Here is a 55,529-nt window from a genome sequence, read left to right on the forward strand (position 1 = left end):
GGCGCGGATTCCTCGGCAAGGCGGCGCGGATTCCTCGGCAAGGCGGCGCGGATTCCTCGGCAAGGCGGCGCGGATTCCTCGGCAAGGCGGCGCGGTCGGCGGGGCACGGGACAGACTCGCGCGCCTCCGGACGACCTTGAGTCGCCCCACCAGGAGCCTGAGCTGGCGCGTGCCTGTGCGGATCTTGGCGGATTGGTTGCGGGTGGGCGGGGCTCGTGGCTCGTGGCTGCCCGTGTTGCTGGGAGTTTGTTTGATCGGGGTGGAGCGGAAATGAAAAACCCACGCCGGGGGCCTCGCCGGCGTGGGTTGGTGGGCTGTGGTGCTCAGTCGAACAGGTCGTGCAGGAAGCTCTTGCGGCGGCCTTGGCGGTAGTGGCCGTGGTGGCCGGGCTGGCGGCGGTAGTGGCCGTGGTGGCCGTAAGCGGGGGCCGGGGCCGGCGGGTAGCCGTGGGCGGCGGGCTGGCCGTAGGCCGGAGCGGGGGGTGGGGCGTAGCCGCCGCCGTGGGCCGGCGGGGGCGGTGGCGGGGCGTAGCCGCCGGGCTGGGGTGCGGGCGGGGCGGCCTGCGGGCGGGCCGGAGGGGGAGCCTGCCGGGTGTTGAAGCTGGCCTCGGCCTCGAACAGTTTTTCGAGCTCACCGCGGTCGAGGAAGATGCCGCGGCACTCGGTGCACTGATCGACCGTGACGCCGCTGCGCTCGTACACTCGCATCTCGCCGTGACACTTCGGACAGGTCATCTGCATCTCACAGACGGTACAAGGCTGTGTCACCTTCCGGGCGGCGTCCGGCTGTGTGGTTCCTGAGTACCAGGGCGGGGGCCCAGATCAGGAACGCGATCGGGTACAGCACGTAACCGAAACGGGTGGTGGGCATCAGCAGGATCGCGGCCAGCAGGCCCCACCCGCAGATCAGGGACGCGGCCGCCGCGGTGGTCGGTGGGCGGCGCACCATCCGTACGCCAATGAATGCCGCGACCGTGAGCAGCAGACCCAGCGCAACCAAACGGCCGGCCGGGGCGTGCTGGGCGATCAGGTAGCCCGGGAAGGGCGACTGGGCGGGGCTGGTCACCAGACCGTGGCCCAGCGGGAAGCGGAGCACGTTCTCGACCAGGGCGTCCGGGTCGACCAGCAGCGGAGCGATGAGGACGAGTACGGGCAGGCCGAGCGCGCCGGGCAGCAGCGGGCGGGCGCGGCGGTCGGCTATCGCGAGGATCACCAGGACGGCCACGACGGGCAGCGCGAACAGCTTCATCGCGGCGGCGGCACCGACCGCGAGGCCGGCCCACCCGAACCGGCCGGTCGCTACGAGCGCGAGCGCCAGCAGGCAGAGAGCCAGCACGGGAATGTCGTCGCCGCCGGTGGCCAGGGTGAGGGCACAGACCGGCACGACCGTCGCCGCCTGGATGGCCCGCACGAGCAACGGCGGAAAAGCACCGAGGGGGCCCGCCGCAGAGGACGGATAGGGCGCGCCGGGCTCGGAGGGTGCGGACTGGGAGGGTGCGGAGTGCACGGAGTGGCCAGGGCGCAGCAGGTGGATCGCGGTCAGGAGGGCCGCCGCGGTGGCAGCGGCGAACCAGATGCGGGCATCGGTCCACCAGAAATCGCCTAAAACCGCCTTTGGCAGGCCGAAAACTGACATGGCCGGCTGATACGGGCTGTAACCCATCAGGCGCTCGTCGAGCGGCAACCCGGCTATCGCGGAGCGGCCCAGGTAGGGCGTGCCGTCGTCGAGGAGGCGGGCGCCCATGTGCTCGACCACCAGGACCTCCTCCTGGGCGCGGTCGGTGCGGCCGCCGGCGCGCTGGATGGACTGCACCAGCAGCGGCAGGAGTGCGGCACCCGCCCACGTGGCCCAGGCCAGCGCCGCCCGGACCCGGGTGCCGGCCACCTCGGGGAAGCGCGTGCGGAGCGTGAGCTGGGTGATCACGACGACGGTTGCCACCGCGTACGCCCATGCGGCTATGGCGCCCCACGCACGGTGCGGCAGCAGCGTCGAAGTCAGCGCAGTGATCGCGGCGAAGGCCGCCGAGATCAGATAGAGCGCCAGGTCTGCTGCCAGGCCGCCGGCCGCTCGGTCCAGGCGGGTGAGCAGGTGGGTCACGCGGGCAAGTGTGGCAGAGTCCGTCCGGAACCCGGGGACCTGCGGCGCTGCATGCGAACCACGGCGCCGACGTCGTGCAGGGGTGCGGCCAGCGCGCCGGGGCGGCCGCCGGAGCCGCGCTGGAGGGTGCCGAGCAGGCGGGCCGACGACATCGGGCGGGCGAAGAGGTGGCCCTGGCCCGCCACGCAGCCCAGCTCCCAGAGGGCGTGGCGCTGGGGTTCGCTCTCGACGCCCTCGGCGATCACCGTCAGGTGCAGACTGCGGGCCAGGTCGACGGTGGAGCGGATCACCGCGGCGGCCTCGGAGGAGGTTTCCACCGTACCGACGAAGCCTTGGTCGATCTTGAGTTGGTTGACCGGGATGTGGGACAGCACCGAGAGCGGGGAAACGCCGGTGCCGAAGTCGTCCAGGGCCAGGCGGACGCCGGCCTCGCGGAGTTCGTTCAGTGCGCGGCCGACCACGTCCAGTTGACTGATCGTGAGGGTCTCGGCCAGTTCGAGGACCAGGCGGTCGGCGGGGGTGCCGTGCCGTTCCAGGCGGGCCAGCACGGTGGCCGGGAACCGCGGGTCGAGCAGGCTGCGCGGCGACACGTTGACCGCGACCGGCAGGTCGAAGCTCGCCTCGCGCCAGATCTCGGCGGCCGACAGGGCCTGGTCGAGCACGGCGTCGGCGAACGCGGACAGCTGGCCGGAGCGCTCCACCGTCTCGAGGAACTGCATCGGGGTGAGGTAGCCGTGTTCGGGGTGCTGCCAGCGGGCCAGCGCCTCGGCCGAGATCACCTCGCCGCTGCCCAGGTCGACGATGGGCTGGAAGTCGACCACGAACTCGTGCTCGGCGACCGCGCGGTGCAACTCGCCGCCCAGCATGAGCCGGTCGACGTCGGCAGTGTCCTGGGCGTGCGCGTATGTCGCGGTGCGCTGGCCGCCGCGTTTGGCCTGGTACATGGCGATGTCAGCGCGACGCATCAGCTCGTTGACGCCGCCGCTGCCGGGGGCCAGCGCGATGCCGCCGGCCGCCTCGACGGTGATCTGCATGCCCTCGACCTCGAGGCTGCCCTCGAGCGCGGTCAGCATCTGCTCGGCGCGGTGCGTGGCCAGCGCGGGGGTCAGCAGGTTGACCAGCAGGACCGCGAACTCGTCGCCGCCGAGCCGGGCCACCAGGTCGCCGGGGGCCGCGGCACTGCCGAGCCGATGCGCCACCGTCCGCAGCACCTCGTCGCCGGCGCCGTGGCCCAGCGTGTCGTTGACCTCCTTGAAGTGGTTGAGGTCGATGAGCAGCAGCGCGACCAGGCCGTCCTCGGTGTGGCCGGCGAAGTAGGCGTCGGCCCGCTCGTACAGCTCGCGGCGGTTGGCCAGGCCGGTCAGCGGGTCGTGGGCGGCGTCGAAGGCGTTCTGCTCGTTGAGCCGCTGGAGTTCCGCGTACGCCGAGGCGTTGCGGATCGCGGTGCACACCGCCGAGGCGAACGTCTTGAGCTTGTACTGCTCGAACTCGGTCAGCTTGACCTTGCCGTAGAAGCCGAGCACCAGCAGACCGGCCCGGTAGCTGCGGTCGCGGGTCTCCAGATCGGCGGTGGTGGCGGTGGGATCGTCGTACTTCCGCGGGCCGGGGCCGTCGAACGTGACACCGCCGGCGTTCGCCCGGACCACCCTGTCCAATCCGGACGACGTCAGGTCGATCTCCACCTCATCGGCCGAGAACAGTCGCGCCCCCTGAGTGGCCGCCACGCACAGCACGTGGTTGAGGTCGACCGAGCTCAGTTCGTCGGTGATGTCGGCCAGCTGCCGCCAGGAACTGCGCTCCTCCCGGGTGCGCAGCCGGCTCGACTGCCACAGGTAGAGACAGGCGACCAGCAGCGGCACGAAGCCGAGCAGCAGCAGGTTGGCGTCGGAGAGCACCACCTCGATGATGTAGACGACGGTGACCAGCCGGACCAGGTTGGTCAGCACCCGGCCGCCGAGGTCCTGGCGGAACGCCTTGATGGGGCCGGTGCGTGAGGCGAGCGCGATGACCGGGTGGAACAGCAGTTCGTCGACCAGCCAGAAGGCCAGGTACGCCAGGATCACGGCGCCGGCGGTGGGCTGGGGCTGCCCGACGAGCGTCAGGACGGTGCCGGCCGCACTGACCGCGAGCACCTCCTTGGCCACCGAGAAGACGGCCTTGTGCGGGGCGACGCGGGTCCAGATCTTGACCGTGGCGAGGCTTGCCGCGGTCAACAGCACCACCCAGGGCCCGGGCAGCAGGACGAGCCCGACGAGGACCGGGATCTCGTTCCAGGTGGTCGCATTTTTGCTGGAACCGAACCGGACGTAGACCTTGAACCGGTTGGCGGTGACCGAGCCGGCGTAGATGAGCAGCAGTAACACCGGGTTCGGCAGGGGGAGCGAGCTGGCCACCGCATACCAGACATTGAGCCCGGCGGCACCGAGGGCCAAAACGACGACGAGACCGATGAGCAGCCGGAGCTGCCGATCGGTCGCGTCGTCGTTGGAACTCGGGATCAACCGCAAAGTAGTCGTCCTGTCGCCGAGCGCAGCGGAAGGGTCCGGGCTCAAGCGTATTCATCAACGCGCCGTAGCGCGACGTCTCACTCCCAGTCGAGAGTCTTCATTCTTCTTCTCCTCGCAAAGCGGGACCCAAGGGAAGCTCGGATGCCTGGTGGACCGGGTGATTCGTCGCGACGCAGGGAACGATATGTGAGCATGCATGGTCGTCCAACCGATTCGTGTCGGTATGCGCAGAAAGCGAGAATCGCCCGGCCGGTCGTTACACGGCGTCCCGGAATGGGAACTCAGAGCTACCCGAATCGACGATTTGGTCGTCGTGTCCACATAGCAGAGTGTGCTGTTTGTATAACGCTACGGATTGACAAATCAACTCACTTATCCGTAGCGACTCTGGGCTCTCTGACCTGGGCATAGATCATGAAAACTGTCGTACATGAATTGTGGGCCCCGCGCAGCGTAAGAGCGAACTGGACCTTCTATAAACTCCCGGTATGCCCGACGAATCCCTGCTCACTCACGTCGACGAGACGGGCGCAGCCCGCATGGTAGACGTTTCGGCTAAGGCGGTAAGTGTCCGGCGAGCGGTGGCCGCCGGACGGGTGGTCACCACACCCGAGGTGATCGCACTGCTACGCGCTGATGATCTGCCGAAGGGTGACGCCCTCGCGGTGGCCCGGCTCGCCGGCATCATGGGCGCCAAGCGCACGCCCGACCTCATCCCGCTCTGTCACCCGATCGGGCTGCACGGCGTGGTGGTCGATCTCGAACTGACCGAGTCGACCGTCGAGATCACCGCGACCGCCAAGACGGCCGACCGCACCGGCGTCGAGATGGAGGCGCTCACCGCGGTGGCCACGGCCGGCCTCGCGGCCATCGACATGATCAAGGCGGTGGACCCGGCAGCCAGCATCGAGGGGGTGCGGGTGCTGCGCAAGGAGGGCGGCAAGACCGGGGAGTGGGTACGCCCGGAGGACCGGCCGTGAGAGCGCTGGTGATCGTGGCGAGCAACCGGGCGGCCGCGGGCGTCTACGCCGACACCAGCGGCCCCCGCCTGGTGGCCGGCCTGCGCGACCTCGGCTGCGAGGTGGGGGACCCGATCGTGGTGCCGGACGGCGAACCGGTCAGCGCCGCCCTGCGCGCGGCCGTGGCCGAGGGCTACGACGTCGTGCTGACCAGCGGCGGCACCGGGGTGACACCGACCGACCGGACGCCCGAGGCTACCCGGGGCTTGCTCGACTTCGAGGTGCCCGGCATCGCCGAGGCCATCCGCGCGTACAGCCGCGACCGGGTGCCGGCCGCCGCGCTGTCCCGTGGCCTGGCCGGCGTCGCCGGCCGAACCCTGATCGTCAACCTGCCCGGCTCGGCCGGTGGGGCCAAGGACGGCCTCGCGGTCCTCGGCCCGGTGCTGTGGCACACCGTCGACCAGATCAACGGCGGCGATCACCCGCAGGGTGGATAGGCTCGACCGGTGAGCGGTGACGACGTGGACCCGGTGGACTGGGAAAAGGCGCGGGAGTTGGCCTACGCGGCGGGCCGGGAGGCGGCCGGCGCCACCGAGGTGGTCTCGCTGCCGGACGCCGACGGCCGGACCCTGGCCGAGCCCCTGCGCGCGCTCACCGATCTGCCCGCGTTCCCCACCTCGAGCATCGACGGCTGGGCGGTGCGCGGCCCGCAGCCGTGGCGGCCGGTCGGCCGGGTGCTGGCCGGCGGCGTCGCGCCCGCGCTGGAGGCCGACGGCACCTGCGTCGAGATCGCCACCGGCGCCATGGTGCCGGCCGGTGCCGCCGCCCTGCTGCGCGTCGAGGAGTCCACTCGCGACAATGCCGGGCTGGTCAGCGGGACGCCGCGGGAGACGCCCGAGTGGCGGCTGCCCGGCGAGGAGGCACACAAGGACGAGGAACTGCTGCCGGCCGGGACGGCCGTCGACCCGGCGGTGATCGGGGTGGCGGCCACCTGCGGGTACGAGACGCTGACCGTGTACCGCCGGCCGCGGGCGGCGCTGCTGGTCTTCGGCGACGAGCTGCTCACCGCGGGCACGCCGGGCGCCGGCCGGGTGCGCGACTCGCTCGGTCCGCAGGTGCCGGGCTGGTTACGCCGGTGCGGCGCCACCGTCGACCCGGCCGCGATCGCCGGGCCGGTGCAGGACACGTTCGAGGCCCATCTCGCCGCGGTCCGCGGCGCGCTGGCCACGGCCGACCTGGTCTGCACCACCGGCGGCACCATGCACGGCCCGGTCGACCACCTGCACCCGACCTTGGCCGAGCTGAACGCCGAGTACGTGGTGAACACCGTCGCGGTCCGCCCCGGCTTCCCGATGCTGCTGGCCCGGGTGCCCGGTCCGGACGGCCGGCCCCGGTTCCTGGCCGGGCTGCCCGGCAACCCGCAGTCCGCGGTGATCGCCCTGATCACCCTGGTGGTGCCGCTGCTGGCCGGCCTGCAGGGCCGGGCGCTGCCGGCGCTGACCGTGGTCGAGGCGGCCACCGCCGTGCCGGGCCGCGGCGACTTCACCCACCTCGCGCTGGCCACGCTCGGCCACGATGGACGGTCGGCCACCCCGGCCGGGCACGTGGGCTCGGCGATGCTGCGCGGACTGTCCACCTCGCACGGTTTCGTCGCGGTCCGTCCCGGCACCAGCGCCGCCGCCGGTGATCTGGTCCCGTTCCTGCCGTTGCCGCTGACTCCCGGGGAGCGCCGATGACCGGCATCATCGCGATCGCCGAGGTGCTGGATGTGCCCCTCGACCTGGCCGCGCACGAAAAGGCGGTGGCCGACCGGCGGGCCGGCGCGGTGGTCACCTTCCAGGGCGTGGTCCGCGACCATGACCACGGCCGCGGGGTGACCCTGCTGGAGTACGAGGGACACCCGAGCGCCGCGGCGATCCTGCGCGAGGTCGCCACCGAGATCGCGGCCGACCCGGACGTCTACGCCATCGCCGTCTCGCACCGGATCGGGACGCTGGCGATCGGCGACGTGGCCCTGGCCGCCGCGGTCAGCACCGCGCACCGGGCCGCCGCGTTCGCCGCCTGCGCCCGGCTCGTCGACGAGGTCAAGGCACGGCTGCCGATCTGGAAGCGGCAGGTCTTCTCCGACGGCACCGAGGAATGGGTCAACTGCCCCTAGGCCCGGGGATGGCCGGGGTGCGGCGGGCCGGGGCCGGTCCGCGCCGGACCGGGATGGCCGACGCCACACCGGGCCGCCAGGGCAGCACGTTGAGCAGCAGGATCAGTACGAACGCGTACCCGTTCCAGCCGGCCGTCCAGATCGGATCGAGCACCAGCAGCAAATAGATCAGGGCGGCCGCGACCGCGTAGCCGGCACCGGGCACCCGGCGCGGCCGCAGCGGCCGGCGGGCCGGGAAACGCTGCCGGGCCGCGGCGTCCACCAGGATCAGCACGGCCGGCAGGATCCAGATCAGCTCGTGGATGCGGCTGACCGGGCCGATCGCCGCCGCGGTGAGGCCGACCAGGGTGAAGGCCGCGATCTCGTCGCCGTCGGCGTGTGCCGAGCGGGCCCGGATCAGGCCCACCGCGAGCAGCAGTACGGCGAACGACAGCCAGATGAGCACCGGGGTGCCGGCCGTGTCGTACAGCCGGTCCAGCACCCCGGCCAGCGACTGGTTGGCCGGTGCGTCCGGCGGGCCGGACCGGTCGATCTGGGGGAGCACCGAGCCGAACCAGGCCGCGGTGGTGCCGGGCGCGATCAGGGCGGCCCCGGTCAGCAGCGTCGCGGTGGTGCCGAGGGCGATCAGCGCGGCCCGCCACTGCCGGCTCACCATCAGGTAGAGAAGGAAGATTGCGGGACTCACCGCGAGCGCGGTGGCGATGCCGATGCCGACGCCGGCCCAGGTCCCGGTGGCCCAGCCGCGCCGCAGCACGGCAACGGGAGATCGGTCGGCCCAGCCGCGGCGCAGCGCGGAGGCCGACGAACGTACCGGTTGGGAGGCGGGCGGTCCCGGCCACCAGGCCGCCCGGCTGCGCGCCCAGGCACTCCGGCGCAGCGCCACCACGTCGGCCGTGACCAGTGCGAACAGCAGCAGGTCGAGGGCGCCGAGGCCGAGTGTCGAGCGGACCGGCTCGGTCAGCAGCGCCAGCGCGGCGGCGACCAGGACGGTCCGGCCGCGGGGCTTGCCGTAGCGGCGGGCGACCGGGCCGGCCAGCGCGACCAGGCCCAGCACCAGGGCGGCCAGGCCGGCCAGGGCGAGCAGCCAGCCGGTGACCGGCAGTGGCAACCGGGCCGCGGGGGCCAGCAGCAGCGCGGCCACCGGGGACAGGGCGGTGCCGACCCGGTGGTCCGGCGAGCGGTACGCGTACAGGCCCTCGCCCTGCCACCAGTCCCGGATCGCCGCGTGGTCGACCCCGAGCCAGCTCAACGCGTACCGCTGCTGGTAAAGAAGGATCGCCAGGCCGGCGCCGAGGCACAGCAGAGTGACCACGGCGGACCTCTTGATCCGCGCGTGCGCGTGCAACGCCTGCATGGCGCGACCCCCGTCGCTTCTCGTCCCCGGGCACGGCACGGCCCGCGGCCGGGCGAAAGCGAGCTTAGAAGGCGCAGGCCAACCGCGCGGCCCCTCGTCCGCTTAACGGGAAGATCGCGACAAAAGTTGCCTTAAGGACAGGCCTAACCGGGCAATCTACGCGCGGCGGATGCGGACATCGCGGCGATCCTGGCGTCCCGCTTAGCCGACCGGACCGCCCGCCGCATCGAGCGCTGCGAGCGGTCGACCGCGTGCGAGGTGCGGTAACGCAGGCCGGGGCGGCCCTCGGTGTCGACCGCGGCCAGCAGCAGGCCGCCGAGCAGGCCGAGATTGCGGAGGGCGTCCTGCCGGCCGGCAGCCACCGTGGCGGGCACCAGGCCGGCCGCGAGCAGCGCCGCCGCGGGCCGGGTGAAATGTCCGGTGGCCAGCGCCAGGCCGGCCGCCACGTCACTGACCGCCTTGATCCGGACGAGGCTGCGGGCGTCGGTGGGTATGCGCGGGTCGACCTTTTCCAGCAGCGGCCCGACGCGATCGGTGACCCGGCGTGCGGTGGCGGCGGACGCGTCGGGGTTGAGGAGGACTCGGATCCCGCCGGCCACGAAGATCGAGGCGAGCATGGCGCGGGCCGCGGTGCGTACGGGCTTCATGAAGTGGTTATACCCGTCAGACGGGCATCACACCGGCTGGGTTCGCAGGTACCTGCCGAAGTGCGGGACCGTGAAGGCGACCGTGCCGCGCTCGCCGGAGTAGATCAAACCCTTCTTGATCAGGGCGTCCCGGGCCGGGGAGAGGCTGGCCGGCTTGCGGCCGAGCGCGGTGGCGATCTCGGCGGTCGGTACCGCGGCGTCCATGTCGTTGTCCGGTTCGCCGGAAAGCGCGGCCATCGCACGCATGTACTCGCGTTCGGCGGGGGTGGCCCGCTCGAAGCGCGACCCGAAGAAACCGACCGCCAGTTCGGCCTCGGCCTCGGGGGCGGCCACCCGCACGTCGGCGTCGGTGACCGGGGACTGCGGGGCGTGGTCCCAGGTGGCTTTCCCGTACGCCTGCACGAAGTAGGGGTATCCGCCGGACTTCTCGTAGAGCAGGTCGAGCGCCTTCGCCTCGTATTCCACGTCCTCGCGGGCGGCCGGTGCACACAGCGCCAGATCGGCTGCCACCCGGTCGAGGCGGTCGATCCGCTGGTACCGGAAGAGGCGTTCGGAGTACGACTTGGCGGCGGACAGCACGGCCGGCAGGTGCGGCAGTCCGGCACCCACCACGATCAGCGGCGCACCCAGCTGGGACAGCTCGTGGCAGGCGGCGCACAGCGCGGACACGTCGGCCGGACCGAGGTCTTGCATCTCGTCGATGAACAGGGCGATGCCGGTGCCCACGTCGGTGGCCAGCGAGGCGGCGTCGGTGAACAGCTCGACCAGGTCGATCTCGATGTCGCCGGAGTCGGCCCGGCCGCGGGCCGGCGGCACGTCGATGCCGGGCGCCCAGCGGTCGCGGATCTTGCCGTTCGGGTCGTTGGCCCGCAGCGCGAACGCCTTGAGCACCCCGAGCACCTCGTCGACCCGGTCCGGGTTGCGGTGGTGCGGCGCCAACTCGCGGATCGCCATGTGCAGGGCGGCCGAGACCGGGCGGCGCAGCGACTGGTCGGGTCGCGCCTCGATCTTGCCGGTGCCCCAGAGCCGGCCGATGGCGGCCGAGCGCAGGGTGTTGAGCAGCACGGTCTTGCCGACGCCGCGCAGGCCGGTGAGGACCAGGCTGCGCTCCGGGCGGCCGCGGGCGACCCGCTCCAGCACCACGTCGAACGCGTCCAGCTCGCGGCCGCGCCCGGCCAGCTCGGGCGGGCGCTGGCCGGCGCCGGGGGCGTAGGGATTCCGTACCGGATCCACGGATAGCACCGTATCGGGTCATCTAGCGAAATAGCTAGAGTCCACTATTAAAAGCTCTCGTGGGTCGTCTACCAAGATCTAGCTCTACAGCTAGAGTCCGCTAGAGCTGCTTATGTTCCTTGAGGCACAGCACGAAGTCGAGCTCGTCGAACGGGCTGTCGTAGAAGTACCACTTCGTATAGCCCTGCACGTCGGAGCACTTGGACTCGGCGTCCTTCTCGCCCGTGGTGCGGCCGGCCACCCGCTTGAGGACCTCGAAGCTGCCGGTGGTGCAGGCGATCGCGCGCATCTCGGGCTGCTCGTCGGTGCCCTCGTTGACGACGCAGTCGCCCACCTTGACGTTGAAGCGGGCGTCCTCGCTGCCGACCGGTGCCGCGCCGGGCTTGTTGGAGGGCGCGGCCGACGACAGGGTCTGCGGCTCACCGCGGTCGCTGCGCTCCTTGAGCAGCCACGCGGTTGCCCCCAGCCCGACGCAGACCAGCACGCCGAGGGTCACCACCAGCGCGATCATCGGGGTGTTCCGCTTCGGTGGCGCCGGTGGAGACGGGTTGGCCCAGCCTGGCGCCGAGTGGTACGAGACCGGCTGTTGCGGAACCGACGGCGGATGCGCGCCCCAGGCTGGGTCGGGCACCGTGGAGCCGTGTTCGCCCCATGGGTCGGCGGGTTCGGCGTACGGCTCGTCGGAGCTCCCCTGCGACCACGGCGGGCCGGAGTACGGGCCGTTCTGCGACATCTGGGAATCCTCCGGAAGCGGTCTTCGCTGCCTGCCACCGTAGCGTGCGGACAGTACGCAAACCCGCACGGAATCGCCAGGGTTGTCGGCAACACGACCCGCACGTCACACACCTGGGCCGATACCCTGCACGGTCGTGTCGCCACTCCTCGTGATCTCCGCCGCCGTCTTCGGCGCGGCAACCGCCGCCTTCCTCCCCCGGCTCGCCGAGCGCCTCGCGGTGCGTAACGGCGAGGGCGTCCGGCAGAGCTGCGCGGTCTGCTCACGGCCGTTCTCCCCCGGCATGCATGGTTGGGTACGGGTGGGAGCGGCGTGCGCCTGCACCGGCGGGTGCCTGCGGGTCGTGTCGACCGGTGCGGCGGTGGCCACCGCCCTGGCCGTTGCGGTCGGGCCGCTCCCGCTGCTGCCGGTCTATCTGCTGGCGGCGGTGCCGGCGCTGCTGCTCGCGATGATCGACGTGCGCTGCCTGCGACTGCCCGACCCACTGGTCGCGGCACTTGTCGTGATCGCGGGTGTCCCGCTCGGCGTGCTGCGGCCCGAGCAGATCGGAACGGCGCTCGCTGCGGGTGTGGGCGCGCTGGTCGCGTACGGGATCATTGCTCTGTTGCCTTGGCGCGGCCTCGGACTCGGCGACGTGAAGCTGGCCGCCGCACTTGCCCTGATCCTGGGATTCACCGGCACCGACGCCGTGCTCGCCGGCGTGCTGACCGCGCACCTGATCATCGGACCGGTCGCGATGTTCCGGCTGATCACCGGGCCTCGGCGGGCGATACCCTTCGGGCCCGCGCTGCTGGCCGGCGCCCTGATCGCGATTACAACAGCCTGAGCTGACGATCCTTCGGCCGGGCGGGCACGGTGTCGCCGAGCCGCTCGAACAGCCCCGAGTCGATCACGTCCAGGAACGGCGTGGGCGACTGCTCCCGCTCGCTGCCGTGCCGGAACCGGCGAGCCGCGTGCGAGACATAGAGCCGGTCCTGCGCCCGGGTCACCCCCACGAAGAACAGCCGGCGCTCCTCGGCCACGTCGTCGTCGGTCGGCGTGCTACCCGGCCAGCGCAGCGGCAGCAGGCCGTCCTCGCAGCCGACCAGGAACACCACCGGGAACTCGAGGCCCTTGGCGGCGTGCAGGGTGAGCAGGTTGACCGCCTCGGCGCGCGGGTCGAGCGCGTCCACCTCGGCGCCGGTCGCGATCTCCTGGAGGAAGCGCGGCGCGTCGTCGCCGATGCGCTGGGCGAGCGGCATCAGCAGGTCGGCGGCGGCCCAGATGTCCTCGGGCGCGAGTTGCTCGGCGTCCAGCGTGGGCGCCGCGAACCGCTGGGCCAGCACCTGCGCGGTCAGCTTGACCCGGGCCGCGAGCGAACCGCCCAGCCCGCCGGCGTGCCGCAGTTCCCGGGCGATCACCTGCACCGCGGCTCGGTCGCGGAGCCGGTTGTGCGAGCGTTTCTGCACCGGCACACCGGCCCGGGACAGCGCCTCGACGATCGGACCGGATTGGCTGTCGGTGCGGTAGAGGACCGCGATGTCCGAGAAGGACAGATTGCCGGCGGTGGCCGACCGGGAGTCCACCCGGCCCGAGTCCAGCGACCGGTGCGACAGGCCGCCGACCAGGTCGTCGATGGTGCGGACCACGAAGTCGGCCTCGTCCGCGACGCTGCCGGCCGGATAGCGGCCCACCAGCGCGGCCTCCGGGTCGAGCCGGGCCGGGTCCAGTCGCCGGCCGCTGACCAGCGAGGTCGGGGCGATGGCCTGCACCGCGGCGGCCAGGATCGGCGCCGACGACCGGTAGTTGCGGGTCAGCCGCACCAGCCGGGCGTCCACGAAGTCCTCGTTGAAGCGCAGGAAGTACTTCACGTCCGCGCCGCGGAACGAGTAGATCGCCTGGTCCGGGTCGCCGATCGCGCAGAGGTTGCCGTCCGCGGGGCTGAGTAGGCGCAGCAGTTCGTACTGGACCTCGTCGACGTCCTGATACTCGTCCACGAAGATCCATTGCCACTGGCGGCGGTACTTCTCGACCAGAGCCGGCTCGTCGCGCAGCAGCGCGACCGGCAGGGCGATCAGGTCGTCGAGGTCGACCAGATCCTGCTGGCGGAGCAGTTTCGCGTACGCGAGATCGTCGTCGCCGGCCTGCTCGCGCGCCTCGGCCCGCTCCGCCTCGTCGGCGATCCGCCAGTTCGCGCCGAGCCCGGCCGCCTTGGCGTTGTCCCGCAGGATGGCCAGCCCGACCGAGTGGAACGTGCCGACCGTGATGTCCTCGGCCACGTCGCCGAGCAGCGCGTCGAGCCGCTCCTGCAACTCGGCCGCGGCCCGCCGGGTGAACGTGATGGCCAGGCAGCGGTGCGGGAAGACGCTCAGTTCGGCGCAGAGGTAGGCGATCCGGTGGGTCAGCGTCCGGGTCTTGCCGGTGCCCGGTCCGGCCACGATCAGCAGCGGTCCGCCGGGCGCCGAGGCGGCCACCCGCTGCATGGCGTCGAGGCGGTCGAGCAGCCCGGTGCCGACCTCCTCCATCCCGGCCAGCATCGGCTCGAACGGCTCGTGCGGGCTGACCGGCGCCGGCAGCGGCGGCGGGACCTTGACCTCTTTGACGGCCTTGGCGGGCTTCGGCTTCGCGGGCATCACCGCCGGCTTGCGCTGCTGCGGCAGGTCGAACAGCGTCTCCACCTGCGGCGCGTTGGACCGGTTGCGCAGCTCGCCCGGCTCGAACAGCGTGATCACGCCGTACTCGCCGTCGTAGCCCGGCACCCGCCGGACCGCGCCGCGGCGCAGCCGGTCGATCGCCTCGCGCACCTCGTCCCCGCCGGCCTGGCCGATCGCGTCCAGCGGTACGTTGCGCAGGATGTCCAGCTCCGGGCCGAGGGTGGCGACCAGGTTGTTGAGCTGTGCCTCGACGGTCTTGGACTTGGCACCGACCCCGTGCACCTCGCCGAGCACCTGGTGCAGCTGGATGAGGTGCTCGACGTGGTCGTCGCGGCGGTGCCCCACCGGCCGGTCGGCGAGGTCCTCGACCCGGCTGAGCACGCCCACGGTCAGCGGCTTGCCGCACTCGGGGCAGCGGCCACCGGCCTCGCGGGTGCGGTCCGGCTCCCAGTTCACGCCGCAGACCCGGTGGCCGTCCGCGTGGTATTTCCCCTCCTCGGGGAAGAACTCCAGGGTGCCGGCCAGGCCGCGGCCGTGCTGGACCGCGAAGTAGTCGGGCTCGCCGGTGTAGAGCGTGGCCTCCCGGGCCAGCGCGGCCGGCGAGTGGGCGTCCGAGTTGGAGACCAGGCGGTATCTGTCCAGGCTGGACACCCGCCAGTTCATCTCCGGGTCGGAGGACAGGCCGGTCTCCACCGCGGTGATGTGCCCGGCCAGGTCGGCGTAGCAGTCGGCGATCGCGTCGAAGCCGGATTTCGAGCCCAGCGCCGAGAACCACGGGGTCCAGATGTGCGCCGGCACCAGGTATCCGCCGGCCTCCAGAGTGATCTCCAGCAGGTCGCGGGAGTCGAGGCCGAGGATCGGCCGGCCGTCCGCGGTGAGGTTGCCGATCCGGCCCAGCGCGGTGTTGAACCTGGTCGCCGCCGCGAAATCCGGGACGTAGCAGAGGTGGTGCACCTTGCGGGTCCGGTCGTCGCGCTTGTAGATCGTGGAGATCTCGACGCTGAGCAGGAACCGGGCCGGCCGGGTGGATTGCAGCGAGCCGGGCAGCCGCCGGGTCACCTCGGTCTCGTCGGCCAGCCGGAACAGGCCGGGCGAGTCGTCGACCAGGCTCTCCTTGAGATGGTCGAACCAGGCCGGGTGGGTGAAGTCGCCGGTGCCCAGCAGCGCGATGCCCTTGCGCCGCGCCCACCAGGCCAGGTTGGGCAGCGTCAGGTCGCGGCTACAGGCCCGCGAATACCGGGAGTGGATGTGCAGATCCGCGACGTATGCGTCCGCGGCGACCGAGGACCCTGCGATGTCCGAGGGCACGCGCTGCATCCTGTCACGGCCTCCGGTCCACTAACTAATCGCCACGCGGCAACAAACTTACGGATCTTGATACCTGGAACAGGTCATGTCGTCCGCAACTCGATGACGGTGACCTGCGGCGGCGCGCCGACCCGCACCGGTGGTCCCCAGAACCCGGCGCCGTTGGTCACGTATACCGGAACCCCGTCCACGCGGCCGAGGCCGGAAACGACCGGCTGTTGCAGCTTGACCAGCAGGTTGAACGGTGCCATCTGGCCGCCGTGGGTGTGCCCGGAAACCTGGAGATCGACCCCGAACGGGGCCGCCTGCACGGCCGCCACGGGCTGGTGGGCCATCAGCACCACCGGCCGGGCCGGATCGCGGTCGCCGAGCGCCCGGGCGAAGTCCGGCCCGTCGCCGAACTGCTCGCCGCCGATGTCGTTGACGCCGGCCAGGTCCAGCCCGTCCAATTCGACCCGCTCGTTGCGCAGCGGTCGCAGGCCCAGCCGTGTCACCTCCTCCAACCAGGGTTCGTAGCCCGAGTAGTACTCGTGATTGCCGGTCACGAAGTACGCGCCGAGCCGCGACCTGATGCCGGCCAGCGGCGCCGCGGCCGGGCCCAGCTCCGCAACGGTGCCGTCAACCAGATCACCGACGACGCACACCATGTCCGCTTGCACCGAATTGATCAGGTCGACGATCCGGCTGACGTGCCGGCTGCCGGCGAGCGGGCCGACGTGGATGTCGGAGACGACCGCCAGGCGGGTGCCGTCCATCGCGCGCGGCAGCTTGGCCAGCGGCAGTTGGACGCGGTCGAGTTGCGGCCCGCCGAGCGCGGTCTTGACGCCGTAGCCGGTGATGCCTGCGGCGGTGAGTCCCGCGAAGATCGCCGCACCCCGGGCGAGGAGCAGGCGCCGCTCGATGCCGGATTGGTCAGAGCCTGCCTCGATGCGGGACGCGGCGCGGCTGGTGACGGTGTCGCCGGCCTCCGCCGGAAGATCGTCCACGGCGGCCGGTTCGCCCGCCGCTGTCACCGGCGACATTTCGGGCGCATGCTTCCGGTGGCGCAGCCAGAGGGACAGCGCCAGCCGCGGCACCTCGAGCACCGCCAGCGTCACCAGCAGATAGAACATCAGCGCCAGCCACATGTACCCGGGCCAGGCCAGGAACGCGATCTCCCCGCTGCGCACCCCGGCCATGGTCACCGGCACCAGGATCGCGAGCACCACCGCCGCGATCGTCCCGGCCCGCCGCGCCCGGCCGGGCCGCAACGTGTCCTTGACCAGCCGTTTCCACAGGTAATAGTGGATGAGCGCGATGACCCCGAAGACCACCCCGACGAACGCCAGCACAACTTCCTCCTCAGTGACCCCGACCGCCGTGCCGGCCAACCGGGAAGCTAGCCGCCGGCGAACGGGGGCAGGATGTCCACTGTCGCACCGTGCGGTAGCGGAGCTAGACGATCGTGGCAGGAAAGTCCGTCGACCAGGAAACTCGCGGCCTTGAGCACCAGCCCGAGCCGTTCACCGTGCCGGTCAGTGAGTAACTGCGTCAGCTCGGCCAGGGTCGCGGCCTCGGCACTCTCGGCCGAGTTCCCGTTGGCGGCGGCGCGGGCGCCCGCGAAATAACGCACGGTCAGCACGGTCAGCCCCCGATCGCGGACATCGGCCGGGCCGGCTGGAGGAAGCTGGGGTCGTCGATGCCGTGCCCCGCACGCTTGCCACGCATCGCGACCCGCCACGCCTCGGCCAGGTCGTCGTCGGAGGCCCCGCCGCGCATCAGCTTGCGCAGGTCGCTCTCCTCGGTGGCGAACAGGCAGTTGCGCACCTGCCCGTCCGCGGTCAGCCGGGTGCGGTCGCAGTCGCCGCAGAACGGCCTGGTCACGCTGCCGATGACGCCCACCCGGGCGGGCTCGCCGGCGGCGTCCAGGTGGCCCGGCACCAGCCAGGTCTCGGCCGGGGCGGTTCCACGTGAAACGGGGTCGGCCTGGAGACCGAACGGTGCCAGCGAGGCCAGAATCTCCTCGGCGGTGACCATTTCGTGGCGGTCCCACTGGTGTTGTGCGTCCAGGGGCATCTGCTCGATGAAGCGCTGCTGATATCCGTACCGCAGGGCGAAGCGCAACAGAGCCGGCGCCTCGTCCTCGTTGATCCCCCGCATCAGCACGGTGTTGATTTTGACGGGGGTGAGTCCGGCCGATGCCGCTGCCTCGAGCCCGACCAGCACGTCGGCCAGCCGATCACGGCGCGTCAGGGCCTGGAACCGCTCGGCGTCGAGCGTGTCGAGCGAGACGTTGATGCGGTCGAGTCCCGCCTCGCGCAGCGGAACCGCCATCCGCTCCAGCCCGATCCCGTTCGTGGTGACCATCAGCCGCGGTCGCGGTGTCAGTGCGGCCGCCGCCTGGATGATCCCGACCAGCCCGCGCCGCAGCAACGGCTCGCCGCCGGTGAACCGCACTTCCGTGATCCCGAGCAGCTCCACCCCGATCCGGACCAGCCGGTTGACCTCGTCATCGGTGAGTTGCTCTTCGCGCGGCAGCCAGGCCAGCCCCTCCGCCGGCATGCAATAGGTGCAGCGCAGATTGCACCGATCGGTGAGCGAAACCCGCAGATCGGTGGCCACCCGCCCGAACCGGTCGGCGAGCACGGTCAGGCCACCGCACTGAGATTCGTCGCTTTGCGCACCTCTCGAATCTATCCGCTACCAGCGCCGACCGCCCCCACCGTTTTTCGTGCGGTAGACCTCAAAACCATGCGAAGGTACGCGCGCCGTGGTGCCCCAACCGCACAGCCGCCAACCGTGGCGCACGATCGGCCGGCTGCAACAACCGGCCGTTCCCCGCTGCCGGCCCGGCGTCAGGCCTTGACGGCCTCGATCAGAAACCGCTGCGAGTGCGCGACGAACGGCCCGTCCCGCTCGATGCCGAGGTGCAGCTCCAGCAGCCGGTCCCGGTACCGCTCCACGGTGAAATCCGGAACCGTCCAGATCACCTTCCGCAGAAACACGATCACCGCCGCGACGTCGAAGAACTCCATCCGCAGCGCCTCCGGCCGCAGGTCAACCACCCGAAGCCCGGCCGCGGCCGCCGCCGCCCGCTCCCGCTCCGGGTCCCGGGCGAGATTGGGCTCCAGCGGCCCACCGTGCATGAACTCCGCCAGCTCGAACACCGACCCCGCCCCCACGTGCTGGGCGAAGTAGGTGCCCCCCGCCGCCAGCACCCGCCCGATCTCGTCGAACCGCACGGTGGCCGGGTGCCGGCTGACCACGAGATCAAAGGAGGAGTCCGCAAACGGCAGGTCGGCCCTTTCATCCACCTCGACCACCTCCGCACCCAGCGCCGCCAGCCGCTCCCGCGCGAGCACCACGTTGGGCGCCCAGCCTTCGGTGGCCTGCAGAACCGGCGGCGCCTGCGGAATCCCGGCCAGCACCTCACCCCCACCGGTCTGCACATCAAGTGCCCGAGAGGCCCGCGCCATCCGCTCACCCATGAGCCGCTGGTATCCCCACGACGGCCGCTGCTCAGTAGCCCGCCCCGCAAACCAAGAAAAGTCCCACCCGTCCACGGGCACCGCACAGCCTTCGGCCACAAGATCCTCAAACGCCTTCACCCGAGCGACCCAACCACCCAGCCATCCCCACAACAACCCGATTGTCGGCCGCCCCCGACTTGACAACCGCACCGCAGCGCGGTCCACGAGCCGGGGCAGGGGGCAGGGGGCAGGGGGCAGGGGGCAGGGGGCAGGGGGCAGGGGGCAGGGAGCCGCGCGCCGGGAGCCGCGCGCCGGGAGCCGCGCGCCGGGAGCCGTCAGCCGGGGAGCCGTCAGCCGGGAGCCGCCAGCCGTGGGCCGTTGATTACCGCCCCCGCATGCCGGGGCCCGCTCCCGCATCGCGGCCGAGATCCCGAGAGGTGGACGATCAAGCGACGCTCCGACCTTTTCCGGCATGCGCTGGCCCGCTTCCCCAACTCCGACCGGATAAAGCCGCGCGGTGGCCCTAACGCCGGGTCAACTGGGGATGGTGGAGAGTTTCTGTTCGCCTCGAACGCGAACTCTCCAAGATTGCGGTGGTCGGGCGGGTAGTCGGGCGCCGACCGGTAAGGATATTTCGGATATATCGGTCGACTCAGTTCGCGGACGATCATCCACCCGCCGGGACACCAGGCGGAGTGAAAGCCATGTAACACCCTAAAATGCCGCGCCCGATAGATGGTGGCGAGTTTCTGTTCGGCCGGACACCAACTCTCCAAGATCGCGACCCGGAGCCACCACCGGCGCATCAAGCAAATGGCGAAACTCGAGAGGAACACGCACTCCGCATGATCGGGAGTTGGCGTTGATGTCACGGGCGGCGACACGCGCCGCCGGCAGGCCGGAACTGGCGAGACTCAGCACCCTGCGGACTCTCTCCCGCACTGATGGGCCGGCAGCGGGGAACGGCATTTCGTTGCAGGTGGCCGGCCGTGTGCCACGGTTCGCGGCTGTGCGGGTGGCCGGGCCGTCATGCGTACCTCCTCTTTTAGAACGCCCGGAGTGCGTCGCGGGCGGCAGTGACCACCGACCCCCGGTATGCGGCGCCGAAGGCGGCGGTGTGCACCAGCAGGAGGTGCAGCTGGTGCAGGGGGACGCGGGCCTGCCAGCCGTCGGCGAGCGGGTGCACCTCCTGGTAGGCGGCGATGATCGTGTCCAGGTGCGGCGCGCCGCCGAAGAGGGCCAGCTCGGCCAGGTCGGTTTCGCGGTGGGCGCCCTGGGCGGCGGGGTCGATCAGGCGGGGGCGGTCGTCGGTGGTCCACAGGATGTTGCCGGGCCACAGGTCGCCGTGGGTCCGGCTGGGGGGCTCGTGCTCAGCCCGGTGGGTCAGGGCGTCCAGGACGCGATCCAGCAGGGCCACATCGGGTGGGGTGAGCGCGTCGCGGTCGGCTGAGGTTTTCAGGTACGGGAGCAGGCGGCGTTCGGCGAACCACTCGCCCCACCCGGCGTTGCCGGGGGTGTTGTCCAAGGGGAGCGGGCCGATGAAACCCGGCCAGCCGGCGCCGAAGTGATCGGCGCCGGAGCGGTGCAGGGTGGCCAGGTCGCGGCCCAGGCGTTCGGCGGCTCCGCTCGTCGGGTCGCCGGCGTCCAGCCACTCCATCGCCAGCATGGTGGGCAGCACGACGAGCACCTCGGGGGTGGGCGCGCCGGCCTCGCGCAGCCAGGCCAAGCCGGCGGCCTCGGCCTCGAAGAAACCCTCGGGCGGGGCGCCGGACGGCCAGGTCTTGGCGAAGACCGAGGTGCCGTCGTCCAAGGTCAGCCGGCTCGCCGTCGCCACGCTGCCGCCCGTTACCGGTGTTTCGCGGATGCGCTGGTGGGTGAGAAATGTCGGGAGGTGCTCGGGGTGCGCGCGTAAGTACGCCTGGTCCACGGGGTTATCTTCCACTTCGGCTTACGGACGCCCGGAATCGGAGTCAAAATGTCGGCATGAGCCCTGTCACAGTGCGTTCGTACCGTCCGAGTGACCACTCCGCGGGTCGTCGCCTGTGGTCCGAGCTGACCAACCAGCACAACCAGATGTACGGGGAGCCGACCAACGACGCGGGCGAGGGGTTCGAGGAATACCTGACCCGCCTCGATCTGTCGGGGTTGTGGGTGGCCGACCACGCGGACGACGGGGTGATCGGGCTGGTCGGCCTGATCATGCGGGGGCGCGCGGGTGTGGTCGAGCCGGTGGTGGTCACCGCCTCGCACCGGCACAAGGGCGTGGGCCGCAAACTGCTGCGCCACGTCCAGACCGAGGCCCGTAAGCGCAACATGACCGCGCTGACCATCTCGCCCTCGTCACGCAACGTCGACGCGATCCGCAGCCTGCACGCCGCCGGCTACGACGTGCTCTCCTCCATCGAGCTGACCCTCGACCTGGAACGCCACGAGCACGAGTGGCAGCAGGAGGGCCTCGAGCTGCACGAACTCCCGTTCCGCTCATAGCCGGACTGTGGACGGCCCCGCGTGTCGTCCACAGGCCGGCCGATTGGCACTCGCCGACGGTCCCGCAGCGGCCAAGCTCGCCGCCATGACCCCGGACTGCAGCATCACCGCCCGCTCCTCCGCCGCGATCGTGGCCGCCACCCCGTATGTGATCGGCTTCCACCCCACCGACAGTGTCGTCGTGATCGGCCTCGCGAACGGCATGATCACCTTTGGCATGCGGTGTGACCTGCCGTCGCCGGCCGACGATGACGACGCCGGCATCGCCGGGATCGTGCTGCGTCAGCGGCTGACGCACGCGGTTGTGCTCGGCTATGGCCGGTCCGAGGAACTGCCCCTGGCGGTCGCGCGGATGTGCGCCGCTCTCGACCGGGCCGGCGTGCTGGTCGCCGACGCCGTCCGGGTCGCCGAGGGCCGCTGGTGGTCCTACTGCTGCACCGATCGGGCCTGCTGCCCGCCCGAGGGCCGGCCGATCGATCCGGGTCTGGCCGCACCGGCGGTCTATCAGGGCCGGGTGGCGCTGCCCGACCGCAAGGCGCTGGTCGCCCGGGTGGCGCCGGTGCGCGGTGCGGCCCGCAAGCAGATGACCGCCGCCACTGAGCGCGCCCGGGACCGGCTCACCGACCTGCGGGCCAACGACCTCGATGCGGTGCGCTCGGGCGGCTGGGTGCGGCGGGCCGGCCGGCGGGCGATCCGGGAGGCCGAGGTCACCGGCCGGGCCGGCGCGGTGCCGACCGCCGACGAGGTGGCCTGGCTGGGCGTGGTGCTGATGGAAAAGGGCGTTCTGGGATACGCCCTGGACCGCACCGAGCACGGCAAGCAGGACTGGCGGATCGCGCTGTGGGCCGACGCGGTGCGCCGGGTTGACCGGGCCTACGCGGCCGGCCCGGCCTGCCTGCTGGCGTTCGCGGCCTGGCGGTCCGGTGACGGCGCGCTGGCCCGGGTCGCGATCGACCGGGCCCTGCGCGACGACCCCGAGCACCACACCGCGGTCCTGCTCGACGACCTGCTGCGCGCCGGTGTCCCGCCGGACGCACTGGTCCGGCTTGCCCCGCCGGCGTGATCAGGGGCGTTCCGTCTCCAGCCGCACCGTGTCGGCGGCGGCGGGGGCGCTCCGGGCGGCGGCCACCGCCGGGGTCGGGTTGTCGGCCGTCTGGTGCAGCGCGGCCACCCGGTCCTCGATCACGAAGGTGGCCCGGGTGTGCGCGGCCGCCCCCGGCGTGGTGACGAAGGGCAGCACCCGGAAGTCCGCGGTCAGCGTGCCGGGCGTGATCCGGGTGCGCACGTATCCGCGCTGGGTGTTCCAGAAGCGCAGGTGCGGGTTCCAGGCCGCCCAGGCGTGCGTGCCGGGCACCCGGTCGACGCCGTTGCCGCCGGAGGTGATCGACGAGCAGACCAGCTCGGTGCCGACCGTCCGGGACGTCGGGTCGGCGTAGTCGAGCTTGAGTTCGCCGGCCCAGTGCGCGTGCACGTCGCCGGTGAGCACCACCGGGTTGCGGACGCCGGCGTCGAGCCAGCCGCGGGTGATGCGGTCCCGCGACGCGGTGTATCCGTCCCACGCGTCCATGCTGGTCACCACGGCCGGGCCGGAGTTGTTGTCGCGTTGCCCGAAGAACACCTGCTGGCCGAGCAGGTCCCAGCGGGCGGTCGACCGGCGGAACCCGTCCAGCAGCCAGCGCTCCTGCTCGGCGCCGGTGATCGAGCGGGCCGGGTCGGCGGCCTCGGCGCACTCCCGGTAACCGTCGCCGCAGGCCTGGTCGCTGCGGTACTGGCGGGTGTCGAGCAGGTGCACGGTGAGCAGCCGGCCCCAGCGCAGTCGCCGGTACAGCTGCATGTCGATGGCGTTCGGGATCGAGGTGCGGCGCAGCGGCATGTTCTCGTAGTAGGCCCGGAAGGCGGCGGCCCGGCGGGCCAGAAAGGCGGCGTCCGGCTGCTCGGGCACCTCGTCGGCCCAGTTGTTCTCGACCTCGTGGTCGTCGAAGACCACGGCCCACGGCGCGACCGCGTGCGCGGCCTGCAGGTCCGGGTCGCTCTTGTACTGGGCGTGCCGCTGCCGGTAGCCGGCCAGCGTGACGGTCTCCGGGCCCTGGTGGTCGCGCGGGTTGCCGCCGTCGATCACGTAGTCGCCGGCCCGGTACTCGTACTGGTAGTCGCCGAGGTGCAGGATCAGTTCCGGCTCGTCCTCGGCCAGCCGGCGGTACGCCGTGAACCAGCCGTGCTCGTACTGGGCGCAGGACGCGAACGACATCGCGAGGCTGTCGACGTTCGCCCAGGTCGGCGGTGCGGTCCGGGTGCGTCCCACCGGGGAGAGGAAGCCCTCGGCCCGGAACCGGTAGAAATATTCCCGGCCGGGCCGCAGGTTGCCGAGCACGACGTGCACCGCATGCGCCGAACGGGGCCGGGCGACCGCGGCGCCCCGGCACACCACCCGGCGGAATCGTTCGTCGTCCGCGACCTCCCACTCCACCGGCACGTCGCGGTCCGGCATGCCGCCGAGCCCGTCCTCGGCCAGCGGCGTGGGCGCCAGCCTGGTCCAGAGCACGAAGCCGTCCGGGTCCGGGTCGCCGGACGCGACGCCGAGCGTGAACGGGTCGCGGCGTAGCGGACCGCGGGGCGGCGCGGCGAGGGCGGCCGAGGACCAGGTCGTGGTGACACCGGCCGCGGCCGTACCGAGCAGCAGGGACCGTCTTGTGAGAACCATGGGGGGAGCCTCGCGACCATAGATGACCGTTGATTGCGGTCGGCCTTACGTCTCGAGGAACCCCGCGTGTTCAGGCGGTGACGCGCTGTGCGGCAGTGTAGATGTTCATGGTCTCGCCACGAAGGAAGCCGACGAGTGTCATCCCGGCTTCCTCGGCCAGTTCCACCGCGAGGGTGCTCGGCGCCGACACGGCCGCAAGCATCGGCAGCCCGGCCATCCACGCCTTCTGGGTGAGCTCGAAACTGGCCCGCCCGGACACCAGCAGCACGTGACCGGTCAGCGGCAGCCGGCCCTCGCGCAGCGCCCAGCCGATCACCTTGTCGACCGCGTTGTGCCGGCCCACGTCCTCGCGGAGAACGATCAGGTCGCCGGCCGCGGTGAAGAGCCCGGCCGCGTGCAGGCCGCCGGTCCGCTCGAAGGTGCGCTGACTGGCCCGCAGCCGGTCGGGCATCGTCGCGAGGGTGCCGGCCGGCAGCACCAGCGGGTCGCCGGCCACCTGGTATGGCGACCGGGTGCGGACCGCGTCGATGCTGGCCTTGCCGCACACCCCGCACGAACTGGTGGTGTAGAAGTTCCGGCTCGGATCGGTGACCGGCGGCGGTACGTCCGGGCCGAGCACCACATCGACCACGTTGTACGTGTTCGGCGTGTCGGTGCCGGCGCACAACTGGGCGGTCACCACGTCGCCGGCCGTGCCGATGATGCCCTCGCTGAGCAGGAAGCCCAACGCCAGGTCGAGGTCGTGGCCCGGGGTGCGCATGGTGACCGCGAGCGGCTGTTTGCGAACCCGGATCTCCAGCGGTTCCTCGGCGGCCAGCTCGTCGGGCTGGCGGCGCGGCGCACCAGGTGCCGCCAGGTCGATCCTGGTGACCGGTCGCCGGGTCGTGGTGCGCGCCATAGGTCCGAGCGTATGTCGCGCCGGAGGTGATCACGACCGCGAAGTGAGCGCCCGGTCACGCTCGACACCCGCTCGGGATACGGTACGTACGTGGGGGGATATGCGGCGGTGGTGCTGGCCGGTGGAGCGGCGCGGCGAATGGGCGGCGCGGACAAACCGACGCTGCCCGTCGGCGGGCAGTCCATGCTGACCCGGGTGCTGGCCGCGGTGCACGACGCCGACCCCCGGATCGTGGTCGGCCCGGTGCCGCCTGACCTGCCGGTTCCGGTGCATTCGACACGTGAGCAACCGCCCGGCGGCGGTCCGGTGGCGGCCACCTCCGCGGGGCTGGCCCTGGTGCCCGACGACGTCACCTTCACCGCGCTGCTCGCCGCCGACCTGCCCCTGCTCACCGGCGAGGCGATCGACGTGCTGCGATTGACCGCCGAGTCGGCGCCCATGCAGGGTGCGGTCTACCGCGACGCCGAGGGACGCCGGCAGATGCTGTGCGGGGTCTGGCGCACCCAGGCCCTGCGCGACGCGGTGCGGCGGCTCGGCGAGGAACGCGGCCACCTGCACGGCGCCTCGGTCCGTGAGTTGATGGACCACCTGCGGGTCGCCGAGGTGTCCTGGCGCCGGCCCGGCCCGCCGCCCTGGTTCGACTGCGACACCGACGACGACCTGCGGACGGCGGAGGAGTGGGCGCGATGACCGGCGACCTCGACAGCTGGCTCGCGGCGGCCGGCCGCGAGCTCGGGCTCGACCCGGCCGAGGTGCCGACCAAGGCGGTGCTCGACGTGGCCCGGGATGTGGCGCACGGCGTGGTGCGCCCGGCCGCCCCGGTCACGGCCTACCTGATGGGCGTTGCGGTGGGCCGCGGCGCCGACCCGGCGGAGGTCGCCGACCGGCTCAGCGAGCTCGCTCTAGCCTGGTCCGATCCGACCCCCTGATCCTCGATAGGGTGGCGGGAACGGAGGTGACGATCATGACGGCAGACAGCGCCGGCGGTGAGTCGAACGAAGGCATCCTGCTCGACGAGCCGACCACGGCTGACCTGCGGGCCAAGGTGACCGAGGCATGGCGTGAGTTCGCCGCGGCCCTGGCCACGCTGGTGCCCACCCTGATGCCGGGCTCGCACGTCGACGTCACCCTCGACCCGACCGCGTCCGGCACCGGCCTCGCGGTCTACTCGGTGAGCATCCGGATCCTGCCGGACGGCGAGGTCGAGGCGCTCGCGGTCGGCAACGCCGGTCTGCCCGAGGGCTACCGGATGGACCGGTCCGCGGTCGCCGACCTGGTGGCGCTCGGCTGGTCGCCGCCCGGCGTGCTGCCCGGCTCGGGCGACTCGTTCGGCCTGCGCTCCAGCCAGGACCAGTCGACCCAGCTGGCCACTGTGGTCTCCCGCACGCTGCGCGACGTCTACGGCGCCCCGCACCCGGCATTCCTGGTCTACCTGGTGCACGACGAGGACGACGAGCCGATCGACACCGCGCCGCTGGCCACCGCCCGGCACGAGCCCAGCATCGACGGCGACCTGGACATCGGCGACCTGGACGACGACGGTGCGCTCTCGGCCGCGCTGGGTGCCGCCGCCGAGACCGTCCCGCTCGACGAGCGGGTCCGCACCGTGGTGGCCACCATGTCGAAGACCACGGTCGATCAGTTGCAGGTGGACACCGACGGCGACATCGGCATCCGGGCCGGTTCGGCCATGGTGTTCGTCCGGGTTCGTGACAACCCACCCCTGGTGGATGTTTTCTCGCCCATCCTCACCGAGGTCGAGCCGACCGAGCAGCTGTACGTGAAGCTCTCCGAGCTGACCAACCGGATGCCGATCGGCCGGCTCTACTGCGCCCAGGACACGGTGTGGGCGTCCATCCCGGTGTTCGGCCGCAACTTCCAGGCCACCCACCTCATGCTGGCGGTGCAGGTGATGACCGGCCTGGCCGACGAGCTGGACGACCGGCTGCACGGCGAGTTCGGCGGCAAGCGCTTCTTCGGCGAGGGCGACAAGCCCACGCCGGCCAAGCAGCCCGCCGCCGAAGACCACCGCACCGGGATGTATCTCTAGCGCAGCGGCACATAGCCGGTGCGGTCCAGGGTGGACAGGTTCGTGGCCTGCAGGCCCGAGTAGGACAGCATCCACAGTTCGTCGCCGACCACCAGTGAGCGGCGGACCGGCGAGTACTGTTCGCCCGGCACCTTCAACTCGCCGGCCGCGGTCAACCGGTCGCCGGTGAGCCGCAGCGCCAGGGCACCGCTGCCCCGCCCGCTCGCCACCGGCACGACCAGCAGGCCGGTGGCGGGCCACCAGAGCAGGGCGTGCGGATCGAATTCGGCCTCCGAGCTCGCCTCGGGCACCACGTGCTGGGCGAGCCGCCGCGGGTCGCCCGGGTCGGACACGTCAAACAGCGAGACCTGCAGGCCCACCGGGCGACCGCGTTCGGTGGCCTCCTGGCCGATCCCGACCAGCCGGTCCTCGCCGATCGCCTGGAGATGCGCCGAGTAGCCGGTGATCTTCAGTTCGCCGGTGACCCGGGGCTTCTCCGGATCGGAGAGGTCGAGGCTGTAGAGCGGGTCGGTCTGCCGGAACGTCACCACGTAGCCGCGCGGCCCGATGAAGCGCACGGAGTAGATCCGTTCGTCCTTGCCGAGCCCGCCCACCTCGCCGACCTGGGTCAGCTTGCCGTCCCGTTCACGGAAGGTCCGTACGGTCGAGGCCTTGCCGTCCGGATCGGTGGTGGCGATCCGCAGGTGACCGTCCCATTCGGACATCGCGTACTGGTTGAGGACCGTGCCGGGCACCGTGCCGCCGGCGGTGTAGACCGGTTTGCCGGTGGGCGGCAGCGCGAACTTGTAGATGTCCGTGTTCTCCGGCGGCCGGACCCGGGAGATCGCGGCGGTGGCCCGCCAGAACTGGTTGTTGGCTACGTAGAGGCTGTCCGCGGTGCCGTAGACGAGGTTGCCGTCGGCCAGCACCGCGACCGGGCTGCCGTCGGTGAGGGCCGGCTGGGCCAGGTCGAAGGTGAGCACGTTCAGCATCGTGGCGCCGGAGTAGGCGTCCGGGCGGCTGACCGCCGAGCAGTCCAGCTTGCCCTCGGTCGTCGTCGAGCCGGTGGTGAGCTCCCAGGTCGGCAGCCAGGCGTCCACCGTGGCGTCGTCGATCACCTTGCGGTTCTGCTTGAGCAGCTGGGCATCGGTGGTGGCGGTGAGCGGGAAGCGCAGCCGGGGCGCGGTCGCCAGAACGACCCGGGCCGTCGTGCCGGTCTGCCGGGCGTCGACCACGGCGCCCGCGCCCCGGTAGCGGCTGAGCACCCGCGGCGTACCGGTCAGGTCGACGAGCAGCACCTGCGCGTTGCCGCCGGGTGGCAGGAACGCCCGCTTGTCGGCGATCGCGTAGCCACCGCCGCGGACCAGCACGAGTGCCCGATCGCCGGACAGCAGCAGGTCGGCCTCGCCGCCGGCGTCGGCACCGAGATCCAGGCGTCCGGTCTGCGTGTGGGTCGCGGGGTCGATGACCCGCAGCACGCCGCCGTCGACCGTGACGATCCGGCGGCCGTCGGTCTTGACGATGTCCGGCTCGTCGGCGCCCTTCTCGTGCACGTTGGTGGTCGAGTGGTCTGGCACGGCCGGCGGCGGTGCCATGCCGGCCGCGGGCGCGGCGGCGCGGCTGTCCGCCTTCATCGCCGACCACGACTCGGGAATGCCCATGTTGCCTGGCAGTCCCCACGGGCCGACGCTCTCCTTGGCGGCGGCGCGCAGGTCGGCGAGCAGTTCCTGGCAGGAGTCGAAGGCCACGAGCCGGAGCGCGGGCGCCGGGCGGGCCGAGTTCGTATTGGTGGGCGCGGGTCCCGGCGCGGCGGTGCAGGCCGCGAGCGGGAGGGCGGCGAAAACGCAGATCCAGTGTCGACGGCGCATGGCGGCTTGGACGCCGCCATGCGCGCCGCGGTTCCGGACTATTGCGGTGCGGGCACCACGGTCGGGGTCTCGACCAGCCGGGACAACACGATCATGCTGCGCGTCGAGGTGATGAACGGCTCGGCCCGCAGTCGCTCAAGAGCCTGCTCGAGGTGGCCGATGTCGGCGGCGCGCAGGTGCACGAGCGCGTCGGCCTGACCGGAGACCGTGTACGCCCCCACCACCTCGGGGTGCCGCCGGGTGGCCACGGTGATCTGCGCGGGCGTGGTGCGGCCGGTGCAGAACAGCTCGATGAACGCCTCGGTTGTCCACCCCACGGCGGCCGGATCGATCACCGCGGTGAAGCCCTTGATCACTCCGCCGGATCGAAGCCGGTCGACGCGTCGCTTCACCGCCGGCGCGGAGAGGGCGACCTTGGCGCCGATCTCGGCGTAGGACGCGCGCGCATCGGCCACCAGCAGCGCAATGATTCGCTGGTCAACCGCGTCCATCTGCAACGATTCGCCTCCAACGCACAAGATTTCTCGCTGTTTCGTGCACTGAAGCCTACCTACGCTCTACCTCATGAGCCACACGGAGCGCTTGCCGCGAAACAGGACATATCTCATGTGTCCGCCCGAGCACTTCACGGTTGACTACGCGATCAACCCATGGATGGACACCACCGTCCCGGTCGACGCGGCGCTCGCCGTCAAGCAGTGGGACCTGCTGCGCACCACGCTCCACGGACTCGGACACACCGTGCACGTGCTCGACCCGGTGCCCGGCCTGCCCGACATGGTGTACGCGGCCAACGGCGCCTTCTCGGTCGACGGCACCGTCTACGGCGCCCGCTTCCGCCATCCGCAGCGGGCCGCCGAGGCGCTCGCCCACCAGGACTTCTACGCCACCGTGGGCACCTGGCGGTTCGCCGGCCCGGAGCACGTCAACGAGGGTGAGGGCGACTTCGCGTACCTGCCGGCGGCGTACGGCGGCCTGATCCTCGCCGGGTACGGATACCGCACCGAGCCGGCCGCGCACGCCGAGGCGCAGGAGGTGCTCGGCCGTCCGGTGGTGTCGCTGCGCCTGATCGACCCGGCCTTCTACCACCTGGACACCGCGCTGGCCGCGCTCGACGACCGCAACGTCACCTACTATCCCGGCGCGTTCTCGCCGGCCGCCCAGCGGGTGCTCGCTCAGTTGTTCCCGGACGCGGTGCTGGCCGACCGGGCCGACGCCGAGGCGTTCGGGCTCAACCTGGTCAGCGACGGCCGGAACGTGATACTGAACACCGAGGCCTCGGCGATGGCCGACAAGGTGCGCGCGGCCGGTTACGTACCGGTTCCGGTCGAACTAACCGAACTCAAGCGCGGCGGCGGCAGCGTCAAGTGCGCGGTGGCCGAACTGCGTCCGTGAGCTCGGCAACGCCGGTGACGAATGACTGGAACCGGTGCGGGAAGATGGACCGCATGACCGACGACAACAACTCCCGGAAGCAGGAAGACGGCTCCGTCATCGTGGTGGGACCCGACGGGCGTCCGATGGGAACGGTCGAGCCCGACGGCACGGTCAGCCCCGAGGAGCCGGGCAACCTGATCGAGCAGCCCGCCAAGGTCATGCGGATCGGCAGCATGATCAAGCAGCTTCTCGAAGAGGTGCGGGCCGCGCCGCTGGACGAGGCGAGCCGGGGCCGGCTGCGCGACATCCACCAGCGCTCGATCGTCGAGCTCGAGGACGGGCTCGCCCCCGAGCTGCGCGAGGAGCTCGAACGGCTCTCGCTGCCGTTCGAGGGTGACACCCCGCCCAGCGAGGCCGAGCTGCGGATCGCGCAGGCCCAGCTGGTCGGCTGGCTCGAGGGCCTGTTCCACGGCATCCAGGCGGCGCTGGTCGCCCAGCAGATGGCCGCCCGCCTCCAGCTCGAGCAGATGCGCGGCGGCAGCGCCGGCGGTGGCCGGCCGGCTCTGCCGATGGGCGCCGGCGGCATGCTCCCCGGCGGTCTGCCGGGCCAGCAGGCGGCCGGCGAGGGCCGCACCGGTCAATACCTCTAGCTAGAGGTCGTAGAGCTCGCGCAGGTACAGCGCCACGCCGTCCTCGTCGTTCGTCCGGCCCACCTCGTCGGCGACCTCGCGGACGGCGGGGTGGGCGTTGCCCATCGCCACCGAGCGGCCGGCCCAGGTAAGCATCGGGATGTCGTTCGGCATGTCGCCGAACGCGATCACCTGGTCGGCCGTGATGCCCTCCCGCTCGCACAGCCAGGCCAGCCCCGCGGCCTTGGTCACGCCGGCCGCCGAGATCTCCACGAGCGCGCTGGACGACGAGTGGGTGGCCTCGGCCAGGGTGCCGAGCGTGCGGCTGACCAGCTCGTAGAAGTCGTCCGGGTGCTGGTGGCTGGCGGAGCGGGCCAGCAGTTTCGCGGCCGGCACCGAGCTGAGCTCGTCGGGGGTCGAGACCACGCGGACCGTGTGGTGCCCGCCGTCGAAACGCAGCGGCCAGGCCTCCTCGTACCGGAACGACCGGCCGTCCTCGACCTCGACCGCGAGGGCGATGTCCGGGATCGCCTCACGCAGCTGCTTGCTCACGTCGAGCAGCAGGTCGACGGAGAGCGGATCGGCGCGCACCACCTCGTCAGTGTCCGGGTCGTAGACCACGGCGCCGTTCGCGCAGACGGCCGGCAGCGGCTGCGGCATCTGGTCGTAGATCTGGTGGAGCCAGCGCAGCGGCCGCCCGGTCACCAGCACCATGGGCACCGGCAGAGCGTCGATGACGTCCAGGGTGCGCCGGCTCAGTTTCCCGTCGCCGCGGATGAGGGTGCCGTCGATGTCGGAGGCCACGAGGCGAAAGGGGTTCGGCATCACCTCGACAGTAACTTGTCGAGATAGACCGCCACCCCGTCCTGGTCGTTGGTCAGGGTCACCTCGTCGGCCACCTCGAGCAGCGCCGGATGCGCGTTGGCCACGGCCACCCGTCCCCACCCGGCCCAGGCGAACATCGGCAGGTCATTGGGCATGTCGCCGAAGACGAGGACGTCCGCCGGGTCGACGCCGACCGCCTCGGCGACGACCGAGAGGCCGGTGCCTTTGTTCACATTCGCCGGGCAGATCTCGACGTAGTCGAGGCCGGCCTGGGTGACCGACGCCACGTCCGCCGGTACGATCCGCTCGGCCACCGCGAGCAGGTCGTCCACCTGGTAGTCGATCGAGCGGGCGAACGCCTTGATCACGTCGCCGGTGAGGCAGGCGGCCCGCGGGCGCTGCTCCAGCACCACCGGGTAGCGCCAGGTCGGGTCGTAGTCGCCCCACAGCGGCGCGTCGTCGTGTTCGAGCGCCTCGATCATCACCGACAGCCGGCCCACCTCGGTCTCCAGCGCCGCGAGCACCTCGGCCAGCGCCGGCCCGGACAGCCGGGACTGCCGGAGATAGGTTGATTCGGCCTGGTCGAGCACCCAGCCGCCCTGCGCCAGCACCAGGAAGTCGGCGACCCGGATGTCGTTGCGGGTCAGCGAGGTGAGCCGCGGCCCGCGTCCGGTGGCACCCACGATCCGGATGCCGGCCGCCCGCACCCGATCGAGGACCTCGTGGGTGTAGGCGGACACGGTGTCGTCGCTGCGCACGAGTGTGCCGTCGAGATCCGTGGCGATCAGCTTGGGGAGTCCAGGCTTGACCATCAGTACCTCCGAGGGTGGGGCTCACCCCCGCGGAGGGCGGAAGGAAAACGGTACACCCGTGCGGCTAGCAGCGGCTATGACTTCCGGTAGCCAGTAGGTGTCGATCGTGTTAGCGAGAAGGTCTTCAGTCCTTCTACGGGCGGCTGGCGGGGTGGTTGGACGGGGGTTCCAAGAGATCGCGGCCGCCCAAGTACGGCTGCAGCGCCTTGGGGACCCGCACCGAACCGTCCGGCTGCTGGTGGTTCTCCAGGATCGGGATGAGCCAGCGGGTGGTCGCGAGCGTGCCGTTCAGCGTGGCCGCGGTCTGCGGTTTGCCGTCCGCGTCTCGGTACCGGATGTTGAGCCGCCGGGCCTGGAACGTCGTGCAGTTCGACGTCGAGGTCACCTCGCGGTACCGGCCCTGCGACGGCACCCACGCCTCGCAGTCGTACTTGCGCGCCGCGCTCGACCCGAGGTCGCCTCCGGCCACGTCGATCACCCGGTACGGGATCTCGACCTTGGCCAGCATCTCCTCCTCCATGGCGAGCAGCTTGCGGTGCTCGTCGACGGCCTGCTCGGGCTTGCAGAACGAGAACATTTCGACCTTGTCGAACTGGTGCACCCGGAGAATGCCGCGCACGTCCTTGCCGTACGACCCCGCCTCCCGGCGGTAACACGACGACCATCCGGCATAGCGCATCGGTCCGGCTTCGAGATCCAGGATCTCGTTGGAGTGGTACGCGGCCAGCGGCACCTCCGACGTGCCGACCAGGTAGAGGTCGTCGGCCTCGAGCCGGTAGATCTCGCTGGCGTGCGCGCCCAGGAACCCGGTGCCCTCCATCGACTCCGGCCGGACCAGGCTCGGCGTGATCGACGGGGTGAAGCCGTACTCCACGGCCTGGGCGATGGCCAGCTGGAGCAGGCCCAGCTGGAGCAGCGCACCGGTGCCGGTCAGGAAGTAGAACCGCGAGCCGGACACCTTGGCCCCGCGCTCGGTGTCGATCGCCCGCAGGCCCTCACCCAGCTCCAGATGGTCGCGCGGGTTGTCGATCTGCGGCCGGTCGCCGACCTCGCGCAGCACCACGAAGTCGTCCTCGCCGCCGGGCGGGACGCCGTCCTCGACCAGGTTGGGCACCGCGAGGTGGGCCTGGCGCAGCGCCTCGTCGGCCACCGAAGTCGCCGCCTCGGCGGTCTTGACCTCGGCCGCCAGCTCCTTGGTGCGGGCCAGGAGCGCCGCTTTTTCGTCGCCGGAGGCCCGCGGCACCTGCTTGCTCAGCGATTTCTGCTCGGCCCGCAGCGCCTCGAACCGCTGGGTGGCGGCTCGGCGCTCCTCGTCGGCACGCAGCAGCGCGTCCACCAGTTCGGTGGGCTCGCCGCGCAGTCGCTGGCTGGCGCGGATCGGCTCGGGGTCGTCGCGAAGCAGACGCAGGTCAATCACGAGTGTCAAGGCTACCGGCGACCTGGTCCGGTCCTCATCCGGATATCCCCCGTCCCGCTCAGCCCGGCCGATCAGCTGGGTCGATCAGCTCGGCTTGTCGCGGTCCTCGCTGCTGGAGGTGAACGGTTTGGCCGGCGCCACGGTCAGCTCGAGCGGCTGGTCGCTGGCGGCCGGCTCCTCGGCGGGCGGCCGTCGCCAGGTCCAGATCGCGGTCGCCTCCTCGTCGTCGTCCGGCTCGCCGGGGTCCTCGCCGGGCAGGTGTTTGTCGGCGACGTAGAGGGCGAGGACGGCGAGCGTCACGCCGGCGAAGGCGCACCACAGGCCCCGGCCGTAGCCGATCGAGAACTCGTCGTCGTCGAGCTGGAGGAGGTAGATCTGCGGCACCACCCGGCTCCGGTTGCCGAGCGAGGCGGCCAGCGCGAACAGCACGCCGAGCAGGGTGCCGCCAACGCTCAGCCCGGCCAGTCGCACGTAGCGCCGGCCGGCCGGCGGGCCGGACATGGTCAGCACCACCGTGGCGACCAGGGCGAAAAGACCGGTCAGGTATGCGCTGCCGAGCGCGCCCAGGTCGGTGACGTCGGTCGGCAGCATCCGGTCGCCCACGCCGTCCAGCGACGCATCGACCATGGTCACCTGCCACTCGGAGACCAGCGAGGCGACCAGGGCCACCGCACCGAGTGCCGCGGCCACCGGCACGAGCCGCCGGTCGGCCACCAGGTTGCGGCCGAAACCGGACGTGCTCCAGCGCCGGCGCGGCCGGTCATCGGCGGCGCCGAACTCCACCACCGACTCCGGTGGCGGGGTCAGGTCGATGGGTCGCGACTCCGGCATGGCACCAATGATGGCCCGTGGCTGGTCGAGCGGCCAGCAGCCGTTCCATGGACTAGCGTTTCGAACATGCCTATTCGCACTGCTTCGGCTCAATGGGAAGGGAACCTCACCGAGGGTTCCGGCAAGATCAAGACCGGTAAGGGCGGTTACCAGGGGAACTACTCCTTCAAGTCCCGTTTCGAGGAGGGTGAGGGGACCAACCCCGAGGAGCTGATCGCGGCGGCCCACGCCGGCTGCTTCTCGATGGCGTTCTCCAAGGGCCTGGCCGACGCCGGCTTCACGCCGACCTCGGTGGAGACCACCGCCAAGCTGCACCTCGACAAGACCGACGCCGGCTTCGGCGTCACCCGGATCGACCTCGAGACGGTCGGCAACGTCCCCGGCATCGACGAGGGCACGTTCCTCAAGATCGCCGAGGGGGCCAAGGAGAACTGCCCCATCTCCCGCCTGCTCAAGCCCGGTGCCGAGATCACGCTGAACGCCACGCTGGCCTGACCGGGACCGCACACACCGCCGGTGCGGCAGGGATCTCGGGTCCCTGACCGCATCGGCCGCCCCGGCCTGCCCACGCCCCCCACGAGGCGACTGGCGCACAATGGTCGGTGTGCCGGTCGACATGAGTCGTGAACGTTTCGAGGAGTTGGTCGGTGAGGCCCTCGACGAGGTGCCCGTCGAGCTCCTGTCCCTGATGAACAACGTGGTCTTCATGGTCGAGGACAACCCGCCCGACGGCAGCGACCTGCTCGGCCTGTACGAGGGCACCGCGCTGACCGACCGCGGCTGGGACTACGCCGGGGTGCTGCCCGACCGGATCACCGTCTACCGCCTGCCCACGCTGCGGGTCTGCGAGACTGAGACCGACGTCATCGACGAGGTGGCGATCACCGTGGTGCACGAGATCGCACACCATTTCGGCATCGACGACCATCGGCTGCACGAGCTCGGCTGGGGCTGATCTTTGGCACCGGCACCTACCCTGGGGTGCCAGAACACCACACAGGAGGACGCACATGCGCAGCGAGCTCTTCTCGGCGGACAACCTGGAGAAGGAGTCGGCCCAGCCCGGTTTGCGTCTTCAGAATTCCAAGCTGCTCAAGGCCGAGCTGAACGGCGAGTTCATGGCGCGCGTCGGCTCGATGGTCGCCTACCAGGGTCAGGTCCAGTTCGAAGCGCTCGGCTCGGGCGGACTGAGCAAGTTCATCAAGCAGAAGCTCACCGGCGAGGGCGTCCCGCTGATGCGGGTCCGCGGCCAGGGTGACGTCTTCCTGGCCGAGAACGCGGCCGACGTCCACCTCATCGACCTCGAGCCGGGCGACGCCCTGTCGATCAACGGGTCCAACGTCCTCGCGTTCGACTCCACGCTCTCGTACGACATCAAGATGGTCGGCGGCGCCGGCATGATGTCCAACTCCGGCCTGTTCAACTGCGTGTTCTCCGGCCACGGCCGGATCGCGATCACCACCAAGGGCACGCCCGTGGTGCTGACCATCGACCAGCCGACGTACGTGGACCCGCAGGCCGCGATCTGCTGGTCGGCCAACCTGCAGACCGGTTACCACCGCGCCGAGCAGCTCGGCATCGGCACGCTGCTGGGCCGCAGCACCGGCGAGCGGTTCACGATGACCTTCGCGGGCCAGGGCTTCGTGGTGGTGCAGCCGTCCGAGGAGCCGCCCGGTGGCCTGGCCGGTGCGGCCGGCGGCCAGCAGCAGTCCGGCGGCTTCCTGGGCAACCTGCTGAACGACTAGTTGACCTCGCCGGCCCTGATCCGGGCCAGCCAGGCGGCGGAGTCGGCGAAATCGGTGTTGGAGAGCCCCGGCGGCGACGCGACCGGGGCCTCCGGGGTCAGCCGGTGCCGGGCGTAGCTGCCCAGGAAACGGACGTCGGCGCAGATCCGGCGCAGGCCCTGGAGGGCCTCGCCGAGCCGGGGTTCGGCCACGTGGCCGGCGCAGTCCAGGAAGAAGACGTACGTGCCGAGCTGCTCGCCGGTCGGCCGGGACTCGATGCGGGACAGGTTGATCCCGCGTACCGCCAACTCGGTGAGCACCGCGAGCAGGGCACCCACCTGATCGCGCCGGATCGACACGGCCAGCGAGGTGACGTCGTCGCCGGTCGGCGGCGCAGGCGGGCCGGGCCGGGTGAGCAGCGCGAACCGGGTCACCGCGTCGGCGTGGTCGGCCACCTTGTCGGCCAGCACGGTCAGGTTGTTGCGCGGCACCCCGATCGGCGCGCAGATCGCCGCGTCGTGCTCGCCGGCGGCCGCGCTGATCGCCGCGGCCGCGTTGGACAGCACGTCGACCACGGTGGCGTCGGGCAGGTTGGCCAGCAGCCAGTTGCGGCACTGCGCGGACGCCTGCGGGTGCGCGGCCACCGACCGGATCCCGGCGAACGGCACGAGCTGCCGGGCCGCCAGCACGAACTCGACCGGGATCACCACCTCGCGGGTGATCTGCAGGGTGCTGCCGGTGGCCAGCTCGTCGAGGGTCACCGGTACGGATCCGCCCACCGAGTTTTCCAGCGGGACGAGCGCGGCGTCGGCCTCGCCGCTGCGAACCGCCTCGAGCGCCTCGGGCACGCTGCGGGCCGGCGTGCGCACCCCGCGCGCGGCGGCCGGAATGGTGCGCAGGGCGGCCTCGGTGAAGGTGCCTTCCGGGCCGAGGTAGACGAAGCGAGTGGGCGGTGTTCCCGGCATGTCGGCAGTCTATGCGTCAGGCGCCGCAGGCCAGGACCCGGATGCCGGGTGGCGCGTCCCGCTCCACCTGTGGGGTGCACACCTCCGAACCGGCCTCCACCAGCGCCAGCGTCGCGCCCTTGCCGGTGCTGACCACGAGCAGAGCCTCGTCCTCGTCGGCGGTCTCGTCGGACAGGACGACCTGGCTGAACGACCAGTCGCCGGAGCAGTACGGGCCGTCGGTCACCTTGAGTGGCGCGTCCGGGATGCCCGGTTTGCCCCGGATCAGCGTGATGATCTGAGCCTTGGTGGGCGGGCCCGGGCAGAGCGACGCGTGCGACGGGGTCGGCGTGGCGGGGACCGTGGTGGCCGTCGTGGTGGTCGGCACCGGATAGGACGGGTACGTCCCCAGGTTCGAGTTCAGCGGCGGCAGCGGCTGGGTGACCAGCGGCAGTGACGGCGCCAGCGAGATCGGCGGGGCGCTGGGCGTCACGTAGGGCGGAGACTCGGGCAGCTGCCGGGGCGGTTCGCCGCAGCCGGCCAGCAGCACGAGCACGCCGAGGGGGATGAGTCGCGTGCGGGGGGACACGCGGACATGTTAGGCGCGGACCTGGTCAGGAGGCGATACGGTGCCCGGCTGCGGTCAGGGTGTCGACCGCCTCGGTCAGCCGCACCGACGGCACGAGCAGGTAATCCGTGGTGTATGTGGAGAATGTGACGATATTGACCCGGGCGTCGGCCAGCGGACCGATCAGCGAGGCCAGCACCCCGGTGAGCGCCAGGTCGAGCGGGCCCACCACGCGCAGGCAGCGCCAGGCGGTGTCGGCCACCGCGTCGTCCGGCACCCGGTCGGCCGGGCAGATGATCGACAGCTCGTCCGGGGCCCAACTCAGCGAGATGACGCTCTTGTCGTCCGGACCGGCCGCCAGCGAGGGCGGGATCGGCGAACCGGCCGGCAGCCGGCACACCGCGTACTCCTCTGGTAGCAGATCTAGATCGAGCATGAGGGCAGACTACGGTTTCCGATCCGTCGATGCCCCACCAATGCGGTGCGGCGAACGCCACACCACGCGCTGTTACCGGACCGGCGAGAAGAAGGTCAGCGAGCCGGCCACCCGGGTGCCGTCGAGCAGTGGGGTGGCGATGGCGTCCACGGTCAGCGGGCCCTCGCCCGGGCTCGGCACCACCCGCAGCAGGCCGCGGGCCAGTCGCTCGCTGCGGATGGCCAGTAGCGGCGGGATCTTGTCCACGTCAGAGTCGTCAAGTTCGCCCGCGGTGGCGGTGAAGTCGATCAGGCGGATGGCGTCGACGAGTGTCTTACCGATCGCCTCGATCGGCTTGCCCAGCCCGAACAATTCGCTGCAGGACACCGACACGGCCAGGATCACGGACGAGCCGTCGATCACCAGGCAGGGTTCGGCGGCCGCTGCCACCGTGGATGTCCAGCGGTCGACACTCGGGACGAACTCGGCCTCAGCCGGTGTCCGCGCCTGGGGCACGAACGCTCCCGAAAGGGAGAGCTCGACGTGTGCCACCCGGTCCTCCTCGCTCCTTCGGGTCGAGGGAGGGCGCCGCGGGCCGGCCCGGAGTTCCGGACGGCAGCCGCGGCGTCAACCCGTCGACTACACGCAAGGAACGTTACCGGCGTGCCGTCCGCTTGTCAGCGGGCGTTTGTCCGTCGGGGTGCCAACGGTAGTCGCCGGCCGGGCGGTAAGGCGCGTTTGCCCAGGTGGCGGGGTGGTTGGCAACCGCCGAGAGCTTGTTGGCGGTGGACGGCGAGATGCGGGCCCCGCCGGCGATGAGCAGCCGGTCGAGCTCCTTGTCGGTCGCGACCAGCACCTCCTTGGGCAGACCGTGCACGCTGATCACGCCGGAGCCGACGAAGGTGAGCACCGGGGTCACCGGGACCCGCAGGCCGACCGCGGCAGTCAGGGCCTTGCTGGCCCGGCGGGCCTCGCGGCGCGCTTCGGACACGTACTGTGGGCGCTTCCCGTTGATCTGCACGACGTCACCGGCGATCAGGACGCGGGAGCGGCCGTGGTCGGCGACCGTCACGGCGTAAACGCCGCCGGGGCCGATGGCCAGGAAGCCGGCGCGGTCGTCGGCCAGGTCGGGCTCGTAGAAGCCCTGCGCGTCGGTGCGCGGCCAGTCCACGATGTGCCAGTTGGGTCCGAGGCGGTCGAGGCGCGTGAGCGCGCGTGCGCCGGCGGCTTCGAGACGGCGGGCGTCCCGTTCGGCACGGCGGCGGCGGGCCCACTCGGCGGGAGACTGACGGGTTGGCGCCTCCAGCGCGGTGGACGGGTGACGATCGAAGTGCGGTAGGCCCTTGTGGGGCACAGGCAGGGCAGAGCGTGCTGGGAAGACAGTCACTGCGACCTCCGGCAAAAGGTCCTTCGGGCTCTCTTTTCACTACCGTAAGTGCTCGACCCCATACGGAAGCAAGTCACCGGGTGGGAAAGAAAGGGGAATGAGTGGGGATGAATGCCGCATTCACGCACAACTACTTCTTGCGGATGGTGCATGTCGGCTTCGATCTCCCCGGTTTCGGCAGCTTCAAGACAAAGTTAGCCTCACCTTCGCTGCCGTGCACCGATGTCCCATGATCTAGTCAGAACGTCATCGTTTGAATGCGAGGAGTACCGGTGGAGCACTACGTCGACAGCGAAGTGAGCCCGCTGCGTACGGTCCTGCTCCACCGTCCCGGCGCCGAGCTGGCCCGGCTGACCCCACGCAACAACGACTCGCTGCTGTTCGACGGCATCCCGTGGGTGGGCCGGGCGCAGGAGGAACACGACGGGTTCGCCGCGGCCCTCACCGAGCGCGGCGTCGAGGTGCTCTACCTCAGCGACCTGCTGGCCGAGACGCTCGCCGTGCCGGCGGCCCGCGCCGAACTGGTCGCGGGCGTGCTCGACGACCGCCGGCTGGGTGACACCCTGCGCGACGCGGTCGGCCGCTACCTGGCCGACCAGGACCCGGACCGGCTCGCCGAGGTGCTGACCGCCGGCCTGGCCCACGAGGAGCTCAAGCCCGGCGCCCGCGGTCTGGTCTACGAGCTGATGGACCCCCGGGATTTCGTGATCGACCCGCTGCCCAACCTGCTGTTCACCCGGGACTCGTCGGTCTGGGTGCGGGACCGGGTCGCGGTCACCAGCCTGGCCATGCCGGCCCGGCGGCGGGAGACCACGCTGACCCGGGCGATCTACCGGCACCATCCGCGCTTCGTGAGCCGGGAGTTGCTCTACGACCCGAGCCTCGAGCACGTCGAGGGCGGCGACGTGCTGGTGCTGGCGCCGCGGGTGCTGGCCATCGGGGTCGGCGAGCGCACCACCCCGGCCGGCGCCGAGCGGCTGGCCCGGCGGGTGTTCGCGGCCGGCCTGGCGCACACCATCCTGGCGGTGCCGATCGCGCAGGAGCGGGCCACCATGCACCTGGACACGGTCTGCACCATGGTCGACGTCGACGCCGTGGTGATGTATCCGAACCTGGCCGACACCCTGCGGGCGTTCCCGGTCATGGCCGATGCCGACGGCGAGCCGCGGGCCCGGGCGCCGCGCCCGTTCCTGGAGGCCGCCGCCGAGGCGATGGGCATCGAGCGGCTGCGCACCATCGAGACCGGCCTCGACCCGGTCACCGCCGAGCGCGAGCAGTGGGACGACGGCAACAACACCCTGGCGATCGCGCCCCGCCTGTGCGTCGCGTACGAGCGCAACGTCGAGACGAACGCCCAGCTCGAGCGATCGGGCATCGAGGTGGTCCCGATCCGGGGCTCGGAACTGGGTAGCGGCCGCGGCGGCCCGCGCTGCATGAGCTGCCCGATCCGGCGCGACCCGCTGGCCTAGCCGTAGGGGCGCACCGTCAGGTCCGAGACGACGAGCGAGGGGATCGGCACCGGGCCGTCGACGAGGTCCGCCTTGTCCGGGAAGTCGAAGACCGCGATCTCCAGCTGGACCGGGTAATCGGGAGCCTGGCCGACCCGTTTAACCGCGTCGCCGTCGACCGAGAAAACCAGCGAACCGGGCCGCCAGTCCACCGCGTACGTGTGAAACTCCGCGACGTCGATCGGCAGATCGACCACCGACCAGTCCTCGGTGAGGTGCGGATCGCGGAACCGGTGCAACCCCATCCCGACGCCATGCGGGGCGGTGCCGAAGATCTCCATGACGCAGATCTCGGCGGACCGCTCGGGCCGGTCCTCGATGCCGGAAAGCCAGAACGCGACCATCGAGCGCGGGCTGATCACGCCGCGTGCCCGGATCGCGATGTGGCCGTAGGTCGGCGTGCAGCCCCAGAACTCGCCCTGCTCCTCGCGCACCTGCTGGCCGGCCAGGAACGGCTGGCCGCCGACCGTGCTGCCGACCGGGCCGGAGAAGTTCGCGCTCTGGATGCCGGACACCCGCAGCGGCGACTCGTGGATGCCCTCGGCCCACAGCGGCTGGCCGGGCGGGATGCTCAGGACGAGTTCGCCGCCGCCGACCCGGTACGACGCCGCGGACGCCGCCCGGGAACTCCAGTGCGGGAGGTACCAGGGGACCCACACGGAGCGGTCCAGCTCGGCCGCCTCGAACCGCTCCGTGAGTTCCATCGATTAACGCAGGGTGAGCTGCCGGCCGATGAGGCCCTGCTTGGCGCGCCGGGCGTCGGCGTCCAGCGGGCCGGACTCGGACAGGACCTCGGCGTACCGCTTGGCGAAGTCGGCCAGCGGAGCCTCCCAGTCGGCGGCCTCCGGTTCGCCCGGGATGTCCCATACCGGCACCAGCAGGCCATGCGCCCGGAACATGCCCGCGAACTTGGTGTTCTCGCCGAGCAGCAGGTCACCCGACGCGGAGAGCCGGGCCAGCGCGTCCAGCGCCTGGTCCTCACCCTCGGGCAGCACCCAGCGCACATGGCCCTTCTCCGGCGCCACCCGGCACCAGTACGCGGCCCGGGCCGCTGCCAGCCGCACGGTCGGGTAGATCGAGGCGTTCGCGCGCTCCAGCGAGGCCTTCACGTTCGGGTCCTCGGCCTGCTCGGCGTCCAGCCAGTACTCGAAGCCCTCGTGCATGGTGACCTCGAGCGGGCCGTCGACCAGGATGTCCTGCAGGCGCGGGCCCTCGCCGGGCAGGGCCGGCACCGACACGGTGTCGCCTGGCTCGGTGCGCAGCGCGGCCAGGATCGCCACCGTGAGGTCGCGGGACACGTCGCCGGACTGGACGTGCCGCTGCAGGCCGATGAAGACCCGGCCGTCCGAGCGGGTCATCGCCGGCCACGCCATCGGCAGCACGGTCGAGAGGGTGACCGGGCGGTCGCCGTACTCCTCGACGACCTCGGGCTTGAGGGTCAGCGGCGCCGAGGCGGCCGGGACCAGCTCGCGCAGCGCGATCCACTCGGGCTCGTCGGCGAGGCCCTCGAACGGCCGGGCCACGAAGATGTCGCGCACCTTCTCGCGTTTCGGTGCGGTTTGGCGTTGGTTGCGACGCTTGCTCACGGCGAGACAGCCTAGGCGGTGAACGTTCGCGTGTCGCGTCCGGCTCGCTCAGGAGAAGCCTCAGGCGCGTGGCAGCCGGACCTCGGCCGTGGTGCCGCCGCCAGCCCGGGGGCGCAGTGACACCCAGCCGTTCTGCCGTTCGACCAGCCGGCGCACCAGGTAGAGGCCGAGGCCGGCGCCCGGGTGCCGGCGGCGGTCGGCGGACCCGGCCTGCCAGTACCGCTCGAACGCGTGCTCGACGTGCTCGGGCTGGATGCCGATGCCCCGGTCGGTGACCCGGAACCGCAGCGTGTCACCGTCGAGCGCGGCGCACAGTTCGATCGGGGTGTCCGGCGGAGAGTACTTTTCGGCGTTCGTCACCAGCTCGGTGACGATGGTGGCGATCGAGTCGCGTTCGCCGTACGCCTTGGGCAGCTCGGCCGGCACGTCGTGCAGCACGATCCGGCGCCGCAGGTCGGCGGGCAGCTCGTCGACGGCGCTGCGCAGCGTCTCGGGCAGGTCGAACGGACCGGCCGGCCCGCCGCCGATCTCGCCGTCCTCGCTGGTGGCCGAGAGCAGCCGGTCGAGCAGCCGGGCCAGCTCACCGGCCCGCGCGCCGATCACCCGGACCGCCTCCTGGCGGCCCTCGTCGCCGAGCGAGTCCCAGTGGTTCTTGAGGGTGTCCGCGTATCCCTTGATGACGGTGACCGGGGTGCGCAGCTCATGGCTGGTCACCGCCACCCACAGGTCGCGATTTTCCTGGCGGCGGGCCTGGTCGGCGTCGCCGGCCACGGGCAGGTCGGGCTGCACCGCATAGAGCCGGCCCAGGTGGGTGGCGAGCAGTTCGAGCACGGCGTGGTGCTCGGTGCCCGGCTCCTCGTCGTCCTCGCCGAAGTACACGTGCAGCGACCCCACGATGGTGTCGCCCACCTCGCACCGGGCGCCCAGCATGCGGTGCAGGTCGCCGCCCTCGATCTGCCGGGCGAACTCGTCGTTCAGCGAGTTGAGCGGGACCAGCAGGGTGCGGCCGCCGCGGAGCCGGGAGTCGGCCCGGTCGACCCGGCGGCCGATCGCGCCGGCGCAGGCACCGGTGGCCGCGATGATCCGGCCGTGGCCGGGCAGGTATTCGACGAAGCCGGCGCCGCGCCCGCCCAGCACGTCCTGAGCGAGCCGGACCATTCGCTGCACCACTGGCAGGCCCGTCTCGCCGGCGTTGATCCGGTCGAGGACCGCGATCTGACCCCGGGTCAGCGCGGCGTAGTCGGGTCGCTCCGGCATGTCTGCGAGTGTGCCTCGCTTCCTCGATTTTGGGCAGATGGGTCGCCACGGATCTTGGGGGGATTCACCGTACCGTGTCGGACCTCACATCTCGGCCAGCCGCTCGAGCACGAATCGGGGCCGGTCGGTGATCACCCCGTCCACCTGGTGTTCCAGCACGATGTCGAGGTCGTCCGGCTCGTTGACGGTCCAGACGTACGCCTGATGGCCGGCCGCCTTGATCGCCGGCACCAGCCCGGGACGTGCCTTCACCAGGCCGACGCCCGGCCCGGCGATCCGCGCGCCGAACGGCAGCCGGCCCCGGCCGACCCCGGGTGGCAGGATCTCGAGCAGGTAGACGGTCGGGATGGCCGGCGCCAGGGCACGTACCCGCCGCAGTGCCAGTGCCGCGAACGACATCACGGTGACGGACACCGGTGCGTCCGGCCGGCCCTCGGTGAGGCCGTGCCGCCGTAACAGTCCGACCAGCCGGCGCTCGACCTCCGCGCCGTACCGTGATGGGTGTTTGGTCTCGATGAGTAACCGGACCGGCCGGCCGCACCCCCGCAGCGCCTCCAGCAGCCGGTCCAGGGTGAGCAGCCGGCTCAGGTGGGGCAGTTCCTCGTCGGCCGGATAGCCGGGGTGCCACGAGCCGAAGTTCAGTGCGTCCAGTTCGGCCAGGGTCTTGTTGCTGACCAGGCCGCGGCCGTTGCTGGTGCGGTTGAGCCGGCGGTCGTGCACGCACACCAGATGGCCGTCGCGGGTGAGCCGGACGTCGCATTCGAGCCCGTCCGCACCCTCCTCGATGGCGCGCAGGTAGGCCCCGAGGGTGTGCTCGGGAAGCGCGTCGGCTCCGCCGCGGTGGGCGAAGACCAGGGGCCGGTAGTCGCTCACAGCACCTGGGCCGGCTGGCCGTTCTCGCTGACCACGTCGCGGCCGACGGCCTGCCAGGACTGCATGCCGCCGTCCAGGTTGTGCACGTTGTCCCAGCCGTTGCCCATCAGGTAGGCCACGACCTGGCCGGAGCGGCCGCCGGAGCGGCACACCACCACGACCTCCCGGTCGGTCGGCACCTCGGACATCCGGGCCGGGATCTCCATCATCGGCAGGTGGTGCGCGCCGGGGGCGTGACCGGCCGCCCACTCGTCGGGCTCGCGCACGTCGATCAGGTAGGCGTCGGTGGCCACCTCGTCGGCGGTCACGCTGGGCACTTGGGGTCCGAACACGGCACTCAGACTAAGGGGTGCGCTACTTCTTCGGGTTCGCCGACATCCATTCGGTCATCTTGTCCTGTGCCACGGCCTGGTAGAGGCCCAGTGCCTTCTCCCGGTCGGACACCACCACGGACTGGCCGGAGATGGTCTGACTGCCCTTGTTGGGGCTGGTGATGAAGGTGAGATTTTCGCCCCGGACGTTGCGGAATTCGACTGCCATATCGGTGAGCGAGAAGGTCTCGTCCACGGTCACGGCCGCGGTGACCGCCTTGAGGAAGTCGTTGAGCTTGCCGGGGTTGCCGATCGTGCCGCTGCTCGCCGCCTTGTCCATCAGGGCCTTGAGGAACTCCTGCTGGTGCTGCATGCGGGCGAAGTCGCCGCGGGGGAACTGGTAGCGCTGGCGCACCCAGTCGAGGGCCTGCTCGCCGTTCATGTGCATCATGCCCTTGGTGAACTTGCGGTAGGGCTTGTGGATCGAGGTGATCGACTGGTCCACCTTGAGGTCGACGCCGCCGAGCGCGTCGGTGACCTCCTTGAAGCCACCGAAGTCGATCGCCATGACGTGATCGACCTTGACGTCGGTGAGGCACTCGACGGTGTGCACGGCCCGCGGCAGCCCGCCGAAGGCGAACGACGCATTGATCTTGGCGCGGCTGCCGTCGCTGCAGGCGGCGCTGTTGCTCTTGGGAACGACCACCCACAGGTCCCGCGGGATCGAGATGAGCTGCGCGGACTTATGGTCGGCCGGCACGTGCATCAGGATCAGCGTGTCGGCGCGCCAGGCGCCGGCCTCGTCGGCCTTGGCATCCGGGTCCCGGGAGTCGCTGCCGACCAGCAGGATGTTCATCGCGCCCTCGACCGGCTTGACCGGCCGGTCGCCGGTGAGGCCGGCGAACGCGTTGGTCCGCTTCAGGTCGTCGTCGAGGTTACTGGCGTAGCCGTACAGCGAGATGCCGGCGATGACCGCGATGATCAGCACGGCGAGTCCGGCCAGCAGGGCGATCCGGCCCCAGCGCGGGCGGGGCTTGCTGCGGTAGGGCTTACCCGGCCCCTGCGGGGGTGACCAGTCCTCGCGCCGGTTCGCGCCGGGTGACGGGACGGAGGCTCGTCCGGAGGAACGTCCGTGCGGGGAGGTGGTCGCAGACATGCAACCAAGGTTACGTACGACTTCCCCTGCCGCCGGGGCTCCGACACCCGTTCGGCACAAACAGGGGAGAGTATCCCGGGGGGCCACGGCGGGCCCCCCGGGGGTGGATCAGTGCGCGCCGTGCCCGGTCAGCGACCGGACCTCGAGCTCCGCGTACTTGTCCACGTCCTCCTCCTTCGAGAGCTTCGTGCCGATCCAGCCGAACAGGAAGCCCAGCGGGATCGAGATGATGCCCGGGTTGGAGAGCGGGAAGAAGTGCCAGTCCTGGTCCGGGAACATGGCCGTGGCCGAGCCCGAGACGACCGGCGAGAAGAACACCAGGAAGACCGCCGAGCCGAGGCCGCCGTAGATGGCCCAGACCGCGCCGGAGGTGTTGAACTTCCTCCAGAACAGGCTGTACAGGATGGCCGGCAGGTTGCCCGAGGCGGCCACCGCGAACGCCAGCGCCACCAGGAACGCCACGTTCAGGCTCTGCGCGAAGATCGACAACGCGATCGCGACCGCGCCGATCACCAGGGCGGAGATCCGGGCGACCCTGACCTCGTCCCGCTCGGACGCCTGGCCGCGCCGGATGACATTGGCGTAGAAGTCGTGCGCCACGCTCGACGACGACGCCAGCGTCAGGCCGGCCACCACGGCGAGGATCGTGGCGAACGCGACCGCCGCGATGACCGCCAGCATGATCGCGCCGCCGGTCTCGCCACCGAGGTAGTCGATGCCGAGCGCCTGGGCCAGCTGGGGTGCCGCGGTGTTGCCCGCCTTGTCCTGCGCGGTGATGTTCGCGCCGCCCACCAGGGCCGCCGCGCCGAAGCCCAGGGCCAGGGTGAACAGGTAGAACGTGCCGATGATGCCGATCGCCCAGAGCACGCTCTTGCGCGCGATCCGGCTGGTCGGCACGGTGTAGAACCGGGTCAGGATGTGCGGCAGACCCGCCGTGCCGAGCACCAGCGCGATGCCGAGCGAGAGCAGGTCCATCTTGCTGTAGAAGGTCTTGGCGGCGTCGCCGGCCGTCTCCACGCCGTAGCGCAGACCCGGTTCGAGGAACGCGGACCCCTTGCCGGACTGTTCGGCGGCGTCCCCGAGCAGGTTCGACAGGTTGAACTTGTAGTGCGCGAACACCAGCAGCGTCATGATCAGGGCGCCGCCCATCAGCATGAACGCCTTGACGATCTGGACGTATGTGGTGCCCTTCATGCCGCCGACCGTCACGTAGATGATCATCAGGGCGCCGACCAGGATGATGGTGGCGACCTTGGCGGTGTCGGCGTCCATGCCCAGGAACGTGGTGCCGGGCTTGATGCCGAGCAGCAGCGAGACCAGCGCGCCGGCGCCGACCATCTGGGCGATCAGATAGAAGATCGACACCACGATGGTGGAGACGCTGGCGGCGGTACGCACCGGCCGCTGGCGCATCCGGAAGGCCAGCACGTCGGCCATCGTGTACCGGCCCGAGTTGCGCAGGAACTCTGCCACCAGCAGCAGTGCCACCAGCCACGCCACCAGGAAGCCGATGGAGTAGAGGAAGCCGTCGTAGCCGTACAGCGCGATCAGGCCGGCGATGCCCAGGAAGGAGGCCGCCGACATGTAGTCGCCGCCGATCGCCATGCCGTTCTGGAAGCCGGAGAACTGCCGGCCACCGGCGTAGAAGTCGGTGGCGGTCTTGGTCTGCCGGCTGGCCCAGACCGTGATGCCCAGGGTGACCGCTACGAAGACCAGGAACAGCGTGATGGTCAGCCCGCGGGACGTGGAGGTCGAGGCCTCGGCGGCGAGGTTGAAGTGGCTCTGCATCACTCGGCGCTCCCGGACTCGGCGTCACCGTCACGGTCGAATTTCGCCACGATGGCGTCCGCCTGCGGGTCGATCTTGCGGGCGGCAAAGCGCGAGTAGTACCACGCGATGAGGAAGGTCGAGACGAACTGCAACAGCCCGAAGATCAGGGCGATGTTGACGTTGCCGACGACCTTGATGCTCATGAAATCGCGGGCGTATGCGGAAAGAAGGACGTAGAGCAGGTACCAGAGGAAGAACGCGACCGTCATCGGGAAGATGAAGTTGCGCAGTTGGCGGCGGAGCCGCTGGAAATCCTCGGATTGCTGTACGGCCCGGTATTTCTCCGTGGAGGACGAGGAAGGTACTTCTGTCGTCACCGGGTTTTCACCACCTTCGTGGAGGCTGACTTTCCCGGAACGTACGAAGGTCTGTGACCACTTGCAGGATGGCGGTCAACCCCTGCGCCGAGTGGCCGTCCACCTGCGCCGAGTGGGTCGGCCGTCAGCCGCTCAGCTCGCCGTATCGACCCCGGTAGTGGATCAGCGGAGGCACCGGCGGTCCCGGCTCGACCACCTCGATCACGGCCTCGACCAGCAGCGCCCAGCCGCACGGCCGGGACGATTCCAGCCGGCAGCCGGCCCAGGTGCCGGCCGTCGACGGCACCGGACCGTACTCGGAACCCTGCCACTCGCCGGCGGCGAACAGACCACCCGGCGCCGGCAGCAACCCGGCGAACCGGTCGGCCAACTGCTGGTCGGCGGGCCCGAGCGGGGCCACCGCGAACCGCCCGGCGCGCTCGGCCGCATCCCAGAAGTCGCTCTCCTCGTCGATCAGCCCGAGCACCCGGCCCGGCTCGCCGTCCGCCACCAGCATCGACGAGACGGTCAGCCCGGCCGGCCCGGGCGCGGTCCACAGCGTGACCGGCGCGGCGAGGCGCCCGCGCAGCCGGCGGACCGGGGACCTCTGGTGGTCGGGGGTGGCGAAGGGGTCGGTTGCGTGGATCCGGCCGCCGGGCACGTCAGCTGTCACGGTCGTTCATTCTCGTCGGTCAGCGGCACCTCGTAGCGGATCTCGAACCGCTGACCCGACTTGATCATCACGGTCGCCTCCACCGCGCGCTCCTCGGAGTAGGCCACCCGGAACTGCCGCAGCACCGGGACGTCGCCCGGCAGCGCCAGCGCGACGAACTCGGCCACCGTCGCCGGGCGTACCGAGACGTGGTCGACGGCGTGCTGCACCGGGTGGCCGAGCGCGGCCAGGACCGCGGGGGAGCCACCGGGCAGCAGGTGCGGCTCGGCCAGCCGGGTGCCGCGGGCCAGGTCGGTGGGGTAGTAGTTCCAGACGAGTTCGGCGGGTTCGTCGTCCTCGTCGTCGGCGAGGGCGAGCTGGTAGCGGACCAGGACCGGGTCGTTCGGCGCGATCGCGAAAGCATCTGCCACCTGCGCGGGTGCCGGCGTCTCGCCGACCTCGAGCAGGCGGGTGGTGCGGGTCCGGACCGGCGGCTGGTGCGCCGCCCGGATCGTCGCCGGTCGCCGCCCGGTGACCAGGACGGACTTGCCGCGGTGGCCCTCGACCAGACCTTCCGCCTTGAGCAGGGCCACCGCGCGGGTCACCGTCATGTTGTTCACGCCGTAGCGTTCGCGCAGCTCGGCGGTGCTGGGCAGGCGCTGGCCGGGGGCGAGGTCGCCGGAGAGGATGAGGGCGCGCAGGTCGCCGGCGAGCTGCCGTTGCCGGGAGCGCAGGCCGTCGTCGGGCACGGTCACCGGCTCACCCGCATCCGGTAGGCGAGGGGCTTGGTGCGGCTGGCGATCATGCGGTTGACCGCGTACTCGACGGCCCTTCCCGCCGCGTCGAAGCTGATCCGGCTGAGTACCAGCAGCGGCTCGTCGCTGGCGATCTCCAGCAGGTCCATCTCGGATTTATCCGGTAAACGGGCCGTGACCGTTTCGGCAATCTCGGCCGCCGCGTGTCCCAGTTCGGCCAGCGCCGCCACTGCCCCGCCCTTGATCTTCCCCGGCGACGCGAGCGGCGAGCCGACGGCCACCTCCGCCGGATAGAAGGAGTCGGCGATCTCCACCGGCACGCCGTCGAGCAGCATGAGCCGGCTGCGGCACACCACCTGCCCGTCATCCGGAGTGCTCAGCGCCGCCCGTACCCCCTCATGGGGTGAAATGACGGAAACGTCGAGAAGTCGCTGAGTGCCCCGCCGCCCTGCTGCCGCAGCCTCGGCCGACCACGCATCGCCCGACCCGGCGACGACGTAGGGGTTGCTCATGACCCTCCGTTCCGGTGCGCTCCGATCATTGTGGACCGTCACCTTACGGCTATAAGCCATTACACAATTTGTGTAACGTAATCCCGTCCGTAGTCGCGCACGTACCCGACGATGTGGGGAGGCACGCGGATGACTGAGGCGTTGCCGCAGCCTGGCGACGTTCTCCTCGTAGGCGGCGCGGCCAGCGTCCAGTTCCAGGGCGACCGAGCGCTGACCTTCCGCGTGATCCGGGTAGACCCCCGCCTGACTTATACCGGTTGGATATGGATAGACGGTTATGTCCTGGGCCCCAATGGCGACGCATTAGAACGCAGAGTAATTTTCGTCCGGAGAGACGGCTTGATTAAAAAGCGATAAAACCTTTGAAGGTACGCGATATCGGCTGCAACAACCGCATCTGCCGCGAACCGTGGCGCACGGCCGGCCAGCTGCAACACCGGGCCGTTCCCCCCTTCCGGCCCGGCCTGTTGGGAGGCCCGCGTTGCTGAAGAAGATCGACTGCGTCCTGGTGCGAGTGGACGACCTGACCGCGGGCGCCGCTTTCTACGCCGATGCCTTGGGCTTGCGGGTGTTGTGGCGAGACGAGACGTCGCTGGGCATGGGCCTACCCGAAACGGACGCCGAGGTGGTCCTGCACACCATGGACCTGCCGCCCGAGTGGTCCGTCCACTACCTGGTGGACGACGTCCGCGCCACAGTCCAATCCTGGCTCGAGGCCGGCCGCCCGATTTCCCGCCCTCCGTTCGAAATCCCGGTGGGTTGGTGCGCCGCCCTGACCGACCCTTTCCACAACCCCATCTGCATCCTCGACCTGACCAAGGGCCCCCGCCCCGCCTAGATCCCCAGCTCCCGTAGCGGTGCTGCCCCGGTCGGTTTGGTCGAGCGCGGCCCGATGCCCATGACCTTGGTCGGTGTCGCGAGCAACGTCGACCCGATTGCTCCCAGATCTTGCAGGTTCGCAGTCACGCCGGCGCGGAGTCGTGCGGGCCGTCGACCGGCGGCGGCCCCTACCGCGGCGGCCCCTTGCAGTCGATCTTGTGGGGTTGCGGTCTTGCCCGGTACCGAGTTCTTCAAGGTCGTGGATGACGGTGGCCCGTTGCGTCGATCTGTCGTCGTGTCGGGGTAGTCGTGTCGGGTGCTGAATTCGCCAAGGTCCACGATCGGCGCGTCGATCGCTCGTCTCACCAGGCCGTGCCGTCCAGATTCGCATGCCTTCGGAGCTGCGCGGCGAATCGCGCGCCGCGCAGTCGGGTTGGCTGGGTTTGCGTGTTGCGGTCCGGCGTGCGCCTCGGGTTCGCGCCCAGGGTGCCCACCTTCTGCGCGCCCAGGGTGCGCGGTCCTCGCAAAGTAAGCGCACAGCAGCGTTATTCCGCCTATTTCGTATTTGTCACCGAATACGGAGCCCAGGATCGAGCTCGAGCCTCATAGCTCAAACCCTAATGGCCGCCGCGGGATCCGTGCTTCCAGGGCCGGCAGCGATCTTGGAAGCGGCTCGCAGCGTGCAGCCTGGCATCGCTCGGGCGGCGTAAGTATCTGTCAGCGGTTGGGGGTGATGGCGGCCAGCAGTTCCGGGGTTCGTTTGTCCAGGACGTCGCCGGCTACTGAGGAGCCGATCAAGTAGGCGGCTGCGCCGTAGGCGATGCCGGCGGGCAGACCTATCCACAGCCACACGTCGCCTAGCGCCCACGCCACTATCTGCAGCGGGGCCGTGGCGATGATGGCGCCGAACAGGACGCCGAAAGCCAGCAGACCCTTGGCGGGGCCGCCGCCCGAGGACAGGGCGAACGGATTGGTCGAGTCGGGCAGGGCGTACGCGGCCCGGACCGAGACCGGTAGGACCAGGCCGATCCCCACGCCGTAGGCGGCCACCAGCAGGCCGAACGTGCTGGGGATGCGGGCCGGGAAGGCGGCCAGGGCACCGACTACCACGGCTACCAGGGCCAGGACCGGGAGCACGTATACCGCGTGGGCGGTGGCTCGGGACTGGACCTCTACGCGGCCGGGGACGCCGGCCACGACGTTTGCCGCGTAGGCGCTGCCGTCGAAGCCGAACTGGTTGGCCAGCGCCACCGCGGCCAGCGCGCCGACGAACATGGTCATGGCGCCGGGGGTGCCGCCGCTCAGGGTCAGCGACACGGGCAGGAACAGGCCGGCCATCGAGAACGTGATCAGGGCGGCTCGGCGTCTCGTCTCGCGCCACCAGTAGCGGATCTCGCGGGCCACCAGGGCGCCGAAGCGGGTGCGCGGCCACGCCCGGAACAGCAGCAGGTCGACCGGGGTGCGGTCGGGAGACGTCTGGCGGCGGGCGCCCTCGGCCGCGGTGCCCAGCATCGCGTTTTCCAGGGTGGTATGCCACCAGCGCAGGAGCACCACGAGGGTGCCGAGGACGATCAAAAGCTTCAGGGGTACGGCCCACGCCCGGCCCGCGGCCACGTCGGTGCCCAGGGAGTACGGGGCACCCAGCGGGGTCCAGCCGATCACGTCGGCCAGGGCGGCCACGGTGTCCCAGTCGGCTCGCTGGGCGCCGGCCAGGGCGGCCAACTGGAGCGGGCCGATCAGTGCGGCGAAGACGGCCAGCAGGATGCCGGCCATGTCGCGGGAGCGGCGGGACCGGAGCGCGGTGGCAAAAGCGCTGGTCACCGCTCGGCTGATGGCCACGCAGAGGAACAGGCCGACGATGATGCCGGCCAACTGGGCGCCGGCCGCGGCGAGGCCGCCCAGCCGGGACGCCGTGTCGACCATGCCGGCCGTGGCGGCCAGAGTGGACAGCGCGGGCAGGCCGGCCAGGGCGGCCGCGAACAGGCCGACGACCAGGGTGCGGCGGCGCAGCGGGAGCAGGGCGAAGCGGGCCGGGTCAAGCGATTCGTCGACGCCGAAGAAGATCAGCGGGAGGAACAGCCAGCCGAGCATCAGGGACGCGCCGCCCAGCGTGGAGAGCATGGCAGCGGCGCGCGGGCTGTCCAGGACGCCGGGGATGGCGAACGTGGCGTAGCCGCCGATCGCGAAGACGCCGGCCATGATGACGCCGAGGATGAACAGGACGATCCGGACCGGACGGCCGCGCAGGCCGTTGACGGTGAGGCGCAGCTTGAGCCGGACGAACGGCCAGACCCGGACCGGGGGCGGTGCCGTCGTGGTCACAGCCACGCCAGCTCGGAACCGGTGGCCACCCGGCCGCCGACCACCTGGACGAACACTTCCTCCAGCGACCGGTCGCCGCGCACCTTGTCGAGCGGGCCGTGCATCCGCAGCACGCCGTCCGACATGATCGCCACGTGGTCGCAGAGCCGCTCGACGACCTCCATCACGTGACTGGAGAAGACCACGGTGCCGCCGCCGCTCACGAACCGCTGGAGGATGTCGCGGATCAGGGCGGCCGAGACCGGGTCGACGGCCTCGAACGGTTCGTCCAGCACCAGCAGGCGCGGAGCGTGCAGCAGGGCGCAGGCCAGGCCGATCTTCTTTTTCATGCCGGCCGAGTAGTCGACCACGAGCGTGCGGTTGCCGGAGCCGAGTTCGAGCACGTCGAGCAACTCGTGGGCGCGCTGGTCGACGACGTCGGAGTCCATCCCGCGGAGCAACCCGTGGTAGGCCAGCAGCTCGGGACCGGTGAGCCGGTCGAAGTGGCGGACCCCGTCGGGCAGTACGCCGAGCCGCGCCTTGGCGGCCGCCGGGTCGGCCCAGACGTCGTGGCCGAGGAGGATCGCCTCGCCGGCGTCGGGTCGCAGCAGGCCGACTGCCATCGAGAGGGTGGTGGTCTTGCCGGCACCGTTCGGACCCAGCAGCCCGTAGAAGGAGCCGGCGGGCACCTCGAGGCTCACGTCGGCGACGGCGAGCTTGGTATCGAAATGCTTGACCAGGCGGCGCAGCGACATGGCCGCGACCTGCTCACCTGCGCGTTGGGCCGGCACCGTCATGTGCAGACCGTAGCGGGCGGGGGATGGCCCGGACCACCCCATTCACCGGGTGATCCGGGCGGCTCGCCTAACTCACCCGCTCGATCACCGCGCGCCGGATGAGGAACTTGCCCGGTTCGCGAACCTCCTCGAAGGCGGCGTTGTTGAGCAGCACGCAACTGCCGGACGGCGTCGCCACCCGTACGGTAATGCTCTTGTTGTTGTCCAGGTTTGTGACCTTGAGGACCGTGCCGATCGGGAAGGTGCCGCTGGCGGCCGCGGGAGCACCGGCCTCGCCGGAGAGCGTTACGGTCGAACCCTGACAAACCACGTCCCCGGAGCCGGCAGCCGGGGGAGCTTGGGCCGGGGGAGCTTGGGCCGGGGGAGCTTGGGCCGGGGGAGCTTCCGGGGCCGGGGCTTCGGCTCCCGGAACCGACACGTCCGCCCGGCACCCCGCCGCCGCCCGCCTCTGGTTGATCAGATCGACCACGGCCTGCCGATTAGCGATCCGGGCCTCGGCCAGCGCGTCCGGATCGGCCCGCTGCCCGGCGATGAACTGCAGATTCTGCCGCAGCGCCTGATCGAGCCCCGCGCAGTTCTCGCCCGCGCTGCTGATCCCCGTGCTGACCGCCCACGCCCCGCCGGCCAGCGCCACCGCGACCCCACCGATGATCATCTTGCGGGTTCGGCCGGTGCTCCGGTTCCGCCGGTATCGGTTCATGACGCCCACTCCTTCGCTCGGTTGCCGTTGACTACGACGGCGTCCCGAACCCGGGATGGGGGTCTTACCTTAAACATCCTTAAATGCGGAGCGACTCCGGAGCGTGCAGCCGGAGCATGGTCGCGCCCACGTCGTGCGGCACCCGCCGGCTGGTCAGCAGTGACCCGACGATCATCACTAGGAAGG

General features: G+C 71.2%; 57 protein-coding genes and 1 pseudogene (1 of these 58 running past the window's edge). 17 read left to right on the forward strand and 41 right to left on the reverse strand.

Annotation, left to right across the window (positions count from 1 at the left end):
* Positions 1-323: 323 nt before the first annotated feature.
* From Ari01nite_RS19710 to Ari01nite_RS19720, 3 genes are read right to left on the reverse strand one after another with little or no spacing between them, the layout of a single operon-like run.
* Complete coding sequence (locus Ari01nite_RS19710) at positions 324-740, reverse strand: TFIIB-type zinc ribbon-containing protein (protein WP_438872202.1); 417 nt, start codon at positions 738-740, stop codon at positions 324-326.
* Position 741: 1 nt separating this feature from the next.
* Positions 742-2,097, reverse strand: a complete 1,356-nt coding sequence (locus Ari01nite_RS19715; RefSeq protein WP_203782739.1) for a glycosyltransferase 87 family protein — start codon at positions 2,095-2,097, stop codon at positions 742-744.
* Entirely contained in the window at positions 2,094-4,604 is a 2,511-nt protein-coding gene (locus Ari01nite_RS19720) for a putative bifunctional diguanylate cyclase/phosphodiesterase (protein ID WP_438872203.1), read from the reverse strand. The genes Ari01nite_RS19715 and Ari01nite_RS19720 overlap by 4 nt, the downstream gene beginning before the upstream one ends.
* 488 nt (positions 4,605-5,092) lie before the next feature.
* On the opposite strand from Ari01nite_RS19720, the gene moaC reads away from it, so the two are divergent.
* From moaC to Ari01nite_RS19740, 4 genes are read left to right on the forward strand one after another with little or no spacing between them, the layout of a single operon-like run.
* On the forward strand, positions 5,093-5,584 hold the full coding sequence (moaC, locus tag Ari01nite_RS19725; RefSeq protein ID WP_203782740.1) for a cyclic pyranopterin monophosphate synthase MoaC: 492 nt from the start codon (positions 5,093-5,095) through the stop codon (positions 5,582-5,584).
* Complete coding sequence (locus tag Ari01nite_RS19730; RefSeq protein ID WP_203782741.1) at positions 5,557-6,060, forward strand: MogA/MoaB family molybdenum cofactor biosynthesis protein; 504 nt, start codon at positions 5,557-5,559, stop codon at positions 6,058-6,060. The genes moaC and Ari01nite_RS19730 overlap by 28 nt, the downstream gene beginning before the upstream one ends.
* Before the next feature lie 9 nt (positions 6,061-6,069).
* Positions 6,070-7,299: a molybdopterin molybdotransferase MoeA gene (locus tag Ari01nite_RS19735; protein WP_239162858.1), complete on the forward strand. Its 1,230-nt coding sequence runs from the start codon at positions 6,070-6,072 to the stop codon at positions 7,297-7,299.
* On the forward strand, positions 7,296-7,721 hold the full coding sequence (locus Ari01nite_RS19740) for a molybdenum cofactor biosynthesis protein MoaE (RefSeq protein ID WP_203782742.1): 426 nt from the start codon (positions 7,296-7,298) through the stop codon (positions 7,719-7,721). The genes Ari01nite_RS19735 and Ari01nite_RS19740 overlap by 4 nt, the downstream gene beginning before the upstream one ends.
* On the opposite strand, the gene Ari01nite_RS19745 is transcribed toward Ari01nite_RS19740, so the two are convergent.
* From Ari01nite_RS19745 to Ari01nite_RS19760, 4 genes are all read right to left on the reverse strand, one after another.
* Positions 7,708-9,075, reverse strand: a complete 1,368-nt coding sequence (locus tag Ari01nite_RS19745; RefSeq protein WP_203782743.1) for a glycosyltransferase 87 family protein — start codon at positions 9,073-9,075, stop codon at positions 7,708-7,710. The genes Ari01nite_RS19740 and Ari01nite_RS19745 overlap by 14 nt on opposite strands.
* A gap of 143 nt (positions 9,076-9,218) precedes the next feature.
* Positions 9,219-9,722, reverse strand: coding sequence for a DoxX family membrane protein (locus Ari01nite_RS19750; protein ID WP_203782744.1), 504 nt, complete (start codon positions 9,720-9,722; stop codon positions 9,219-9,221).
* A gap of 27 nt (positions 9,723-9,749) precedes the next feature.
* A complete protein-coding gene (locus Ari01nite_RS19755) occupies positions 9,750-10,955 on the reverse strand; it encodes an ATP-binding protein (protein ID WP_203782745.1) in 1,206 nt (401 codons plus the stop codon).
* 100 nt (positions 10,956-11,055) lie between these two features.
* Positions 11,056-11,688, reverse strand: a complete 633-nt coding sequence (locus Ari01nite_RS19760) for an LppU/SCO3897 family protein (protein ID WP_203782746.1) — start codon at positions 11,686-11,688, stop codon at positions 11,056-11,058.
* A 136-nt stretch (positions 11,689-11,824) separates the two neighbouring features.
* On the opposite strand from Ari01nite_RS19760, the gene Ari01nite_RS19765 reads away from it, so the two are divergent.
* On the forward strand, positions 11,825-12,514 hold the full coding sequence (locus Ari01nite_RS19765) for a prepilin peptidase (protein WP_239162859.1): 690 nt from the start codon (positions 11,825-11,827) through the stop codon (positions 12,512-12,514).
* Here Ari01nite_RS19765 and Ari01nite_RS19770 read toward each other — a convergent pair.
* From Ari01nite_RS19770 to Ari01nite_RS19795, 6 genes are all read right to left on the reverse strand, one after another.
* Complete coding sequence (locus Ari01nite_RS19770; RefSeq protein WP_203782747.1) at positions 12,501-15,638, reverse strand: UvrD-helicase domain-containing protein; 3,138 nt, start codon at positions 15,636-15,638, stop codon at positions 12,501-12,503. The two genes, Ari01nite_RS19765 and Ari01nite_RS19770, sit on opposite strands and share 14 nt — an antisense overlap.
* A 74-nt stretch (positions 15,639-15,712) precedes the next feature.
* Positions 15,713-16,960, reverse strand: a complete 1,248-nt coding sequence (locus tag Ari01nite_RS19775) for a metallophosphoesterase (RefSeq protein WP_203782748.1) — start codon at positions 16,958-16,960, stop codon at positions 15,713-15,715.
* A 47-nt stretch (positions 16,961-17,007) separates the two neighbouring features.
* Positions 17,008-17,250, reverse strand: a complete 243-nt coding sequence (locus tag Ari01nite_RS19780; RefSeq protein ID WP_203782749.1) for a MoaD/ThiS family protein — start codon at positions 17,248-17,250, stop codon at positions 17,008-17,010.
* A 2-nt stretch (positions 17,251-17,252) separates the two neighbouring features.
* Positions 17,253-18,260, reverse strand: a complete 1,008-nt coding sequence (moaA, locus tag Ari01nite_RS19785) for a GTP 3',8-cyclase MoaA (protein ID WP_239162871.1) — start codon at positions 18,258-18,260, stop codon at positions 17,253-17,255.
* 203 nt (positions 18,261-18,463) lie between these two features.
* Positions 18,464-19,216, reverse strand: a complete 753-nt coding sequence (locus tag Ari01nite_RS19790) for a methyltransferase domain-containing protein (RefSeq protein ID WP_203782750.1) — start codon at positions 19,214-19,216, stop codon at positions 18,464-18,466.
* A 907-nt stretch (positions 19,217-20,123) separates the two neighbouring features.
* On the reverse strand, positions 20,124-21,005 hold the full coding sequence (locus Ari01nite_RS19795; RefSeq protein ID WP_203782751.1) for a fructosamine kinase family protein: 882 nt from the start codon (positions 21,003-21,005) through the stop codon (positions 20,124-20,126).
* A gap of 56 nt (positions 21,006-21,061) precedes the next feature.
* Here Ari01nite_RS19795 and Ari01nite_RS19800 point away from each other — a divergent pair, with 56 nt between their 5' ends.
* A complete protein-coding gene (locus tag Ari01nite_RS19800) occupies positions 21,062-21,565 on the forward strand; it encodes a GNAT family N-acetyltransferase (protein WP_203782752.1) in 504 nt (167 codons plus the stop codon).
* Positions 21,566-21,650: 85 nt separating this feature from the next.
* A complete protein-coding gene (locus Ari01nite_RS19805) occupies positions 21,651-22,628 on the forward strand; it encodes a DUF4192 domain-containing protein (protein ID WP_203782753.1) in 978 nt (325 codons plus the stop codon).
* Here Ari01nite_RS19805 and Ari01nite_RS19810 read toward each other — a convergent pair whose 3' ends face one another.
* Together Ari01nite_RS19810 and fdhD are read right to left on the reverse strand one after the other, a co-directional pair.
* The gene (locus Ari01nite_RS19810) at positions 22,629-24,266 is read right to left on the reverse strand and encodes an alkaline phosphatase D family protein (RefSeq protein ID WP_203782754.1); all 1,638 of its coding nucleotides are present in this window, start codon (positions 24,264-24,266) and stop codon (positions 22,629-22,631) included.
* A gap of 70 nt (positions 24,267-24,336) precedes the next feature.
* Positions 24,337-25,164, reverse strand: coding sequence for a formate dehydrogenase accessory sulfurtransferase FdhD (gene fdhD / locus Ari01nite_RS19815; protein ID WP_203782755.1), 828 nt, complete (start codon positions 25,162-25,164; stop codon positions 24,337-24,339).
* 90 nt (positions 25,165-25,254) lie between these two features.
* On the opposite strand from fdhD, the gene mobA reads away from it, so the two are divergent.
* From mobA to Ari01nite_RS19830, 3 genes are read left to right on the forward strand one after another with little or no spacing between them, the layout of a single operon-like run.
* Complete coding sequence (gene mobA / locus Ari01nite_RS19820; protein ID WP_239162860.1) at positions 25,255-25,854, forward strand: molybdenum cofactor guanylyltransferase; 600 nt, start codon at positions 25,255-25,257, stop codon at positions 25,852-25,854.
* A complete protein-coding gene (locus Ari01nite_RS19825; RefSeq protein WP_203782756.1) occupies positions 25,851-26,093 on the forward strand; it encodes a DUF6457 domain-containing protein in 243 nt (80 codons plus the stop codon). The genes mobA and Ari01nite_RS19825 overlap by 4 nt, the downstream gene beginning before the upstream one ends.
* Before the next feature lie 35 nt (positions 26,094-26,128).
* Positions 26,129-27,214, forward strand: coding sequence for a T3SS (YopN, CesT) and YbjN peptide-binding chaperone 1 (locus Ari01nite_RS19830; RefSeq protein WP_203782757.1), 1,086 nt, complete (start codon positions 26,129-26,131; stop codon positions 27,212-27,214).
* On the opposite strand, the gene Ari01nite_RS19835 is transcribed toward Ari01nite_RS19830, so the two are convergent.
* On the reverse strand, positions 27,211-29,061 hold the full coding sequence (locus tag Ari01nite_RS19835; protein WP_203782758.1) for a beta-propeller domain-containing protein: 1,851 nt from the start codon (positions 29,059-29,061) through the stop codon (positions 27,211-27,213). The two genes, Ari01nite_RS19830 and Ari01nite_RS19835, sit on opposite strands and share 4 nt — an antisense overlap.
* A 38-nt stretch (positions 29,062-29,099) precedes the next feature.
* On the reverse strand, positions 29,100-29,558 hold the full coding sequence (locus Ari01nite_RS19840) for an Lrp/AsnC family transcriptional regulator (RefSeq protein WP_203782759.1): 459 nt from the start codon (positions 29,556-29,558) through the stop codon (positions 29,100-29,102).
* A gap of 67 nt (positions 29,559-29,625) precedes the next feature.
* Between Ari01nite_RS19840 and ddaH the strand changes: the two genes are divergently transcribed.
* Both ddaH and Ari01nite_RS19850 read left to right on the forward strand, forming a co-directional pair.
* Positions 29,626-30,456 carry a dimethylargininase gene (gene ddaH, locus Ari01nite_RS19845; protein WP_203782760.1) on the forward strand — a complete coding sequence of 277 codons (831 nt, stop codon included), beginning with the start codon at positions 29,626-29,628 and terminating at the stop codon, positions 30,454-30,456.
* Between the two features lie 53 nt (positions 30,457-30,509).
* A complete protein-coding gene (locus Ari01nite_RS19850) occupies positions 30,510-31,088 on the forward strand; it encodes a bacterial proteasome activator family protein (protein WP_203782761.1) in 579 nt (192 codons plus the stop codon).
* Here the strand turns inward: Ari01nite_RS19850 and Ari01nite_RS19855 are convergent, their stop codons facing one another.
* From Ari01nite_RS19855 to Ari01nite_RS19870, 4 genes are all read right to left on the reverse strand, one after another.
* Entirely contained in the window at positions 31,089-31,892 is an 804-nt protein-coding gene (locus Ari01nite_RS19855) for an HAD family hydrolase (RefSeq protein ID WP_203782762.1), read from the reverse strand. It abuts the gene before it with no gap.
* Positions 31,892-32,704, reverse strand: coding sequence for a Cof-type HAD-IIB family hydrolase (locus tag Ari01nite_RS19860; protein ID WP_203782763.1), 813 nt, complete (start codon positions 32,702-32,704; stop codon positions 31,892-31,894). The genes Ari01nite_RS19855 and Ari01nite_RS19860 overlap by 1 nt, the downstream gene beginning before the upstream one ends.
* A gap of 133 nt (positions 32,705-32,837) precedes the next feature.
* Positions 32,838-34,121 carry a serine--tRNA ligase gene (serS, locus tag Ari01nite_RS19865; RefSeq protein ID WP_203782764.1) on the reverse strand — a complete coding sequence of 428 codons (1,284 nt, stop codon included), beginning with the start codon at positions 34,119-34,121 and terminating at the stop codon, positions 32,838-32,840.
* Between the two features lie 84 nt (positions 34,122-34,205).
* Positions 34,206-34,952 carry a hypothetical protein gene (locus Ari01nite_RS19870; protein ID WP_203782765.1) on the reverse strand — a complete coding sequence of 249 codons (747 nt, stop codon included), beginning with the start codon at positions 34,950-34,952 and terminating at the stop codon, positions 34,206-34,208.
* 66 nt (positions 34,953-35,018) lie between these two features.
* On the opposite strand from Ari01nite_RS19870, the gene Ari01nite_RS19875 reads away from it, so the two are divergent.
* From Ari01nite_RS19875 to Ari01nite_RS19885, 3 genes are all read left to right on the forward strand, one after another.
* Complete coding sequence (locus Ari01nite_RS19875) at positions 35,019-35,447, forward strand: OsmC family protein (RefSeq protein ID WP_203782766.1); 429 nt, start codon at positions 35,019-35,021, stop codon at positions 35,445-35,447.
* Positions 35,448-35,547: 100 nt separating this feature from the next.
* Positions 35,548-35,907, forward strand: a complete 360-nt coding sequence (locus Ari01nite_RS19880) for a metallopeptidase family protein (RefSeq protein ID WP_203782767.1) — start codon at positions 35,548-35,550, stop codon at positions 35,905-35,907.
* 55 nt (positions 35,908-35,962) lie between these two features.
* Complete coding sequence (locus tag Ari01nite_RS19885) at positions 35,963-36,697, forward strand: AIM24 family protein (RefSeq protein ID WP_203782768.1); 735 nt, start codon at positions 35,963-35,965, stop codon at positions 36,695-36,697.
* On the opposite strand, the gene pheA is transcribed toward Ari01nite_RS19885, so the two are convergent.
* From pheA to Ari01nite_RS19910, 5 genes are all read right to left on the reverse strand, one after another.
* Positions 36,694-37,641, reverse strand: a complete 948-nt coding sequence (gene pheA, locus Ari01nite_RS19890) for a prephenate dehydratase (RefSeq protein WP_203782769.1) — start codon at positions 37,639-37,641, stop codon at positions 36,694-36,696. The two genes, Ari01nite_RS19885 and pheA, sit on opposite strands and share 4 nt — an antisense overlap.
* A gap of 16 nt (positions 37,642-37,657) precedes the next feature.
* Entirely contained in the window at positions 37,658-38,209 is a 552-nt protein-coding gene (locus Ari01nite_RS19895) for a hypothetical protein (protein ID WP_203782770.1), read from the reverse strand.
* 25 nt (positions 38,210-38,234) lie between these two features.
* Positions 38,235-38,624 (reverse strand): ACT domain-containing protein, encoded by a 390-nt coding sequence (locus tag Ari01nite_RS19900; RefSeq protein ID WP_203782771.1) that lies wholly within the window; start codon positions 38,622-38,624, stop codon positions 38,235-38,237.
* A gap of 72 nt (positions 38,625-38,696) precedes the next feature.
* Positions 38,697-39,155 carry a PAS domain-containing protein gene (locus tag Ari01nite_RS19905; protein WP_203782772.1) on the reverse strand — a complete coding sequence of 153 codons (459 nt, stop codon included), beginning with the start codon at positions 39,153-39,155 and terminating at the stop codon, positions 38,697-38,699.
* 103 nt (positions 39,156-39,258) lie between these two features.
* On the reverse strand, positions 39,259-39,990 hold the full coding sequence (locus Ari01nite_RS19910; RefSeq protein ID WP_203782773.1) for a hypothetical protein: 732 nt from the start codon (positions 39,988-39,990) through the stop codon (positions 39,259-39,261).
* A gap of 272 nt (positions 39,991-40,262) precedes the next feature.
* On the opposite strand from Ari01nite_RS19910, the gene Ari01nite_RS19915 reads away from it, so the two are divergent.
* On the forward strand, positions 40,263-41,459 hold the full coding sequence (locus Ari01nite_RS19915; RefSeq protein ID WP_239162862.1) for an arginine deiminase: 1,197 nt from the start codon (positions 40,263-40,265) through the stop codon (positions 41,457-41,459).
* On the opposite strand, the gene Ari01nite_RS19920 is transcribed toward Ari01nite_RS19915, so the two are convergent.
* From Ari01nite_RS19920 to Ari01nite_RS19970, 11 genes and pseudogenes are all read right to left on the reverse strand, one after another.
* Positions 41,456-42,202 (reverse strand): glycoside hydrolase family 16 protein, encoded by a 747-nt coding sequence (locus Ari01nite_RS19920; protein ID WP_203782775.1) that lies wholly within the window; start codon positions 42,200-42,202, stop codon positions 41,456-41,458. The two genes, Ari01nite_RS19915 and Ari01nite_RS19920, sit on opposite strands and share 4 nt — an antisense overlap.
* A 3-nt stretch (positions 42,203-42,205) precedes the next feature.
* Positions 42,206-43,084, reverse strand: a complete 879-nt coding sequence (locus Ari01nite_RS19925) for a DUF5926 family protein (RefSeq protein WP_203782776.1) — start codon at positions 43,082-43,084, stop codon at positions 42,206-42,208.
* A 60-nt stretch (positions 43,085-43,144) separates the two neighbouring features.
* On the reverse strand, positions 43,145-44,341 hold the full coding sequence (locus Ari01nite_RS19930) for a sensor histidine kinase (protein WP_203782777.1): 1,197 nt from the start codon (positions 44,339-44,341) through the stop codon (positions 43,145-43,147).
* An 84-nt stretch (positions 44,342-44,425) separates the two neighbouring features.
* The gene (locus Ari01nite_RS19935; RefSeq protein WP_203782778.1) at positions 44,426-45,214 is read right to left on the reverse strand and encodes a glycerophosphodiester phosphodiesterase; all 789 of its coding nucleotides are present in this window, start codon (positions 45,212-45,214) and stop codon (positions 44,426-44,428) included.
* The gene (locus tag Ari01nite_RS19940; protein ID WP_203782779.1) at positions 45,211-45,546 is read right to left on the reverse strand and encodes a rhodanese-like domain-containing protein; all 336 of its coding nucleotides are present in this window, start codon (positions 45,544-45,546) and stop codon (positions 45,211-45,213) included. Before Ari01nite_RS19940 ends, Ari01nite_RS19935 begins: the two co-directional genes overlap by 4 nt.
* A gap of 22 nt (positions 45,547-45,568) precedes the next feature.
* Positions 45,569-46,681, reverse strand: coding sequence for an LCP family protein (locus Ari01nite_RS19945; protein WP_203782780.1), 1,113 nt, complete (start codon positions 46,679-46,681; stop codon positions 45,569-45,571).
* Between the two features lie 108 nt (positions 46,682-46,789).
* Complete coding sequence (locus Ari01nite_RS19950) at positions 46,790-48,469, reverse strand: monocarboxylic acid transporter (protein WP_203782781.1); 1,680 nt, start codon at positions 48,467-48,469, stop codon at positions 46,790-46,792.
* Positions 48,469-48,828: a DUF485 domain-containing protein gene (locus Ari01nite_RS19955; protein ID WP_203782782.1), complete on the reverse strand. Its 360-nt coding sequence runs from the start codon at positions 48,826-48,828 to the stop codon at positions 48,469-48,471. The genes Ari01nite_RS19950 and Ari01nite_RS19955 overlap by 1 nt, the downstream gene beginning before the upstream one ends.
* Before the next feature lie 124 nt (positions 48,829-48,952).
* Positions 48,953-49,465, reverse strand: a pseudogene (locus Ari01nite_RS19960) (flavin reductase family protein); the annotation flags it as partial.
* 11 nt (positions 49,466-49,476) lie between these two features.
* Positions 49,477-50,214 (reverse strand): GntR family transcriptional regulator, encoded by a 738-nt coding sequence (locus Ari01nite_RS19965; RefSeq protein WP_203782784.1) that lies wholly within the window; start codon positions 50,212-50,214, stop codon positions 49,477-49,479.
* Entirely contained in the window at positions 50,211-50,726 is a 516-nt protein-coding gene (locus Ari01nite_RS19970; protein WP_203782785.1) for a GntR family transcriptional regulator, read from the reverse strand. The genes Ari01nite_RS19965 and Ari01nite_RS19970 overlap by 4 nt, the downstream gene beginning before the upstream one ends.
* A 481-nt stretch (positions 50,727-51,207) precedes the next feature.
* Between Ari01nite_RS19970 and Ari01nite_RS19975 the strand changes: the two genes are divergently transcribed.
* Positions 51,208-51,564 (forward strand): VOC family protein, encoded by a 357-nt coding sequence (locus Ari01nite_RS19975; protein ID WP_203782786.1) that lies wholly within the window; start codon positions 51,208-51,210, stop codon positions 51,562-51,564.
* A 698-nt stretch (positions 51,565-52,262) separates the two neighbouring features.
* Here the strand turns inward: Ari01nite_RS19975 and Ari01nite_RS19980 are convergent.
* From Ari01nite_RS19980 to Ari01nite_RS19995, 4 genes are all read right to left on the reverse strand, one after another.
* The gene (locus Ari01nite_RS19980) at positions 52,263-53,873 is read right to left on the reverse strand and encodes an ABC transporter permease (RefSeq protein WP_203782787.1); all 1,611 of its coding nucleotides are present in this window, start codon (positions 53,871-53,873) and stop codon (positions 52,263-52,265) included.
* The gene (locus Ari01nite_RS19985; RefSeq protein ID WP_203782788.1) at positions 53,864-54,643 is read right to left on the reverse strand and encodes an ABC transporter ATP-binding protein; all 780 of its coding nucleotides are present in this window, start codon (positions 54,641-54,643) and stop codon (positions 53,864-53,866) included. Before Ari01nite_RS19985 ends, Ari01nite_RS19980 begins: the two co-directional genes overlap by 10 nt.
* 67 nt (positions 54,644-54,710) lie before the next feature.
* Positions 54,711-55,343 (reverse strand): SCO2207 family protein, encoded by a 633-nt coding sequence (locus tag Ari01nite_RS19990; protein ID WP_203782789.1) that lies wholly within the window; start codon positions 55,341-55,343, stop codon positions 54,711-54,713.
* A gap of 79 nt (positions 55,344-55,422) precedes the next feature.
* On the reverse strand, positions 55,423-55,529 hold the 3' end of the coding sequence (locus Ari01nite_RS19995) for a sodium/solute symporter (protein WP_203782790.1). 1,519 nt of this gene lie beyond the right edge of the window; only the last 107 of its 1,626 coding nucleotides appear in the window; its start codon lies off the right edge, out of view; its stop codon occupies positions 55,423-55,425.

It is taken from the genome of Paractinoplanes rishiriensis (assembly GCF_016862375.1).
Taxonomy (GTDB): domain Bacteria; phylum Actinomycetota; class Actinomycetes; order Mycobacteriales; family Micromonosporaceae; genus Actinoplanes; species Actinoplanes rishiriensis.

Bases quoted from the DNA above. Each gene is read 5' to 3' on its own strand.
- Ari01nite_RS19710 (WP_438872202.1), bottom strand. From the start codon at position 740: ATGCAGATGACCTGTCCGAAGTGTCACGGCGAGATGCGAGTGTACGAG.
- moaC (WP_203782740.1), top strand. From the start codon at position 5,093: ATGCCCGACGAATCCCTGCTCACTCACGTCGACGAGACGGGCGCAGCC.
- Ari01nite_RS19740 (WP_203782742.1), top strand. From the start codon at position 7,296: ATGACCGGCATCATCGCGATCGCCGAGGTGCTGGATGTGCCCCTCGAC.
- Ari01nite_RS19745 (WP_203782743.1), bottom strand. From the start codon at position 9,075: ATGCAGGCGTTGCACGCGCACGCGCGGATCAAGAGGTCCGCCGTGGTC.
- Ari01nite_RS19750 (WP_203782744.1), bottom strand. From the start codon at position 9,722: ATGAAGCCCGTACGCACCGCGGCCCGCGCCATGCTCGCCTCGATCTTC.
- Ari01nite_RS19760 (WP_203782746.1), bottom strand. From the start codon at position 11,688: ATGTCGCAGAACGGCCCGTACTCCGGCCCGCCGTGGTCGCAGGGGAGC.
- Ari01nite_RS19770 (WP_203782747.1), bottom strand. From the start codon at position 15,638: ATGCAGCGCGTGCCCTCGGACATCGCAGGGTCCTCGGTCGCCGCGGAC.
- Ari01nite_RS19800 (WP_203782752.1), top strand. From the start codon at position 21,062: ATGAGCCCTGTCACAGTGCGTTCGTACCGTCCGAGTGACCACTCCGCG.
- Ari01nite_RS19805 (WP_203782753.1), top strand. From the start codon at position 21,651: ATGACCCCGGACTGCAGCATCACCGCCCGCTCCTCCGCCGCGATCGTG.
- Ari01nite_RS19810 (WP_203782754.1), bottom strand. From the start codon at position 24,266: ATGGTTCTCACAAGACGGTCCCTGCTGCTCGGTACGGCCGCGGCCGGT.
- fdhD (WP_203782755.1), bottom strand. From the start codon at position 25,164: ATGGCGCGCACCACGACCCGGCGACCGGTCACCAGGATCGACCTGGCG.
- Ari01nite_RS19825 (WP_203782756.1), top strand. From the start codon at position 25,851: ATGACCGGCGACCTCGACAGCTGGCTCGCGGCGGCCGGCCGCGAGCTC.
- Ari01nite_RS19830 (WP_203782757.1), top strand. From the start codon at position 26,129: ATGACGGCAGACAGCGCCGGCGGTGAGTCGAACGAAGGCATCCTGCTC.
- Ari01nite_RS19835 (WP_203782758.1), bottom strand. From the start codon at position 29,061: ATGCGCCGTCGACACTGGATCTGCGTTTTCGCCGCCCTCCCGCTCGCG.
- ddaH (WP_203782760.1), top strand. From the start codon at position 29,626: ATGAGCCACACGGAGCGCTTGCCGCGAAACAGGACATATCTCATGTGT.
- Ari01nite_RS19850 (WP_203782761.1), top strand. From the start codon at position 30,510: ATGACCGACGACAACAACTCCCGGAAGCAGGAAGACGGCTCCGTCATC.
- Ari01nite_RS19855 (WP_203782762.1), bottom strand. From the start codon at position 31,892: ATGCCGAACCCCTTTCGCCTCGTGGCCTCCGACATCGACGGCACCCTC.
- Ari01nite_RS19860 (WP_203782763.1), bottom strand. From the start codon at position 32,704: ATGGTCAAGCCTGGACTCCCCAAGCTGATCGCCACGGATCTCGACGGC.
- Ari01nite_RS19870 (WP_203782765.1), bottom strand. From the start codon at position 34,952: ATGCCGGAGTCGCGACCCATCGACCTGACCCCGCCACCGGAGTCGGTG.
- Ari01nite_RS19875 (WP_203782766.1), top strand. From the start codon at position 35,019: ATGCCTATTCGCACTGCTTCGGCTCAATGGGAAGGGAACCTCACCGAG.
- Ari01nite_RS19880 (WP_203782767.1), top strand. From the start codon at position 35,548: ATGGTCGGTGTGCCGGTCGACATGAGTCGTGAACGTTTCGAGGAGTTG.
- Ari01nite_RS19885 (WP_203782768.1), top strand. From the start codon at position 35,963: ATGCGCAGCGAGCTCTTCTCGGCGGACAACCTGGAGAAGGAGTCGGCC.
- pheA (WP_203782769.1), bottom strand. From the start codon at position 37,641: ATGCCGGGAACACCGCCCACTCGCTTCGTCTACCTCGGCCCGGAAGGC.
- Ari01nite_RS19900 (WP_203782771.1), bottom strand. From the start codon at position 38,624: ATGCTCGATCTAGATCTGCTACCAGAGGAGTACGCGGTGTGCCGGCTG.
- Ari01nite_RS19920 (WP_203782775.1), bottom strand. From the start codon at position 42,202: ATGGAACTCACGGAGCGGTTCGAGGCGGCCGAGCTGGACCGCTCCGTG.
- Ari01nite_RS19930 (WP_203782777.1), bottom strand. From the start codon at position 44,341: ATGCCGGAGCGACCCGACTACGCCGCGCTGACCCGGGGTCAGATCGCG.
- Ari01nite_RS19945 (WP_203782780.1), bottom strand. From the start codon at position 46,681: ATGTCTGCGACCACCTCCCCGCACGGACGTTCCTCCGGACGAGCCTCC.
- Ari01nite_RS19950 (WP_203782781.1), bottom strand. From the start codon at position 48,469: ATGCAGAGCCACTTCAACCTCGCCGCCGAGGCCTCGACCTCCACGTCC.
- Ari01nite_RS19970 (WP_203782785.1), bottom strand. From the start codon at position 50,726: ATGAGCAACCCCTACGTCGTCGCCGGGTCGGGCGATGCGTGGTCGGCC.
- Ari01nite_RS19985 (WP_203782788.1), bottom strand. From the start codon at position 54,643: ATGACGGTGCCGGCCCAACGCGCAGGTGAGCAGGTCGCGGCCATGTCG.
- Ari01nite_RS19990 (WP_203782789.1), bottom strand. From the start codon at position 55,343: ATGAACCGATACCGGCGGAACCGGAGCACCGGCCGAACCCGCAAGATG.